Genomic DNA, 55157 nt, shown 5'->3' with positions numbered 1-55157 from the left:
CACCGGCCGGAGCCGCCGCACCGCCCCGGCGCGGCCACTCGGTGGCGGTCTCCTCCGTCACCGCCACCGCCGTACTGACCCTGGCCGGCTGCGGGGTGCTGATCCTGCACCTGGTCCAGCGGCAGACCGGCACCGTCGGACTGCTGGTCGGCGTCGGCCTGGCGATGGTGCCGCTGCCGTTCGTGCTCGGCGCCCTGGCCTGGCTCAACCTGACCGCCCGGGTGCCGCTGCGGCACACCGTGTTCTGCCTCGGCTGGGGCGCCTGCGCGGCCACCACCGTCGCCATCGTGGCCAACAACTGGACCGCCAGCTACCTGACCTCGCACCAGGGCCCGCTCGGCGAACTGCTGGGCGCCGGCATCGCCACCCCGCTGATCGAGGAGACCGCCAAGGCCACCGCCCTGCTGGTGCTGCTGCTGCCGCTCGGCCAGCGGCTGCGCTGCCACGGCCGCCGCACCGGCCGCCCCTGCGCTCCGCTGCTGCACCGGCTGCCGGCCCCCCGGCTCCCCCGGACGTACGCCCGCCGCCCGGCCGGTCCGCACGCCCGGGGCCGGCTGCGGCTGCGCCCGTACCTGCGCCCGCTGCCGTACCTGCGCCCGGCCCCGCCCTCCGGCGGCGGCCCGCACCGCCGCTCCCGGCCCCGCACCCTGGCGGCCGGGGTGGTGCTCGGCGGGATGACCGCCTGCGGCTTCGCCTTCACCGAGAACGCCCTCTACCTGGGCCGGGCGTTCACCACCGACCAGCGGCAGCGGCTGGACAGCATCGGCCTCGGCGATCCGCCCAGCCTGCGCGACTTCGACGGCACCGTGCAGACCTTCGTGCTGCGCGCCCTGCTCTCCCCCTTCGCGCACCCGCTGTTCACCGCGCTCACCGGGATCGGCCTGGCCGTCGCCCTGACCACCGGGCGGCGCTGGCTGGCCCGGCTGGCCGCGCCGACCGGGCTGCTGCTGGCGATGGCGCTGCACGGCACCTGGAACGCCGCCGCCGACCTCGGCACGGACGGCTTCCTGGTGGTGTACGGGGCGCTGATGGTGCCCTGCTTCGCCGCGCTGGTCTGCTTCGCGGCCTGGGCCAGGTCCCGGGCGGCCCGGCACGCCGCCCGGCGCGACAGGCGCTCCGCCGGGGCGGTCTGAAGAACCGATTTCCCATCTCGGCGACTTCCCCGTATTGTTGTGTTCACCGACGCGGGGTGGAGCAGCTCGGTAGCTCGCTGGGCTCATAACCCAGAGGTCGCAGGTTCAAATCCTGTCCCCGCTACTCAGTAGCAACGAAAGGCCCGGAGGATTCGTCCTCCGGGCCTTTCGCGTTCCCCGGCACGGCGAAGGAACGTTCTGCCGCGAAGCCGCAACAGGACCTGGGCCCCCGTCAGCGGAGACCTCCCGAACGACGGCGGCCCGGCCGACGGCCGCCGGGCGGGCCGCCGATAAATCCGTTGCCCTCCGGCCGGTGGGCTGCCTATCGTGGCGGCACACTGAAGGGAGGTGATCCTGAATTGAGTTCCATCAGGATGCGTGAGGTGGCTGCTCGCTAGAGCCGCCCCTGCCTGCGCGGGGTGAGGCCTGAGGCCTCCGGCAGGCGAAATCCATAGCAGTCACCCGGCCCGCAGGCCCACCGGTACATCCCCGGTGCCTCGGCGCCAGGCCAGTGCACGGGCCGGCGCGGAGGAGCAGCCTGCGGGCTGTCTGCGTTCTCCGCCGCCCTCCGGCGTCTTCCGCCGCTCTTGGTCCTCACCCGCGCCCGGTCCGGGGCGCCCCCGGGTCGTTCCCGCGGTGGGGCCGCGGCGCTAGAGTCGGCGCGGGTTCCGGAGCGGAGCGGCGCGGGCACAGGGGGTAGGCGATGGCGAAGGCGCGGCGGCGGAGCGGCACGACGGCCCTGCGGACGGCACGGTGGGCCGCGCCCGGGGCACTGGCCGGGACGGGCCTGCTCGGGCTGCTGCTCTTCTCGCTCGGCCGGGAGCAGGCCTGGCAGGCGTTCGGCGGCGGGCTGGTGGTGGCCGGAGCCTCGACGGTGCTCGGCGGCGCGCTGGGCTTCCTGTTCGGAGTGCCCCGGGTGCGCAGCGGCAGCGGCGAACCGCAGGGCTCGTACGCCCCGAACACCAACCTGGAGCAGGTGTCCGACTGGCTGACCAAGGTGCTGCTGGGCGTCGGGCTGACCCAGCTCGGCTCGCTCGGCGAGCGGCTGCACCAGCTCGGCACCGCACTGGCCCCCGCGCTGGGCGGGGAGGACGCCGCGGTGCCGTTCGCGGCGGCACTGGTGCTGTACTTCGTGGTCTTCGGCTTCCTGGCCGGCTGGCTCGTGACCAGGCTCGCGCTGCCGCAGGTACTGACCGACGCCGACCAGGCCCTGGACCTCTTCCTCGCCGGGCAGGACCGCGACCGGCGAGGCGACAAGGTGGGCGCCGACGACCTGCGGGTCCGGGCGATGCAGCAGCTCGGGCTGCTGGGGGGCAGCGCGGAGCAGTCGGCCGCGCTGGCCGCGCAGTTGCCGCCCGCCTCCTCGCCCTCGTCCGGGCCGGAGGGCGTGGTGGCCGAGGTCCGCTCGACCGCGCGCCGCTCGGCGCTGACCGCCGACCAGGTGCGGGCGCTGTACGCGGACGGCTCCGAGGGCCGCCGGATCCAGGCGCTCGCGCTGATGCAGGGCGACCCGTCGCTGGCCGACCTGCCGAGCCTGCTGGACGCGATCGAGCGCCCGCGCTCCGGCTTCGAGCAGTACCACGCGCTGCTGGCCGCCCGGGGGCTGCTCTCCCGGCTGCCCGGCGCCGAGGCTCAGCGGCTGCGGGACGCGGTGGCCGGGCAGTTGGTGCTGCCGGAGGGGATTCCGTACGGGTCGGACCGCAGCTGGCTGGCGGAGAAGATACTGTCCCGGCTGGAGGCGACGGCCTTCGTCCCGACGCAGCCGGCCCCACCCGCCGAGCCTGCCCAACCTGCCCAACCGGGACAGCCGGGACAGCCGGGACAGTCGGCCCCACCCGCTCAGCCCGTCCAACCCGTCCAGTCGGCTCCGTCGGCGGGCGACCACAGCTAGCTGCTGAACTCCTTGACGGTGAAGCGCAGTTCGGGCTGCTCCCAGGGCGTCTTGACCTGCGGCGGGCGGGTGCCCGTGCGCTCGGCGCCCATCTGGAGGTAGAAGCCCTCGGCGGGCGGGTGGGACACCACCTTGACCGAGGCGATCCCGGCGGCCCGGGCGCGCTCCAGCATGTCCGCGATCAGCTTCCGCCCGATGCCGAGCCCCTGGGCCTCGTCGGCGACGAACATGAGGTCCAGTTCGGCCGGTTCGCGGATCAGGCCGTAGAAGCCGAGCAGTCGGTCGGTGGTCGGGTCCGAGGCCAGGAACACCTCGTGCCGGGCGACGTACTCGGGGGTGACCCGGTAGCCGTCGATCATCGCCGCGTAGTCGCCGCGGTAGGCGGTGGAGGCCTGGATCAGCTCGGTGAGCCGGTCGGCGTCGGCCGCCCCGGCGCGCCTGATGGTCGTCTCGCTCATGCGGGCGAGTATAGGGGTGCTGACCAGGAGAGACCATTACTTTTCGGCGGCGGACCGGCGGCGGTGGTCGGCGGACCGCAGGACCAGGACGCGGCGGGTGCGGCCGTCCGCGGCGCGGGGGAAGCGGCGGATCTCGCTGGCGACGCGGCGCTCGCCGAGCGCGTACCGCAGCGGGTCGAGGTGGGCGCAGCGGAGGCCGTGGCCGTCGTGCAGCGGCTGGACGCGGACCTCGCCGTCCGGGGAGGTCACCCGGACGAGTTCCACCAGGGCGGCCAACTGCCGCTCGGGGCCGAACAGTTCGGGGTAGGCGAAGAGCAGGTAGCCGCTCAGGGTGAGCGCGAAGGCGCCGTCCGCGAACGGCAGCCGGGGCAGCGCGGCGGCCACGTACTGCTGCGGGTGCGCGGCCGAGTCGGCGGCGAACAGGCGGCGGGCGCGGTCCCAGCTGCGCAGGTAGCGGTCCGGTCGGCAGGAGCGCAGCGACGGGTACAGGTGCGGGCGGGCGGCCATCGCGGTGGCCATCGACGCCCGGGCCGCCAGCGCGTGGGCCGCGACCTCGGGTGCGGGGAGCGCGTACGCCGGGTCGGCGGCGATCACCCGGCAGCCGAGCCGGCGCGCCTCGGCGGCCAGGCCGGCCGCGCCGCCCGGGCAGTCCAGCACCGGGCCCGGCAGCGCGGCGAGTTGGGCCCGGGTGAGGTCGAACAGGTCGCAGTACTCGTCCAGCGGGCGGGAGGTGACCAGGATGTCCCGGCCCAGGGCGCCCGGGTCGGCGGGGGTGTGTGCGGCGGCCACCCGGCCATCCGAACACGGGCCGGCCCCGCCCGCATCCGGAGCACGTCCGGGGCGCGGGCGGGGCCGGTGAGGCGGGCGGGACCGGGGAGGGCCGCCTGGCCGGGAGGGCTGCGGGGTTCAGCGGCCGAGCAGGCCCTGGGCGGCGGCCCGGTTCACGTTGGTCAGGCCGCGGACCAGCTGGGCGGTGAGGATGATGAGCAGCACCCCGGCCAGCGAGAAGCCCGCGATCTGCCAGGCCCCCTCGACGTAGTAGACGTGCTGGACGTTGTCGCTGTCGTAGAAGTCGAAGACCCGGTACCCGCGCCAGGAGGTGAAGGCCGGGAAGATCCACTGGTAGAGCGGGTACAGCGCCATCGCCCAGCCGAGCAGCAGGAACACCAGCGACAGGGCGAAGCTGAGGACCGCCCACGGGAACATCACCACCTGGTAGAACGCGGCCTTCCACCCGGCCGGGTCCGCCAGCCGCGCGGTGATCGCCCCCCAGGTGCCCGGGCGGGTCTGGCGCACCGGCGCCGGGGCGGGCACGTCCAGGGCCAGCATGCCGCGCACCCGGGCCCGCTCCATCCGGCCCATGCCGCGGGCGACGGTGGTCAGGAGGGCGAGCACGGGCAGGCCGAGGACGGTGACGAAGGTGCCGACCCCCATGCAGAACAGCACGATCGAGACGGAGAAGCCGATGACCGACAGCGGCAGACCGGTGAGCGTGTAGCCGATCTCGCGGTAGTAGTGCTTGGAGAACGGCGCCCGCCAGACGGCCGGCGGCTCCTCGGTCCGGTGGGCCCGAGCGGGACGCGGGTCGTCGCCGTAACCACCGAGGACGTCCCACTCGCGGTCCTGCGTGCTTCGGCTGCTGCTCATGTCCCGGCCCCGGTCCCTCGTTCTCGACTGCTGATGGCATCAGTCTGGTCGAACGGCGGGCCGGGGAGGATCCGGAGGCCTGGCGGATCGGGGGTGGGGTTAACCCCCCGGCCTGCCCCCAGGTCCGCGTCGGACGTCCGCACCGGACGTCCACGCCGGACGTCCACGCCGGGCCGTCAGCCGGTCGCGCCGGTCCACTCGTCGGCGAGCAGCGAGTACAGGTACGAGTCGGACCAGGCGCCGCCCTTGTACAGGTCGTGCCGGACCCGCCCCTCCAGCTGGAACCCGAGCCGGAGCAGCACCTTGGCGGAGGCGGCGTTGTCCACGTCGACCCGGGCCGCCAGCCGGTGCACGCCGAGGGCCTCGAAGGAGAGCTCGCAGAGCAGGCCGGCGATCTCGCCCGCGTAGCCGCGGCCCCAGACGTCGCGGCCCAGCACGTAGCCGAGGTGGGCGGAGCGGTGCTTGCCGAGGGTGAGGGAGGCGTGGGCGATCGGCACGGCGTCCACCGGGTCCTCGGCGTCGTCGCGCCGGGTGACGGCCAGCCGGTAGGTGTCCCGCTCCGGCGCCATCGCCTCCTCCAGGTAGAGCTCGATCTGGTCGGCGCAGGTTTCGCGGTCGCGCGGCTCGAAGGGGAGGTAGCGGGTGACCTCCGGGTCGCCGAACAGCCCGTGCAGCGCGTCCACGTCGCCGGGGGTGTGGTGATACTCGCGGATGGCCAGCCGGGGGCCGGTGAGTCGTACGGGGACCATGGCAGCCGACCCTACTCCCGGCCAGCGGTTACCGTTCGAGCTATGAACGACGAAGACCTGCGGCTCGCCCCGCGCACCAGGGCCGCCGACCTGCTCGCCTGGGCGGCGGAAGAGGACCGCACCCCGGTGGCCGAAGCGCCGCTGCGCGCGGTGCTGGCCCTGCTGGAGCTGGGCGAGGGCAGGATGCACGACGGCTGGCCCGAACTGACCTCGAACGCGGTGGAGCACCTGCTGTACGAGCGGCTCTACCTGTACGTCCAACCCGAACCGGAGGCGGACCCGTTCGCGTACGGCGCCGCCGTCCGGCTGCTGACCGACCACCAGCGGGCCGCCAAGCGGCTCAACGCCAAGCGCCAGGAGCGGCTGCACGCCGAGGCCGAGTGGCAGGGGGAGGTCGCGGCCGGGCTGCTGCGCCGCGCCGACCTGGTGACCTGGCCCCGGCTGTACGCGCTGCTGCTGCACGCGTACGGGGCGGACGTCACGGATCCGGAGGCGGTGCGGGAGTGGCTGACCGGCTTCCGGGAGCTGGCGCAGGAGGAGCGGCTGGCCAGGTTCGCCGCACTGGCGCAGACCGGCTGGCTGGACGAGGTGGACGAGCAGGGATGGAGCCCGACCCGGGTGATCTCGGTCGGCATGGCCACCGACGGCGCGCGCCGGCTGCTGGAGCAGGGCCTGATGCGGCGCAGCTACCGCAACCTGACCGAGCTGACCGCGCTGGGGCGGCCGATGCCGGACGAACTGGCCGGGGACTTCGGGGCGTTCGAGGAGGCGGCGGTGGAGGCCGCGCTCGACCTGTACGGGGAGTGGACGGTGCCCGGGCTGCCGCGACTGCTGGTGGAGGAGTTCCCGGACCTCGCGCCGGAGCCGGGGCAGGAGGAGATCGACGCGTACCTGGCGGGGCTGGCGCAGGAGGAGTTCGACGCCCGCCTGGAGGAGCTGGCGGGATCGGCAGTCCCGGCGGACCAGGCAGACCCGACGGACCCGACGGACCCGACGGACCCGGCGGACCCGGCGGACCAGGCTCGGGAGTGACGCGGCGAAGCCCCGGCCGCCGGTGCCTTTCGGTTCCGGCGGCCGGGGCTTCGCGGGTGCGTCAGGGGTTGAGGCCGCGCTGCTGGAACCAGGTCTCCGGGTCGACGGGGGCGCCGCCACCGGGGCGGACCTCCACGTGCAGGTGCGCGCCGGTGACGTTGCCGGTGGCGCCGACCTTGCCGATCTGCTGGCCGGAGCCGACCTTGCCGGAGCCCTTGATGATCGAGGAGAGGTGGCAGTACCAGATCTCGGTGCCGTCGGGCAGGGTCTCGACGATCCGGTAGCCGTACGAGCCGGACCAGCCGGCCGAGGTGATGGTGCCCTGGCCGACCGCGTAGACGGGGGTGCCGGTGTCGGCGGCGAAGTCCAGGCCGGTGTGCAGGTGGGCCCAGTAGCGGGCGCTCTGGCCGTAGTGGGCGGTGAGGTGGTAGTCGCGCACCGGCAGGGTGAGGGCGGCGGCCTTGGCCCGCTCGGCCTCCTCGGCGGCCCGCTTGGCCTCGGCCTCCTTGGCGGCGGCCTTGGCCTCCGCCTCCTTCGCGGCCTGGACGCGGGCGTCCTCCTCGGCGGCGGTGCGCTGGCTGTCGGCCTGCAGCTGGATGCGGGCGGCGAGCGCGAGGCCGGGGTCGGCGGAGAGGGCGACCGGGGTCTCGTCCGGGGTCTCGATGGCGGGGGCGGCGGCCGGGGTGGCGGAGGCGAAGCCGGTGGCGCCCAGGGTGGCGGCGACGGCGGTGACGCCGAGCAGCGGGGAGGTCCCACGGACCTGACGCGGCATCCGGTGCCGGTTGGTCTCGGCCTCCGGGCCCGCGTACTCGGGGCCGTCCGGGCCGGGGTGGTCGAGGAGCCGGGTACCTGCTGCGAGGCCGGCCGGGTGTGCCGGGGTGTGCGTCGACGCCACGGAGGCGCGCTCCTTTCCTTCCTTCGCGCCTACCGGGTTAGCTGACGGGTTCGGAGCAGGAAGGTCTCCTACGGCCGGGCCGGAGCCCCGCCGATTCACCCCAAGGAACGTGGTTCCCCGGCTCCCTGACCTGCCCGGAGGCCGGTCGGCGGGATTAGGCGACGGCGCACGGTGCCGTCTGGGTACGGCGTTGAGGACCGCGCTGCGTTATCAAACGTTAATCCTAGGAGGCCCTGATTCCAAGCCGTTCGCCCGGGACGACCGGAGACGGACGGGGCGCTCTGGGACGCGAAGGGCGTTTTGTCCCCCTTGGGCCCCTTGGGCACGCTTGAACACCATTGACGCCACCTCACGTGATCGGACGTCAACGGACGGCCCTTCATTCAGGCACTCCCCGCCAACCTCCCCCGCTCCACAGGGCGCGAAGGCTTGACGGCTAAGGCTATTAGCCTTAGCTTTATGGCTATCGGCAGCACCGCCGAAGCCCCGCACCGGCAGCCCCCGGAGGCCCACCATGAACGCCACCAGCGCCCCCACCACCCAGTACCTCGACGTCACCGGCGGCCGCCTCGCCTACGACGACACCCGGCAGGGCGACGGCACCCCCGTCGTGCTGCTCCCCGGAATGCTCGACACCCGCGCCGCCTACCGGCACCTCCACCCGCTGCTGGCCGCCGCCGGCCACCGGGTCATCACCATGGACCTGCGCGGCTTCGGCGAATCCTCGATCGTCTGGGACGACTACTCCCCCGCCGCCATCGCCACCGACGTCCTCGCCCTGCTCGACCACCTCGGCATCGACCGCGCCGTCCTGGTCGGCAACTCCTACACCGGCGCGACGGTCGTCAAGGCCGCCGGCGACGCCCCCGAGCGGGTCGCCGGCATCGCCCTGATCGACGCCTTCGTCGAGAACCCCCCGCCCGGCGCCCTCATGCGCGGCGCCCTCCGCGTCATGGGCACCCTGACCGTCCACTCGCCCGCCTTCTGGGGCCTCTACCACCGCAAGCTGGCCTACCCGGGCGCCAAGCCCGCCGACTTCGACACGTACGTGGCCGGACTCGTCGCCGCCATGCGCACCCCCGGCCGCAAGACCGCCACCCGCGGACACGTCGGCGGGGACTCCGCGCCCGTCGGCTGGACCGCGGCCGTCCGCTGCCCCTCGCTCGTCATCATGGGCAGCAAGGACCCCGACTTCCCCAAGCCGGAAGCCGTCGCCGACCGGCAGGCCGCCGCGCTCAACGCGCGGAAGGTCATGATCGACGGATCCGGGCACTACCCGATGGCCGACAACCCGCAGGCCACCGCCGGCGCCCTGCTGCCCTTCCTCGCCGAACTCGCCTGAGCCCCGCCCACCCCGTCCGCCCACGTCAGCCCCACCCGCCCACACGCCCCGCCCCACCCCGCCACGTACGCCTTCCACCGACGGAGAGCCCACACCATGCCCCGAGTAGGACTCACCCCCGAGCAGGTCGTCGACCACGCCCTCACCCTCATCGACGAGCAGGGCACCGACGCCCTCACCCTGGCCGCCGTCGCCGCCCGGGCCGGGGTCGCCACCCCGTCGCTGTACAAGCACGTCAGCGGCGGCCTCACCGAACTGCGGCGGCTCATCGCCGTCCGGGTCACCGAGGAACTCGCCGACCGGCTCGCCGAGGCCGCCGTCGGCCGCAGCGGGGACGACGCCGTCGCCACCGTGCTGCGCGCCTACCACGCGTACGCCACCGAGCACCCGCACCGCTACAACGCCCTCCCCCAGGCCCCGCAGCCGGACGACGACCTCACCCGCGCGGCCGGCCGGCTCGTCGGGGTGATCATCGCCGTCCTGCGGGAGTACGGCCTCGACGGCGCGGAGGCGATCCACGCCGCCCGCACCGTCCGCTCCGTCGCCCACGGCTTCGCCTCCCTCTCCATCGGCGGCGGCTTCCAGCTCGCCGAGGACCTGGCCACCACCCAGAGCCGCCTCATCACCCTCCTCACCACCGGCCTCCGCACCTGGCCCACCCCCTGAGACACCGGCCACCGCACCGGCCACCGCACCGGCCGCGGCACGACCCGCCCGGCCACCGCACCGGCCGCGGCACGACCCGCCCGGCCTCCCACGACGACGGAACGGCCAGCGCCCCGGGTGACACATGCGCGAGAAGTCGGACCCGCCGACTTCCCGTGCGGCGGGCAGGCAGCGGCCTGGGGGTGGTGGGGGTGGACGGGTTAGTGTGGCCGGGCTGACTGGTGGTCATGACAGGGGACCGCCGACCCCTTGGCGGAGGTCCACGTGCCCGCACCGATAGCGAGGGCGCGGCGGTGGTACCTGCGGCTGCTGGACGGGAACGCCCGGGCCGCGCGGTACGCGCTGGGGGTGCTGCTCGGGGTGACGGCGGTGCTGAGCGTCCTGCCGATCGTGCTGCCGTACAGCTGGCCGCCGTCGGCGCTGGTGCTGCCGCTGGTGGTCGGCGGGCTGCTGTTGCGGCGCGGGCAGCTGCTGGTGCTGGTGTGCGCGGCGCTGGCCGGCGGGGTGCTGGGGGCGGTGGTGCGGGATCCGCTCGGGGTGCGGATCGGGGTGACGCTGGTACTGGCCGCGACCGCGGTGACGGTGCTGGCCGCGAACCGGTTCCGGCACCGGCTGGGTCTGCGCGGGACGCAGGGCGATTCGATGCTGCTGGAGCTGGCCGAGCACACCCGGGCACTGGCCCGGCTTCCGGAGCGGCTGCTCGACTGGCACTTCGACAGTGCGCTGGCGCCGGCCGGCGACACCTCGTTCTCGGGTGACTTCCTGCTGTGCGCGCACCGCCCCGAGGAGGATCTGCTGGAACTGCTGCTGGTGGACGTGTCGGGCAAGGGCAGCCGGGCGGCGGCCCGCTCGACGCACCTGTCGGGCGCGTTCGCGATGCTGCTGGGGCGGGTGCCGCCGGAGGCGTTCCTGCCGGCGGCCAACGACCATCTGGTGCGGATGGGCTGGGAGGACGACTTCGCGACGGCGGTGCACCTCGCGCTGCGCCCGGCGACGGGCGACTACCTGCTGTTCAACGCCGGCCATCCGGCGCCCGCGCAGTTCCGCCGGGCGGACGGCGGCGGCTGGGCGCGGTCGGGGCACGGCGGTCCGGCGCTGGGGCTGGTGTCGGGCGCGCTGTACCCGGCGGTGTCGGGGCGGCTGCGGCGGGGCGATTCGCTGCTGCTGTTCAGTGACGGCCTGGTGGAGGTGCCGGGTCGGGATCTGGACGAGGGGGTGGGCCGGCTGCTGGCGGCGGCCGAGCCGGTGGTGCGGCCGTGGCGGACGCAGCAGCAGCTCACCCGGGGTGCGGCGGAGCGGCTGGTCCGGACGGTGGCGCGGGACGCGGCGGACGACCGGACGCTGGTGCTGGTGCGCCGTCTGGGTCACCATTCACCCGCTTCAGCACCCGCTTGAGAAATAAGGTATGAAGAATTAAGTGCCCGTTCGGGCACCCAGAGGGCACCCACCCCCCGAGAGCGGAAAGGCCGGGTATCCGATGGACCTGACCTCGCCGTGGGTTCCCCCCTCCGAGGACGAGAGCCGGACGCCGCGCAGCAGTCCCACCACCCGCAGCCCCATGCGGTGCGTGCGCTTACTTCTCGGCTGCACCAGCGCCGCCGAACTGCTCGGCACCGTCCTCGCCGAGGGGCCGGGCTGGATCACCGGCGAGGGTTCCGCGCTCTACCTGCTGGATTCCGCCGGAATGCTCCGGCTGACCGCCTCGCACGGGCTGCCGGACTGGGCCCACGAGCGCTACAGCATCGTCGATCCGGCCGGTGACCTCCCCGCCGCGATGGCCCTGCGGTTACGCCGCCCCTACCTGCTCAGTCCCGAGCACACCAGCGTCGACTACCCGAACAAGAACGCCGGCATGGGCACCGGCATGGTCGCCGTGATCGCCCTGCCGATGGTCGTCGACGAGCGGCCGGTCGGCGTCCTCGCCCTCGCGCTGGCCCACCGGGGCACCGTCCCCCGCCGCGACCTGGACGTCCTGGAGACCATCGGCGAGGCCTGCGCCCACCGGCTGTCCCACCTGCTCGACCACGCGGACGCCCGGATACCCCAGGACCCGGCCGGGGCGCCGCCGGACGGGGCCGGCAGCCTCCCCGCCGGGCTGGCCCACCCGATGCTGTCGCTCGCCGTCCGGGCGGCCGGGCACGGCGCCTTCGAACGCGATCTGGTCACCGGCGAGAGCTACTGGGACGCCGCGGCGTTCCGGGTCACCGGTCAGCCCGCCACCGCCGACGGCTCCGCCCCGGAGCTGGACCGGATCGTCCACCCGGAGGACCTGCCGGACGTGCAGGCGGCGCTCGCCGAATCGCTCACCACCGGCGGGTGGTACCGGATCGGGTACCGGGTGCTGCGCGGGGGCGGCAGGGTGGCGCGGATCGAGGAGACCGGCGAGGTGATGCTGGACGTCCACGGCCGGCCGGTCCGGGTCGCCGGGCTGCTCTCCGACCGGGGCCAGGGCCGCGGCCGGGACCAGGGCCGGGAACACCCAGGGCAGCAGCCCGAGGAACAGTCCACCCCGGCCGGGGCCCGGACGGCGCTGCTGCTCGCGCTCACCCGGTCGCTGTCGCGGGCGGTGACCGTCCGGGACGTCACCACCGCCGTCACGGACGTCGCCCGCCCGGCGTTCGGCGCCGCCAGCATCGTCCTGGACCTGGTGGACGAGGGCCGGCTGCTGCCCGTCTCGCACACCGTGTACGGCGGGCCCAGGCGCACCGAGCTGACCCGGCTGGCGGACCTCTCCGAGAACGTGATGCAGCACGCGCTGACCCGCTCGGCCCCGCTGTTCAGCGAGCCCGGCCCGGAACGGGGCCGGCACGGCCCGCTCACCCCGGCCTCCTGGGCGGTGCTGCCGCTGGTCGCCTCCGGGCGGCAGGTGGGCTCCTGCCTGATCACCTTCTCCGCCGAGCGGGCGTTCGGCCGGGAGGACCGCACCCTGTACTCGGCGTTCGCCGGGATCCTGGCGCAGTCCCTGGAGCGGGCCCGGCTGTACGACACCCACCACCACCGCGCCACCGAGCTGCAGCGCGCGATGCTGCCGCGCACCCTGCCCCGGCTGCCCGGGATCGCCAGTGCCGCCCGCTACCTGCCGAGCACCGAGGGCATGCAGATCGGCGGCGACTGGTACGACCTGCTGAGGCTGCCGGACGGCCGGATCGGGCTGGTGATCGGCGACGTCCAGGGCCACAACGCGGAGGCGACGGCGGTGATGGGCCAGCTGCGCAGCGGCCTGCGGGCGTACGCGACGGACGGGCACGATCCGGCCGCCACGCTGGCCCGGACCAGTCGGCTGCTGACCGAGCTGGACACCGACCTGTTCGCGACCTGCCTCTTCCTGGCCCTGGACCCGGCCGACGGCGCGCTGACCGCGGCCCGGGCCGGGCATCCCGCGCCGGTGCGGATCGCGGACGGCAGGGCCGTCGAGCTCGACCTGCCGGGCGGGCCGCCGCTGGGCGTGGACCCGGGGCAGCCGTACCCGCTGACGGACGGCCGGCTGGCGGTCGGCGAGACGCTGCTGGTGTACACCGACGGGCTGGTCGAGGACCGCGAGGAGGACTACGACGAGTCGGTGCAGCGGATGCTCGGCGGGCTGGAGCTGTGGGCCCGGCAGACCGGCCCGACCCGGGTCGGCGCGGCGCCCGCGCTGGAGCGGCTGGCCGACCTGCTCACGCTGAACGTGACCGAGCGGCGGTCCCGGCCGGACGACGTGGCGCTGTTGCTCCTGCACCGGACGTCGCCCCTTCCGTAACACCGTGCACACGTTCCCCACACATCCCAGGACGTGACTCGGCCATCTCCCGCCCGGCCCGGCCGACGCGCCGCAGGCGCCCCACCGGGGACGAACGTCCTCGGGCCGTCCGGATCGCGGTCGAACGGCGCCGGTTTGACGCCGTATTGACTGGATATTGACGAGATCCGGTCACTTGGCGAGATCCGTTCACACCTTCGTAGGATCATCACCCTAGAATTCGCGGCGTGACGATGACTCAGTGGTGCACAACGGCAACCGGCGTACTCGCCGCCCTCGCCCTCGTGGCCACCGCCCGGTACCGCGCCGTGTCCGTCACCCAGCGCCGCCGCGCCGACCGGCTGCGACGCGACCTCGCCCGGCTCCAGGAGCAGCTGGGCGCCGAACTCTCCCGCCGCGGCGCCGACCTGGCCGCCGTCCAGCAGGAGCAGGAACTCACCGCCTCCACCCAGCGGGCCTTCCTCAGCGTCGCCCGCCGCATCCTCGTCATGGCCCACGACCAGCAGGCCCTGCTCGACGAGATGGAACGCACCCACGACGACCCGGCGCTGCTGGAGGGCCTGCTCAAGGCCGACCACGCCGCCGCCCAACAGGCCCGGCTGGCCCAGACCCTGGCCGTGCTGTGCGGCGCGCGGGCCGGCCGGCACTGGCCCGAGCCGGTCTCGCTGGAGGACGTCGTGCGCGGCGCCCAGTCCCGCATCCTGCCGTTCCAGCGGGTGGTGGTCCGCAGCCGGATCGAGACCGCCGTGGTCGGCGCCGCCGCCGAGGCGCTGATCCACGCCGTCGCCGAGCTGCTGGACAACGCCACCCGCTACTCCCCGCCCAGCACCCAGGTGTTCGTCACCCTGATGCCGGTGCACAACGGAGCCGTCATCGAGATCGACGACGGTGGCGTCGGCATGCCGGAACAGGCCGTCGCCAAGGCCGCCGCCGCCCTCGCCGGCGGCACCAGCCTGGAGGTCTCCCGGCTCGGCGAGGTGCCGCAGCTGGGCCTCGCCGCGGTCGGCCGGCTGGCCGAGCAGTACGGCTTCCGGGTCACCCTCAGCTCGGCGCCCTCGCCGTACGGCGGCGTCCGCGTCGTCGTGATGCTGCCGAACGCCCTGCTCACCGAACCGCTGCCGCCCACCGTCCCCGGCCTCGGACCGGACGACCGGGCGTTCAGCACCGATTTCCGGCCGACCGGACACCCCGCCGGACACCCCCTGGTGGAGACCCCGCCGGCCGGCCGACCCCCCGCGGCCGCCGACACCCCGCCGCCGCTGCCCCGCCGGAGCCACCGACGCGACCGCGCCGCCCGCCCCGCCCAGCACGCCTCTCCCGCGCCGCCGCCCGCCCCGCCGTACCGCTCGGCCCGGGATGCGCAGGCGTTCATGGCGATGTTCCAGGCCGGCACCGCCAGCGGCCGATCGGCCGCCCGGGTCCAGGCCCAGCACGACCCTTCCCTGCCCGCTTCCCCCCGACTTCCCCAGCGCTCCGGAGAGTTCCATGACCACCACCCCTGATCTCGGCTGGATGCTCGCCGACATCGTCAACGTCCCGCAGGTCCAGCACGCCGTCGTCGTCTCCAACGACGGCCTGGAGATCGGCCGCAGCGCGAACATCGCGCGCGAGGACGCCGAACGGCTCGCCGCCGCCTGCTCCGGACTCCAGTCGCTGGCCCGCGGCGTCGCGACCGGGTTCGGCGGACCGGGCAGCGCCACCCGCCAGATCATCATCGAGTACGGCGGCGGCTACCTGTTCATCGTCGCCGCCGGGGCCGGCGCGCACCTGGCCGTGGTGACCAGCGACGCCGTGGACGCCGGCCTGGTCGCCTACCAGATGCAGGTCCTGGTCGAACGGATCGGCAGCCACCTCACCAGCCCGCCGCGGGTCGACCACGCGGCGGGGGGGCACCGGTGAGCGGGCCGGTCCGGCCCTACGTCATCACCGGTGGCCGCAGCCGGTCCACCCGGGCCGAGCTGGCCATCGAGAGCCTGGTCAGCGCGTTACCCGAGCCGCCGGAGCTCCCCGACCACGCCCTGCTCAACCGCGAGCACCGGCGCATCCTCGCGCTCTGTCACAGCCTGCTGTCGATCGCCGAGGTGGCGGCCCACCTGGGGCTGCCGCTCGGCGTCGTCAAGGTGCTGGTCGGCGACCTCTGGGACCTCGGCGCCGTCCAGGTCCTCCCGCCCGTCCCGCAGGCCGAACGCCTGCCCGCAACCCTTCTGGAAGAGGTGCTCGTTGGCCTCCGCCAACTCCGCTGAAGCCCCCGGGGCCACCGCCGACCTGCCCGCCGAGCCGCGGTACCTGCCGTCCTCGGTCCAGGGCGCGGTGAAGATCCTGGTCACCGGCCCGTTCGGGGTCGGCAAGACCACGCTGGTCGGCTCGCTCAGCGAGATCACTCCGCTGCGCACCGAGGAGACGATGACCGCCGCCAGCAGCGGCATCGACGACCTCACCGGGCGCACCGGCAAGACCACCACCACGGTCGCGCTCGACTTCGGCCGGATCACGCTCAACCCGCGGCTCGCGCTGTACCTGTTCGGCACGCCCGGCCAGCGGCGGTTCTGGCCGCTCTGGGACGACCTGTCGCGCGGCGCGCTCGGCGCCATCGCCATGGTCGACCTGCGCCGCCCGGACGAGAGCTTCGACGTGCTCGGCCGCCTGGAGGAGCAGCGCATCCCGTTCGCCGTGGCGGTCAACACCTTCTCGGACACGCCGAGTTACCCCGAGGAGGAGCTGCGCTCCGCCCTCGACCTGCTGCCGGAGGTACCGATCCTGCACTGCGATGCCCGCGACCGGCGGCAGTCCTACGACCTGCTGATCGACTTCGTCGACCACCTGCACCGCAGCTCGATCCTGGAGCTCCAGGGATGACCGCGCCCGAACCCGGCACCGCCTCCCCCGGCTGCCCGTTCCCGCACGGCGGCAGCCTGCCCGCCGGCCTCCCGCTGACCCCGCTGTACGGCCCCGCCGTCGCCGAGGACCCGCACGGCCTGTACGCCCGGCTGCGCCAGCGCTACGGCCCGGTCGCGCCGATCGAGCTGGAGCCCGGGGTCGAGGCCTGGCTCGTCCTCGGCTACGCCGAACTGCTCGAACTCACCCGCAACGAGGCGCTGTTCTCCAAGGACTCGCGCCGCTGGCGGGTGCCCGCCGAGGGCCGGCTGGCCCCCGACTCCCGGCTGCTGCCGATGACCTCCTGGCGGCCCACCCTGCTCAACCTGGACGGCGCCGAGCACCAGCGGCTGCGCTCCGCCGTCTCGGACACCCTCGCCCAGATCGACCACCGCCAGCTGCGCGAGACCACCGAGGCCTGCGCCAACGACCTCATCGACAGCTGGGGCCCGGACGGCACCGCCGACCTGATCGCCCAGTACGCCCGCCCGCTGCCGCTGCTGGTCTTCACCCAGCTGGTCGGCCTGCCCCGCGAGGCCGGGCCCCACCTGGTCGAGCTGATCAGCCACTTCGTGGACAGCGGCCCCAAGTCGGTGCGCGCCAACGCCGAGTTCCAGGCGATCCTGGTCGACCTGGTCCGGCGCCGCCGGACCGCCCCCAGCGCCGACCTCACCTCCTGGCTGCTCGCCCACCCGGCCGGGCTCACCGACGAGGAGGCCGTGCACCACCTGGTGGTGATGCTGGTCGCGGGCAACGAGACCAGCATCAACTGGACCGGCAACACGCTGCGGCTGCTGCTCACCGACCGCCGGTTCCGGGCCACCCTCACCGGCGGGCGGCTCACCGTCTCCGACGCGCTGGAGGAGGTGCTCTGGCGCGACCCGCCGACGCAGAACTTCCCCGGCCGCTGGGCCACCGGCGACACCGTCCTCGGCGGCCAGTACATCAGCGCCGGCGACATGCTCGTCCTCGGCCTGGCCGCGGCCAACGCCGACCCGGCCGCCCAGGGCCTCGCCTCCGCCGCCCAGGGCTCGCTCGGCGGCAACCGGGCCCACCTCGCCTGGGGCGCCGGACGGCACGTCTGCCCGGCCCAGCACCCGGCCCGGATCATCGTCGAGACCGCCGTCGAGACCCTGCTGCACCGCCTGCCCGATCTCCAACTCGCCGTCCCCGCCGGCGACCTGGGATGGCGCCCGTCCCCGTGGTCACGGGCTCTGCTCGGCCTGCCGGTGCTGTACAGCGCCTTCACCCCGCCCCGCCCGCCAGCCCCCGAAAGGCCCGCATGGACACCGCCGTCGACCCCCGACCCGAGCCCGTCAGACTCGACCCCTTCGGACGCGACCAGCACCAGGAGAACGCCCGCCTCCGGGCGGCCGGCCCCGCGGTCCTGGTGGAGCTCCCTGGCGGGGTGGTGGTCTGGGCGATAACCCACCACGACACCCTCCAGGCGCTGCTCGCCGACCACCGGGTGGGCAAGAACGCCCAGCTGTGGACGACCTTCCGGGAGGGCCGGCTGCCCCAGGGCTGGCCGCTGCTCAACTTCGTCACCGTGCCCGGCATGGTCACCGCCGACGGCGACGACCACCGGCGGCTGCGCGGCCTGGTCAGCCAGGCCTTCACCCCGCGCCGAATAGCCGACCTGGCGCCCGCGATCGAGGCCCGCACCGTCTCGCTGCTCGACCGGGTCGCCGAGCTGGACGGCGCGTTCGACCTGCGCGAGCACTTCGCCTACCCGCTGCCGATGCAGGTGATCGGCGAACTGCTCGGCCTGGCGCTGGACGAGCAGGACAGGCTGCACGAGCTCTCCGACACCCTGGTCTCCAGCTCGGCCACCCCCGCGGCGGCCGCCGCCGCGCAGCAGGCCCTGTACGCGCTGCTGGGCTCCGTGGTGGCGGCCAAGCGGGCCGCGCCCGCCGACGACCTCACCACCGACCTGATCGCCGCCCGCGAGGCCGGGGACCGGCTCAGCGAGGCCGAACTGGTCGGCACCCTGCTGCTGATGCTGGTCGCCGGGCACGAGACCACGCTCAACCTGATCACCAACGCCGTCCGGGCCCTGCTCGCCCACCCCGACCAGTTGCGGCTGGTGCTCTCCGGCGAGCAGCCGTGGTCGGCGGTCATCGAGGAGACGCTGCGCTACGACTCGCCGGTCGGCCAGTTCCCACTGCGCTACGCGACCGAGGACATCGAGGTCGGTGACGTGGTGATCCGGCGCGGCGAGGCGCTGCTCGCCTCCTACGCGGCGGCCGGCCGCGACGCCGGGCACCACCCGGACGCCGACCGCTTCGACGTCACCCGGCGGCCCAACCGGCACCTGTCGCTCGGCCACGGCCCGCACTTCTGCCTCGGCTCCGGACTGGCCCGGCTGGAGGCCGAGACCGCGCTGCGGCACCTGTTCGGGCGGTTCCCCGGGCTGGCCCTCGCCGAGGGCGACGCGCCGGAGCCGATCGGCTCCTTCATCAGCAACAGCGTGCGAACCCTGCGGGTGACGGTCTGAGCCGCCCGGTTACCTGAAGGCGGCCCGGGTCGTTCGGCAGTGCATGAAGAAACTCGCCACCCTGGCCGCCCTCACCATGGCGGGCCTCGCGCTCGCCGCCCCGGCGGCGTCCGCCACCACCCAGACCGCGAGCTCCCCGGACGCCACCGGGGGCCTCACCGACGGTCTCAACCTCTCCCCGGCCGACCTCGCCATCCACGCCGCCGGCAAGTTGCCGGTGGTCGGCCACACCGCCCAGGAGGTGGAGGCCGTCGGCACCAACCAGATGACCCACCCGGGGCTCAGCGGTCAGATCGGCTGACCACGCCCACCGGGCACCGCCCCGGTTGCCGCCACCCCCGTCGGCGGCAACCGGGGCTTCGCCGTTCCCGGGCCCGCCCGGCCCGCGCCGCAGGCCCGCCCGGACCACCCGGCGCCGCCGGACCGCCCTGCCCAGCGCCGCCGGGCCCGCTCAGCGCTGGACGGACCGGGCCGGAGCCCGCTCAGAAGAGGCCGTTCAGCTCCTGGTAGGTCAGCCCGCCCTCCAGGGCGGTGTAGGTACCGCTCGCGTACACCTCCGCGGCGGCCCGGCGCACCGCCGCGTACGCCACCTCGGCCAGCCCGGGGCCGAGGCTCACCCGGGCCACGCCCAGCTTCGCCAGCTCCGGGACGGACGGCGCGCCCGGCCCCGCCAGCACGTTCAGCGGCACCGGGACGGCCGCGGCCAGCGCGGCGATCGTCTCCCGGTCCGCGACACCGGGCACGAACACGCCGTCCGCACCCGCCTCGACGTAGGCCCGCAGCCGGCGCACCGCGTCGTCCAGCCGGCCCTCCGGCGCGCCGATCCCGTGCAGGAACACGTCGGTGCGCGCGTTGACGTAGGCGGGCACGCCCGCCGCGTCCGCCGCCGCCCGGGCCGCCGCGATCCGCTCGGCGGCCTCGGCCACCGGCCGGCCCTCGTCCTCCAGGTTGACGCCGACCGCGCCGGTGGCCAGCAGCGCGGCGACGGACTCGCCGACGCCGGCGGCGGTCCGCGCGAAGCCGCTCTCCAGGTCGGCGGTGACCGGCAGGTCCACCGCGCGGACCACCTGCGCCGTCCGTACGAGGACCTGTTCGAGGTCGGCGCCGCCGCCGTCCCGGCTGCCGAGCGACCAGGAGACGCTCGCACTGGCCGTCGCCACCGCCCGCGCTCCGGCGGCGGCGACCAGGCGGGCGCTCGCCGCGTCCCACACGTTGGCGAGCACCAGCGGCTCGCCCGGCCGGTGCAGTTCCCGGAGCAGCCGGGCCTTCTCCTGCTGGACGACCGCCATGTCCGCCATGTTCGTCATGTCCCCGGGCCTCACTTGGCGGCCGGGCTGAGCCGGGAGGCCACCCCGATCCGGTTCCAGGCGTTGATGGTGACGATCAGCGCGATCAGCTGGGCCAGCTCGGTCTCGTCGAACTGGGCGGCGGCCTCGGCGTAGACCGCGTCCGGGACGTGGCCCTGGGTCAGCAGGGTGACCGACTCGGTGAGGGCCAGCGCGGCCCGCTCCCGGGCGGTGAACCAGGGGGTCTCGCGCCAGGCCGGGAGGGAGAGCAGCCGGTGGTCCTGCTCGCCGCCCTTCAGGGCGTCGGTGCTGTGCATGTCGATGCAGAAGGCGCAGCCGTTGATCATCGAGGCGTGCACCTTGACCAGCTCGGCGAGCGTGTGGTCGATGCCCTTCCGGGCGGCGCGGTCCACCGCGATCATGGCCTGGTAGAAGTCGGGGGCCAGGCTGTGCAGCGTGAGGCGCTGGGCGGGGGCCGGGACCGGGACCGGGGCCTCGGTCGGCTGGTGCTCGTTCGTCGTCATGGCCACCAGCCTAGGGACCTGGTGGACCTGTTCCCTGGTGCATTTGAACCGCGAAATCCTGGGCCACTTCGGCCTGCGCCCGGCCGTCCGGCGAGTGTGCCACGGCGGCGGCCGAAAAGGGAGGGCCCTGGGGCGCCTCAGGGCGCGGACGCGCACTCCCGGCGCGCGAACGGGAGTGCGAGGATCGACCGCGGGGGCGCCACCACGCGTGCCCCCGCCGGGCGAGGTCAGGGGGCCGCGATCGTGTGTACGGCGTTCGTCAGCATCGAACCGGGAGCGGCCGTGCCGGTGCTGCTCCTCTCCGTCCGGGACGAGTACCTCGGGCGCGGCTGGCTGCCGCCGGACCACCACTGGCCGGACCGGCCGGCCCTGGTCGGCGGACTCGACCTCGCCGCCGGCGGCACCTGGCTGGCCGTCGACCCCGGGCGGCGGACCGCCGCCTGCCTGCTGAACGGCTTCGGGCCGCTCGCCCCCGCCGACACCCGGCTCTCCCGTGGCGAACTGCCGCTCACCGCCGTCCGGGACGGCGGGATCGGCCACCTCGACCTCACCCCGTACGACCCGTTCCACCTCGTCCTGGTCCGGCCCGACGGCGCCCGGGTCGCCAGTTGGGGCGGCGGCCGGCTGGAGGAGCGCGAACTGCCGGTCGGCCTCAGCGTGGTGCTCAACGACGGGTTGGAGGGCACGGCCGCCAACCGGACCGCCTCCGAGCGGATCCGCGCGCTGATGGCCGCCCGCGCCGACCGCTTCCGGGCCCGCCTCGCCGCCGCGCCCCGGCCGGAGCCGACCGGCGACGGGCCCGCCGAACGGGCCTGGGGCGACTGGCTGCCGATCGTCGCGGGCGACGGCCTGCCGCTGGACGACGACGCGGCGCTGATCCAGCGGCGGGACTTCGGCGACGGGCGGATCTGGGGGTCCTCCTCGATCTCGCTGCTCGCGCTCGGGCCGGACGGGCCGCGCTACGACTTCGCCCCCGCGCCGGTGCCCGCCGACGGCGGGGCGTGGCGGCGGGTGCCGCTCGGCGGAGGCGGGTCGGCGGCGCGGTCCGGCGGCTGACGACGGCTGACCGGCAGCGGTGGCGGTGGCGCCCAGACGTCCGCTCGATGAACTTCTGGCGGCGGGGCTGCCGGGCGTCTACATGCCCGTAGTAGCTTCGCGGGGCTCCCCCGGATCCAGACCCCCGAGCGAAGGTGCGCGATGTCCACCCTGACCTACCCGGAAGCGATAGGCGTCGGCCTGCTGCAGGGTGTGACGGAACTCTTCCCGGTCTCCAGCCTGGGCCACAGCATCCTGCTCCCCGCCCTGATCGGCGGGAAGATCCAGCGGGACCTCGACATGACCGCCGAGGGCTCCTCCTACCTCGCCGTCCTGGTCGGCCTGCACCTGGCCACCGCGTTCGCGCTGGTGGTGTTCTTCCGCAAGGACTGGGTCCGGGTGATCGGCGGCTTCTTCAGCTCGATCCGCCGCCGCCGGGTCGAGAGCCGGGACGAGAAGCTCGCCTGGCTGCTGATCATCTCCACCATCCCGGTCGGGGTGGCGGGCCTCGCCCTGGAGAAGGCGCTGCGCAACGCGCTCGGCAAGCCCGTCCCGGCCGCCGTCTTCCTCGCCCTCAACGGGCTGGTGCTGCTCGGTGCCGAACGGCTCAAGCGCGGCGGCACCGGCCGTCGGCGGGCCGGGCACGCCGCCCCGCCGACCGAGGAACCGGGCCTCGACCCGGCGATCGCCTCCGACCACCGCCTCGCCCGGCTCAGCTTCGTCCAGGGCGCCTGGATCGGCGCCGCCCAGATCCTCGCGCTCTTCCCCGGCATCAGCCGCTCCGGTGTCACCATGAGCGCCGGCATCCTGCGCGGCCTGCACCACGAGGACGCCGCCCGCTTCTCCTTCCTGCTCGCGACCCCGGTCATCCTGGCCGCCTCCGTGCTGAAGGTGCCGGAGCTGTTCAAGCCGGAGAACTCCGCCGTCCTCGGCCCGGTCGTCGCCGGCAGCATCGCCGCCTTCGTCGCCGGCTACGTCTCGGTGCGCTTCCTCACCAAGTACTTCGAGACCCGCAGCCTGACGCCGTTCGCGCTCTACTGCTTCCTCGCCGGCGTCGGCAGCGCGGTCTACCTGTCGGTCTGATCCGCCCCCACCCCGGGGTCGAGGATGCCGGGCCGCGCGATAATCGGGCCCGTGAGCAGCTCCTGGACTTCCTTCGGCGGCGACTTGCACCTGGACCTCACCGAGCGGCGCGCCGCCGGGGCCGGGCTGCGGGCCGCCCTGGAGGACGCGCTGCGCGAGGCCGTCCAGGACGGGCGGCTCGTGCCCGGCACCCGGCTGCCGTCCTCGCGGGCCCTCGGCGAGGACCTCGGGATCGCCCGGAACACCGTGGTCGAGGCGTACGGGCAGCTCACCGCGGAGGGCTGGCTCACCTCCCGGCAGGGCTCCGGCACCACCGTCGCCCGGCGGGCCGCGCCCGGCCGGAGCCGGCGGGCCGCCCGGCCCGCGGCGGGGCGGCGGACCGTCCGGCACGACCTGATGGCCGGGCGGCCCGACCTCTCGCTCTTCCCCCGTACCGCCTGGCTCGCCGCCGCCCGCCGGGCCCTCGCCACCGCGCCGCACGAGGCCTTCGGCTACGGCAGCCCGTTCGGCCGGATCGAGCTGCGGCGGGCGCTCACCGACTACCTGGCGCGGGTCCGCGGCGTCCGCACCGACCCCGACCACCTGCTGATCTGCACCGGTGTCTCCCAGGGCCTGGGCCTGCTCTGCGCCGCCCTGCGGGAGCGCGGGGACCGCGCCCTCGCGGTCGAGGAGTACGGGCTGCCGCCGCAGCACGCCGTCGCCCGGGCGGCGGGGCTGGCCACCGTTCCGGTGCCGCTGGACGAGGCGGGCGCCCGGGTCGAGCGGCTCGACGGCCGGTGCGGGGCCGTCCTGCTCACCCCCGCGCACCAGTTCCCCACCGGTGCGCCGCTGGCCGCCGACCGGCGGGCCGCCGCCGTGCGCTGGGCGCGCGAGCGGGACGGGTACGTCGTCGAGGACGACTACGACGGCGAGTTCCGCTACGACCGGCAGCCGGTCGGCGCGATGCAGGCGCTCGACCCGGAGCGGGTGGTGTACGCCGGGACGGCCGCCAAGAGCCTCGCGCCGGGCCTGCGGCTGGCCTGGCTGGCCCTGCCGGACGCGCTGGTCGAGCCGGTGGCCCGGTTGAAGAGACTGGCCGACACGATGTCCCCGGTGCTCGACCAGCTGACCCTCGCCGAGCTGATCACCTCCGGGACGTACGACCGGCACGTCCGCCGCTGCCGGCTGCACTACCGGCGCCGACGGGACCAGTTGGTCGCCGCGCTCGCCGAGCACGCCCCGCGCGTGCGGGTCACCGGGATCGCCGCCGGGCTGCACGCCGTTCTCCAACTGCCGCCCGGTTCCGCGTCCGAGGCTGAGCTGCTGGCCCGGGCCGAGGCCGCCGGCCTGGCCCTCGAAGGGCTGTCCTGGCACCTCGCCGACCGGTCGGCCGCCGACCCGGACGCCGCCCCCGCTCTGGTGATCGGCTACGCGTCCCCGCCCGAGCACGCCTTCCCGGCGGCGCTGGACGCCCTCTGCGAGCTGCTGCGCGAGCGGTGAGGGCCGCGACCGCCCCGGTGGACTACTTGTTGCGGTTGCCCAGTTCGAACAGCAGCATGATGAAGCCGGCGACGGCGTGGATGCCGGCGGTGTAGATCACCAGGCGGACCCCGACCCGGCGGTTGGCCGAGATGCCGGCGTCGACGGTCAGCGGGGCGGGGGTCGGAGCGGCCGGGGCGGTGGCCGCGGCGGCCTGGTCGGGGCTGGTGGGATCGGCCATGAGGGATCTCCTCCAAGGGTTCTGACGTCGGGTCAGTGGGTTGCTGCGGGGCCGCCGAGGCAGAGTTCGCCGCCGGGGCTCTGCAGCAGGGTGTGGACGAAGAGCAGTTCGACGCCGTCCGGCGCGTCGGCGGCGATGCAGTGCGGGGTGAGCGAGTCGAAGTGGGCGGAGTCGCCGACGTCGAGGCGGTGGACGCGGTCGCCGAGGGTCAGCTTGAGCCGGCCCTGCAGGACGTACAGCCACTCCTCGCCGGGGTGGACCCGGACCACCGTGTCCTGCACGCCCGGGGGCACGTGGACGCGCAGCGCCTGCATGGCCCGGCCGGGGGCGCCGGCCCGGCGGTAGCCCCAGCCGCCGGCGCGGCCGGGTTCGATGGCGCCGCCGCGCACGACCGGGTCGGGTTCGGCCATGGTCTCGCCGAGCAGGCCGGAGACGGAGGTGCCGTAGGCGCGGGCGAGGCCGAGCAGGACGGGGAGGGAGGGCTGGCGGCGGCCGGTCTCCAGCCGGGACAGATAGGCTGGGGAGAGCCCGACCCTGGCGGAGGCCACTTCGAGGGTCAGGCGGCTGCTGAGCCGGTGTTCCCGGAGGCGGGCGGCGAGGCCGACCACTTCCTGGTCGTCGAGCCGGTCTTCCGGGGCGGCGTCCCCGGTCGGGCTGGTGGTCATGTGGCCAGTGGACACCCGCCGTGCCGCTCGGGCAAGATTTTTGCCTCAGAGGCAAGAGGGCCCGGAGTCCCCCTTCTCGGCTACGGCCGCGGGATGTTGCGCAGGTTGCTGCGGGCCAGGTCGATCATGCGCCCGACCCCGCCGGAGAGCACCGTCCGCCCGGCCGCCAGCGCGAAGCCCTTCAGCTGGGCCGCCGTGATGTACGGCGGGATGGACAGCGCGTTGGGGTCGGTGACCACGTCCACCAGGGCGGGGCCGGGCCGCTCCAGCGCCTCCGCCAGCACCTCCCGGACCCTCCCCGGCTCGGTGACCCGCTTGGCCGGGATGCCCATCGCCCGCGCGATCCCCGCGTAGTCGACGTCCCCGTTGTCGATCTCGTACTCCGGGTAGCCCGAGACCAGCATCTCCAGCTTGATCATGCCGAGCGCCCCGTTGTTGAAGACGACGGTCTTCACCGGCAGCCGGTGCTTGGCCACCGTCAGCAGTTCGCCGAGCAGCATGCCGATCCCGCCGTCGCCGGCCATCGCGATCACCTGCCGCCCGGGGCAGGCCAGTTGGGCGCCGATGGCGTGCGGCAGGGCGTTGGCCATCGAGCCGTGCAGGAAGGAGCCGATCACCCGGCGGCGGCCGTTCGGCTGGAGGTAGCGGGCGGCCCAGACGTTGTTCATGCCGGTGTCCACGGCGAACACCGCGTCGTCGGCGGCCACCTCGTCGAGCACCGAGGCGACGTACTCGGGGTGGATCGGCAGGTGCTTCTCGATGTCCCGGGTGTAGGCGCCGACCACGTCCTCCAGCGAGCGGCAGTGCTTGCGCAGCATCCCGTCGAGGAAGGCGCGGTCGCGCTTGGCGTCCAGCAGCGGCAGGACGGCCCGCAGGGTGGCGGCGACGTCGCCGTGGACGGCCAGTTCGAGCGCGGTGCGGCGGCCCAGCCGGGTGGCGTCGTGGTCGACCTGGACGGTGTGCGCCTGCGGCAGGAAGGAGTCGTACGGGAAGTCGGTGCCGAGCAGCAGCACCAGGTCGGCGGAGTGCAGCGCCTCGTGGCAGGCGCCGTAGCCGAGCAGGCCGCTCATGCCGACGTCGTACGGGTTGTCGTACTGGATCCACTCCTTGCCGCGCAGGGAGTGCCCGACCGGCGCGTTCAGGGCCCGGGCCGCCTCCATCACCTCGCCGTGCGCCCCGCGCACCCCCGCGCCGCAGAACAGGGCGACCTTGCGGGCCGCGTTGAGCAGCCGGGCCAGCTCCTGCACCTGGGACCACGGCGGCGCGGCGACGGCCTGCTCGGTGAGGAAGTGGCTGGTCCCGGTGGGCCCGGCGGCGGGGAGCGCGGCGACGTCCCCGGGGAAGGCCAGCACCGAGACGCCGTGCGAGCCGAGCGCGTGCTGGATGGCGATCCGCATCAACCGGGGCAGCTGGGCGGGGGTGGAGAGCATCTCGCACCAGGAGCTGCAGTCGTTGAACACCCGCTCGGGGTGGGTCTCCTGGAAGAAACCGGTGCCGATCTGCCCGGACGGGATGTGCGAGGCGAGCGCCAGCACCGGCAGGCCGCTGCGCTGGGCGTCGTACAGGCCCTGGACGAGGTGGGTGTTGCCGGGGCCGCAGGAGCCGGCGCAGACCGCGAGCCGGCCGCTGAGTTCGGCCTCGGCGGCCGCCGCGAAGGCGCCCGCCTCCTCGTTGCGCACGTGCACCCAGCTGATGCCGTCGGTCCGCCGGATCGCGTCCACGACCGGGTTGAGGCTGTCTCCGACCACGCCGTAGACCCGCTCGACCCCGGCCTGCCGGAGCACCTCCACCATCTGTTCGGCCACGCTCGCCACGGGTGCTCTCCAATCACCGGCCGCCCGCTGCCGCAGGACACCTGCACCCTCCGACGGCCGGGCCCGCCCCGCACCCGGAGCGGGCCCGAACAGGTGAACGACAGGCCGGCGCGGCTACTCCGCCGCCAGGTGGTCCTGCTGCCCGAGCTTGCCGCTGACCAGGCCCGCCTGCGCCTGCCGCCGGGCGGGCTCGCGGCCGGGCGGCTGGCCGCACCGCTCCTGGGCCGGCGGCGCGGTGGTCGGCAGGGTGACCGGCTGCCCGGCCTTCACCTGCACCGGCTCGCCGTCGTGCCACAGGTGCAGCACCTCGCCGCGGCGCAGCGCGTACGTCGTCCCCTCGTGGGTGATCTGGACGCCCAGTAACTGCCCGCGGACCATCAGCGAGAACCCGAGCCTCATCAGCCCGCCCGGCAGCCGGGGCCGGAAGGACAGCGAGTCGCTGTGGTCGCGCAGCCCCCCGAAGCCCGCCACCAGGGCGATGCAGGCGCCCGCGAGCGAGGCCATGTGCAGGCCGTCGCGGGTGTTGCCGCCGAGGTCGTGCAGGTCCATCAGCGCCGCCTCGGCCGTGTAGTCGTACGCGAGGTCGAGCTGGCCGACCTCGGCGGCGATCACCGCCTGGGTGCACGCGGAGAGCGAGGAGTCGCGGACGGTGAGCCGCTCGTAGTAGGCGAAGTTGCGGGCCTTCTGCTCGTCGGTGAACGCGTCGCCGCGGACCTGCATGGCGAGCACCAGGTCGGCCTGCTTGACCACCTGCTTGCGGTACAGGTCGAAGTACGGGTAGTGCAGCAGCAGCGGGTACTTCTCGGGCGGGGTGTGCTCGAAGTCCCAGACCTGGTGGTGGGTGAAGCCGTCGGCCTGCGGGTGCACGCCGAGGTCCTCGTCGTACGGGATGTACATCGCGGCCGCGGCGTCCCGCCAGGCGGCGGTCTCCTCGGTGTCGACGCCGAGTTCGGCGGCCTCGTGCGAGTGTCGGGCGGCGGCCTCGGCGGCGGCGCGCAGGTTCGTCTGCGCCATCAGGTTGGTGAACACGTTGTTGTCGGCGACGGCGCTGTACTCGTCCGGGCCGGTGACGCCCTCGATGCGGAACTTCCCCGAGACGTCGTGGTGGCCGAGCGAGCGCCACATCCGGGCGGTCTCCACGAGCAGTTCGAGCCCGTACGCGCGCTCGAACTCGGCGTCCCCGGTGGCCCGGACGTAGCGGGCGACGGCGGCGGCGATGTCGGCGCCGATGTGGAAGGCTGCGGTACCGGCCGGCCAGTACCCGGAGCACTCCTCGCCGCGGATGGTCCGCCAGGGGAACACCGCTCCGGCCAGGCCGAGTTGGGCGGCCCGCTCGCGGGCCAGCGGCAGCGTGGTGTGCCGCCAGCGCAGCGCCTGGTTGACGGCCCCGGGCAGGCAGTAGGTAAGCACCGGCAGGACGAAGGTCTCGGTGTCCCAGAAGCTGTGCCCGTCGTAGCCGGGGCCGGTCAACCCCTTGGCGGGGATGGCCCGTTCCTCGCTGCGGGCGCCGGCCTGGAGGACGTGGAAGACGGCGAACCGGACGGCCTGCTGGAGTTCGACGTCGCCTTCGATCTCGACATCGCTGGTCTCCCAGAACTCCTTGAGGTAGTCGGCCTGTTCGGCGGCCAGACCGTCCCATCCGGTGTACCTGGCGGCGGTCAGCGCGGCCTCCACCTGGTCCCGGACGGCGGGCAGCGAGCGCGTCCCCGACCAGCCGTAGGCCATGAACTTGACCAGCCGCAGCCGCTGTCCGGGCCGGAGCACGGTGGTGACGCTGATCCGGCAGTGGTCGGCCTCGGCCTCGGCGACGGTTTCGAGCTCCTCCGGGCCCTCGATCACGTGGTCCATCCCGGCGGCGACCCGGATCGCGCTGTAGCGGGTGCGGTGCACCAGGACGGCCTTGGTGCCGCTCGCGTGGTGCACCTCGGGCTGCAACGGCGCCTCCAGCACGGCGGAGGCCCGCGGATCGCCCTCGGGGCCGCCGGGCAGCTGCTCGTTGGCGACCAGCTCGGACTGGAGCACGATCCGCACCGGCCCGTCCACCGCCTCAACGCTGTACTCGACCGCGGCGACCGCGCGCTGGGTGAGCGAGACCAGCCGGGAGGAGCGCACCCGGATGGTCCGGCCGGCCGGGGAGGTCCACTCGGCCTCGCGGTGCAGCATCCCCTCCCGGAAGTCCAACCAGCGCTTGTGGCGGATGAGTTCGCCGTAGCGCAGGTCGAAGGGCTCGTCGTCGACCAACAGCCGGATGATCTTGCCGTTGGTCACGTTGATGACGCTCTGGCTGGACTCCGGGTAGCCGTAGCCGCCCTCGCCGTACGGCAGCGGGCGGAGCTCGAAGACGCCGTTCAGGTAGGTGCCGGGGAGGCCGTGCGGCTCGCCCTCGTCCAGGTTCGCGCGCAGGCCGATGTGGCCGTTGGAGAGCGCGAACAGCGACTCGGCGCGGGCCATCGCGGTCAGGTCCAGGCCCTGCTCTGCGATCTGCCAGGGGTCGACGGAGAAGTTGTCCAAGCCACTCATGCGACTACCCCGCTCCACTCACTCATGCCTGCTCCTCCAGCAGTTCGGCGAGGTCGTCGACGACCACGGTCGCGCCGTCCCGGCGCAGTTCGGCGGCCTGCCCGGTGCGGTTGACCCCGACCACGGCCCCGAAGCCGCCCGCCCGGCCGGAGGCCACCCCGGCGAGCGCGTCCTCGAAGACGGCGGCGTGCGCGGGCTCGACGCCGAGCGTGCGGGCGGCGTACAGGTAGGTGTCGGGGGCGGGCTTGCCGGGCAGGCCCTCGCGCTGGGCGACGACGCCGTCCACGATCACGTCGAACAGCCCCTCGATGCCCGCCGCCCGCAGCACGTCCCGGCAGTTGGCGCTGGAGGACACCACGGCGCTGGGCAGCCCGAGCGCGCGCAGCCGGTGCACGTACGCGACCGAACCGTCGTACGGCTGGACGCCCTGCTCGCGGATCAGCCGCAGGACGGTGTCGTTCTTGGCCCGGCTGATCCCGTGCACGGTAGGGGTGTTGGGCGGATCGGCGTCGGTGCCCTCGGGCAGGTCGACGCCCCGGCTGTGCAGGAACGCCCGGGTGCCGTCCAGTCTCGGGCGGCCGTCCACGTAGGTGTCGTAGTCGGTGACGGCGTCGAAGGGGACGAACTGCCCGCCGGTGCGGGCGGCTTCGGCGCGCAGGAAGGAGTCGAAGGTGTCCTTCCAGGCCGCGGCGTGCACTTTGGCGGTCTGGGTGAGGACCCCGTCGAGGTCGAAGAGGAAAGCGCGGATGTCGTCCGGTAGCCCCAGCATGGGTGCAGTCTTACCCGGGAACGCGGGGAAGCCGCCCATTTCCCGGCGGCGCGTCGCGGGAAGGGCGGCTTCCGGTTGCCCGGGTGCTCGTGGGTGGCCGGGTGGGCTCGTGGGTGCCCGGCGCTGGTACGGCGAGGGTGCCCGGCTGCTGTTACGGCGAGTCGGGCATCTGCGCCTCGGCGGCCTCCGCCACCGCGAACACCGCGCCCTGCGGGTCCTGGACGACCGCCATCCGGCCGGACTGCATGTCGAACGGCGGCTGGATCACCGAGCCGCCCGCCTTGACCAGGGCGTCCACGGTGGAGTCGGTGTCGTCCACCGAGAAGTAGGCCATCCAGTGCGAGGGCGTGCCCGCCCCCAGGTACTTGGGGATCGGCTGCATGCCGCCCACCGTACGGTCGCCGGCGTTGAGCGAGAAGTACCCCTCCATGCCCTGGATGGTCGCCGGGCGCAGCCCGAGCGCCGGGAGGTAGAAGCGGCCGGCCGCGTCGGTGTCGGCGGTGTTGAGCTCGTTCCAGACCAGTGCGCCGGGCTCGTTGACCACGCCCGCGCCGATGAAGTCCATCGCCTGCCAGACGCCGAACACCGCGCCGGTCGGGTCGGCGGCGACCAGCATCCGGCCGATCACGCCGACGTCCATCGCCGGGTAGAGGATCGTGCCGCCGTGCTCGGCGATGGCGGCCCCGCTCACGTCGGCGTCGTCCGAGGCCAGGTAGGTGGTCCAGGCGACGGGCGGCAGCGGCTGGCCCTCGGGCGCGGACCGCGCCATGATCCCGGCGACCGGTCGGTCGTTGAGCATGCACACGGCGTAGCCGCCGAACTCGGCCGGGCCGACCTCGCCCTGCCAGCCGAACAGGTCGCGGTAGAAGTCGAGCGCGGCCTGCTGGTCGCTCGCCATCAGGTCGATCCAGCACGGGGTGCCGGGCTTGTACGGAGCGGTGACTACGGGCATTGCTGGGCCTCCCGAAGGCAGTGGTCGCCGGCGTGGTCGTCGGGGCGGGCGGGTCCCGGCCGCCCGGTGCCGGGCTGCCGGTGCCGGCCGTCAGCGCGAACGGCGGGTACACCGCCCACCATCGGCCCGGCGCCGCGATCCCGCCACCGGACGGCGCCCTGGCGGGCGATCGGACGGGCCCGGGGCCCGTTCGGCCGCCGGCGGGCCGTTCGCGCGGCGTCGTGCCGCTCACGCCGCCGCGTGGGCCGTTCACGCGGCGTCGTGCCGCTGGGCCGTGACGAAGTACGGCTGCACCTTGCCGCTCTGCGCGTAGTCCTTGAGCCGGACCAGCAGTTCGGCCCAGGTGCCGGCGACCAGCGGGACACCGTCCTCGCTGCCCGGCTGCCAGCCGCCGTGCCGGAACAGCAGCCGGGTGCGGCCGGGCTCGCCGGGCTGGTCGGCGAGGTCCCAGCTGATCCAGGTGCCGGCCCAGTGCGGCGGGAAGGCCCCGGCGTTGGCCCACACCACCCGGTCCAGGTCGGCCCGCTCGCGGCGCAGCCGGAACGGCTCGGGGACGCCGGGGAAGTCGAACAGCAGGACGTCGCCCTCCCGGTCCACGCCGGTGGTCCACCAGCTGGTCAGCCCGCCGTGCGTGTTGAGCGCGGCGAGGACGACGGCCCGGGGTGCGGCGATGTCGAACTGGAGGGCGATCTCGGGCATGGGGGTCCGCCTTTCGGTGCGCGCCCCCCTTGTCCGTGGGCCGGGTCCGGTGTACCGGGGTCCCGCGCGTCGGGCCCCCGTCCCTCAGGTCGCCCGTCCCTCAGGTCGCCCGGGCCGGGCGCCTCCCCGGTTTCTCCGGCCACCATGGCACGACCCCCGGGCCCGCGCGCCCTGGACGGCGCCGGCCCGGGGGCCGTCCCCACGGCTCGGGTGCGGTCAGCCCCCACGGCTCGGGTGCGGTCAGCCGCCGCTGCCGTAGGTGGTGTTCGCGCAGATGTCGTCGTCCGCCGAGCGGGCGTCGTTGGTGACGGTGGTGGGCAGCGGCGCCGGGGGCGCCGGGGTGCCGTTCGCGGCCGCGCCGCCCGTCCCGGCGGCCGGGCCGGTGGCGCCGCCGCCGTTGGCCGCCGAGAAGTCCTTGCCGACGATCAGGGTCACGCCCGCCGAGTTGCCGGCCTCGACGCTGGCGCCCGGGAACAGCGCGGCGACCTTGTCGGCGTTCGCCTTCTGCCCGGAGCCGTACTCGATCATGGTGGTCTTGTACTTGGTGCTCGCCGCCTGGCCCGCCGTGGTGGCGACGAACTTGGCGGCCTTCAGCTGCGCGGTCGCCTTGCCGGCCAGGCCGTTCTCGGTCGTCCCGTTGTAGACCGCCACCTTGATCGACGAGTTACCGGCGTCCGCGACCGGCGCGGCGGGCGCGCTGGACGCGGCCGACTGCGACGCGGCCGGTGCGCTCGGGCTGGCGGCGGCGTCCGGCTGCTGGCCGGTGGCGTTCTGCCCGTCGATGGTCTGGTCGGCCTTGAGGGTCTCCCAGAGCTTGTTGGCGTCCGGCTGGACCAGGTCGAGGTCCTTGTCCTGGGTGCGGTAACGCCAGGGCGCCGTCACGAACTTGAGGTCGTGCATGTCGATGTTCTTGAGCGACAGCCCGAAGGAGAGCAGCTTGTCCGCGGAGGCCAGCCCCGGGTCGACCACCAGCGACTTGGTCGCGGCGTCGGCCAGCGGCAGCAGGTTGGTGGGGCTCAGCCCGTCCTTCTTGACCTTGCTCGCGAGCGAGCTGAGGAAGGCCTGCTGGCGCTTCATCCGGCCGATGTCGGAGCCGTCGCCGATGCCGTGCCGCAGGCGCACGTAGTCCAGCGCCTGCTGGCCCTGCACGGTCTGCTTGCCCTGCGGCAGGACGAGGTCGCCCTTCTTGTGCAGGTTGGGGTTGACGTCGCCCTCGTAGATGGCCTTCGGCAGGCAGACGTCGACGCCGTTCACGGCCTTGGTCATCGCGGAGAAGCCGTTGAAGTCGACCACGATGGTGTGGTCGACCCGGATCCCGGTGAGCTTCTCCACCGTGTTCTGGGCGCAGGCCGGGTTGCCGCCGTCGCTGCCGCCGACCGAGAAGGCCGCGTTGAACAGGTCGCTGGACGCCCCCTTGGTCCACTTGCCGTTGGGCAGCTTGCAGGGCGGGATCGGGACCTTCGCGTTGCGCGGGATCGAGATGCCCACGGCGTGCTTGTGGTCGGCGTAGACGTGCAGCAGGATCGTGGTGTCCGAGCGGGCGCCGCCGTCCTCGCCGCCGCCGAGGTCCGAGTTGTTGCCGCCGCGGCTGTCCGAACCGATCAGCAGGACGTTGACCGGCTTGTTGCCGTCCGCGTCGGCCTGCGCCTCCGGCGGGCGGTCGGTGGCTATCGCGTCGCCGTCGAAGGACTTGATGTTGGCGTTCAGCTTGAAGTAGATCGCCCCGCCGGCGCCCGCGATCAGCACCAGCACACCGGCCGCCGACCAGGCGACGATCTTCTTCACGTTCTTCTTGGGCTTGCGGCTGTTGCGCGCCGCCGCCCGGCCGCCGCCGGCCGCCGCCTCCGGCCTGCCGCCGTCCTTGCCAGCGCCCCGACCACCGTCCTTGCCAGCGCCCCGACCGCCGTCCTTGCCAGCGTCCTTGCCGCCGTCCTTGCCAGCGCGGCCAGCGCCCTTGCCCTGGGCGGCGCGTCGGGCCTCCGCCCGGCCGCCGGTACGCGGCGGCGGCACGGACCCATCGCTCCCCGTCGTGAGCGCGCCGGGTGCGTTCTCCCCCCGAGCCGGGCCCTCGCCCCACTGACCTGACATGCGCGTACCTTTCACCGACGGAAGCGACGCCCCGGACGATCTGGCGCACCGCACACAGGGAGACGGTCGGGACCGTTCCCAGGTTGCACATACGAACATCGGTACAAACCGATGAACGTGGCTTCCGATCATATTTAGGCCCGACGCGGTCACCGACCTCCGGTCCACCACCAACCCCGGCCACCACGGCGCAAGCTCGCCACAGAACGCCCGAAACCAGCCGATTACGACGTGACCTACGCCACCTCTCCCCGCCCCAGCGGCACCATCCGGCACCACGCGCCGCACGTCCGCCGCCGCCCGGGACGGTCCGGGGGTTATCCTCACCCCGCCCCAGGGGGATGCCCCCGTTTCTCAAGGCCCGTTCGCTAGACCAGACTCAGCACCATGACCACCGATACCGCGGGGACGCCGACCGCGAAAACCCGGCCGCAGCCGCCCGCCGGACCACCGGACACCGCCCCGCCCGGAACCGGCGGGAGCGACTTCGCCCAACTGCTCGGCCGGATCAGCGCCGAGGCCCTGCTCGACCGACGCCCGGTCTACTACACCGTCCGCGCGGGCCTCGTCCTCGCCGCGTTCCTCGGCGGCTGGTGGGCCATGTTCGCCCTCGGCGACACCTGGCTCCAACTCGGCCTGGCCGCCGCGATGTCCATCGTCTTCGCCCAACTCGGACTGATGGCCCATGACCTGGCGCACCGCCAGGTGTTCACCGGGCGCCGCGCCGGCGAGATCGGCGGCCGCATCGTCGCCAACCTCCTGATGGGCATGAGCTACGGCTGGTGGATGAACAAGCACACCCGCCACCACGCCAACCCCAACCACGAGGAGCGGGACCCGGACGTCTCCCCCGACCTCGTCGTCTGGTCCCAGGACCAGGCCAGGAGGGCCAGCGGAATCGCCCGCTTCATCGGCCGCCGCCAGGCGTTCCTCTTCTTCCCGCTGCTCCTGCTCGAAGGCCTCAACCTCAGCTACAACAGCTTCCGCGCGCTGCGCAGCCCGATCATGAAGCGCCCGTACCTGGAGGGCTTCCTGCTGGTCGCCCACTTCGCCGCCTACCTCGGGCTGGTCTTCGCCGCCCTCCCGGTCGGCAAGGCCTTCGCCTTCCTCGCCGTCCACCAGGCCCTGCTCGGCGTCTACTTGGGCTGCGTCTTCGCCCCCAACCACAAGGGCATGCTGATGGTGACGCCCGGCATGCGGCTCGACTTCCTCCGCCGCCAGGTCCTCACCTCCCGCAACGTCCGCGGCGGCTACTTCATCGACGCCCTGATGGGCGGCCTCAACTACCAGGTCGAGCACCACCTCTTCCCCAGCATGCCCACCCCGGCCCTGCGCCGCGCCGCCGTCCTCACCCGCGACTTCTGCGCCGAGAAGGAGATCGCCTACTACGAGACCGGCCTCTTCCGCTCGTACCGCGAGATCCTCACCCACCTCCACCAGACCGGCGCCCCGATCCGCGCCGCGGCCTGACCCGCCCCACGACCCGCACCACACCGCGGCACCCCGGCTACTCGACCAGCCGGGGTGCCGCAGTGCGTTCACCGGTCGCGGACATGCAAAAGGCCAGGTCAGAGGGTTTCTGACCTGGCCTCGGTTCGGTGGGCCACCAGGGGCTCGAACCCTGAACCTACGGATTAAAAGTCCGCAGCTCTGCCAATTGAGCTAGTGGCCCGTGGCCCTCGTCCCGGTTGGGGAGGGCCACCGTGATCCTACCCGGTGGGGCGCAGGGCTCCGCCAGCGGATTGCGCGGGCGCGCCGGGGGCGGGGGGCGGAGCGTAGTGGGCGGCGCGGACGCGGCGGAGCCAGGATTCGGCGGGGCGCGGGTCCGGGGCGGCGGGGAGGACGCCGGGGCGGGCCAGGCGATCGGCGGCGTCGGCGAGCAGGGACTCGGCGACGGCGGGGCGGTCGGCGATGCGTTCGCCGAGGTCGCGGACGTGTCCGGGGTCGGCGAGGCGGACCAGGTTGTGGCCGGTCTCGTGCAGCCGGACGGCCTGCGCGACCAGCCGGACCAGGTGCCGGGCGTGCTTGGCGGCCCGGCTGCGGGTGACCGGGTCGGTGGTGTCGCGGGTCAGCAGTTTGCGGAACTGCTGCTCTGCGTAACCGAGATAGGCCTTCCGGACGGCCGATTCACTGAGGAAACTCGAGCGGATCTCGACCAGCTCGGCACCGAGCGGGGTGCGGATCTCGTACAGGTCGTCCGGCAGCCAGACGAGCTCGGAGGCGGTCGGGTTGCAGGACAGCGCCAGACGGCACCACTTGGCGGCCTCGTGCAGGGTGACGTCGGGCCCGGTGGTGACGTGCGACTCGGCCGGGCGGTGCAGACCGTGCAGCTCCTCGGTGGGGGCGGCGTACAGGCCGAGCCGGTCGACGTCGGAGCCGGCGTGGGCGAAGCCGTACGCGGTGGAGCCGACCACGCCGGAGAGCAGGACGGTGCCGGGGACGGCGGGTGCGGGTGCGTCGGGCATCGTCGGTCTCCTCTCGACCGGCCGGCTGGCAGGACGGTGCCGGCGGTGAGGGTGGTGGCGGTGAGGGTGGTGGTGGCGCCGCTACCGCATCCTCGCCGGTCCGGGCCGCTCCGGGCGAACGATTTCCGCGCCGGGGCCCGCCCCGGCCGGTCCGCCGGGTAGCGTACCGGCCATGTCGACCACCATCCCCGACGACGGCGTCCTGATCGTCACCGGCGCCGGCCGCGGCATCGGCGCCGCCACCGCCCTGCTCGCCGCCCGGCGCGGCTACCGGGTCTGCGTCAACTACCGCACGGACGAGGCCTCGGCCACCGCCGTGGTGGACGCCGTCCGGGCCGAGGGCGGCACCGCGCTCGCCGTCCGGGCCGACGTCACCCGCACCGCCGAGGTGGAGCGGCTGTTCACCACCGTGGACGCCGAACTCGGGCTGCTCACCGGCCTGGTGAACAACGCCGGCACGCTGGAGAGGCAGTGCCGGCTGGAGGACATCGACGAGGACCGGCTGAACCGGATCTGGGCCGCCAACATCACCGGCCCGTTCCTGTGCGCGGCCCAGGCCGTCCGCCGGATGTCCACCCGGCACGGCGGCCGCGGCGGTGCCATCGTCAACGTGTCCTCGGCCGCCTCGCGGCTCGGCTCGCCCAACGAGTACGTCGACTACGCGGCCGCCAAGGGCGCCGTCGACTCGATGACCCGCGGCCTCGCCCTGGAGGTCGCCGCCGAGGGGATCCGGGTCAACGCCGTCCGCCCCGGCCTGATCCACACCGACATCCACGCCCTCGGCGGCGAGCCCGGCCGGGTCGACCGGGTCGCCCCCGGACTGCCGATGCGGCGCGGCGGACGGGCGGAGGAGGTCGCCGAGGCGATCCTCTTCCTGCTCTCCCCCGCCGCCTCGTACACCACCAACGCGTTCCTGGACGTCTCCGGCGGGCGCTGAAAGGTTCCCTCCGGTTTCCTTCCGCCGGCCCGCCCGCCGCCCGTACCGTGGGGCCATGACCGACGCCTTCATCGACATCCCCGGTGTGCGCAACTTCCGTGACGCGGGCGGGATCGGCGCCCTGCGGCGGGGCGTGCTCTACCGCTCCGGCTCCTTCCACACCCTCACCGACGAGGGCGCCCGGCGCCTCAAGGCCCTCGGCCTGCGCACCGTCCTCGACCTGCGCAGTCCGGTCGAGCTGGAGGTCTGGCCCGACCTGCGGCACGGCCTCGACCACGAGGCCCTCAACCTGCCGACCCTGCCCGCCAACCGCGAGGACGTCGACCAGCCCTGGCCCGAGGACCAGGCGGCGCTCTACCCCTTCATGGCCCGGACCGCCGGCCCGTCCCTCGCCGCCGTCGTCCGCCGCCTCGCCGCCCCCGGCGCGCTGCCCGCCCTCGTGCACTGCGCCGTCGGCAAGGACCGCACCGGCCTGACCATCGCCGTCCTGCAGTCCCTGCTCGGCGCCTCGGAGGCCGACGTCACCGCCGACTTCCTGCTCTCCAACGTCGGCCTCGGCCTCGACCGGGGCCCCACCCCCTACGTCGACGAGACCGGCACCGAACGCGTCTCCCGCCCCGTCACCGCCGAACTCCTCGCCTCCGCCCTCGGCTGGATCCACACCCGGCACTCCTCCCTCCCCGCCTACCTCCGCGCCCACGGCGTCACCGACGAGGAGCTGACCGCCCTGCGCACCAACCTGTCGGCCTGACCGGGTAGCCGCAGATAGGACCCGCCAGGCTCACTGGTGACCACCAGCCTGGGCTACCAACCAACCGTTCTGAGGTCAGCCTGCGGTAGCAACCCTCAGAACGAGGTCGGCCTCCTGGTAGTACTGCGCGGAGTTGAACAGACGGACGATGTGCAGGACCTCCTCCGGCGGTCGCCTGGCCGCACTGTGCAGAAGTGCGTCGGCAGCAACGACGAGCCCCTTTCCTTGGCAGGCCATCACGACATCCGGAATCCGGTGCACCGGGAGCTTGGCGCCGGCTTCGGCAAGAACCAGATGGGCATCCCGGTCACGTCCTGCCCGGAGGTGCCGGATCGCCTCATCAAGGCCGGCTTCAAACGGGGTGGAAGCCGCGACGTTCTGCCGGTCCCCCACGGGGAGGGGGACCGGCAGAACAGGCCCGCCGCCCCCCTTCGTCTCGGCGAGCCGGCTCTGCACGGCCTGATCGGCTGGCGCTTCTTCAGGAACGCGCTGCCTTTCGAGAGCTGTGGCCACAGGGATCTGACCGTCGGCACAGCTTTGGCCGTGGTGGCCACAGTGGGCGCACGTCCGGTGCTGTTCCTCCCTGCAACGCTCGCACGGCCGACGGGATGCCCGTTCGTGCAGTTGCTTCAGCTGAGGCCACGACCACGCCAGATCCCCGCCCGCATCCCCGCGCGCCGCTGTGTGAAGCCGCAAAAGCACGCCCAGAACCGGAACGTTCCGGGCATGCAGGTAGCCGCTGAGAGCACTCTCCGAAACTGTCAGACGTTTCGCATTGGCTGCCATGGTGCCTGGGTTGGGGGTGCCTGGAGGCACGTCCTTCGAATGCGGGTGCGGCTTGAGCCGACCGTAGAGCGCGCACATGGCCTTCGCGAGCTCCTGCTGCTCCGGCGTGCTCCCTTCAACAAAGCTCCCGCCGACTTGGCCAAGCGGTGGCACAGCCCCTCCTCAGTGTCCACACAGTACTGGCCACCCGAGTGTGTCCGATCAATCCGGCTGGGAGAAGGCGATCCTCTTCAGACTATCCGCGAAAGATCGCTGGCGGCTGGCGCCAGCACTGATCCCCGTTCTTAACTGGACCTGTCCACGTGGGTGGTCCGATGCACTGGGCCGCTTCCACGGCCATGCGCACTGCAGCCCGCGTGGACTCCCCTCGCACTCGACTGAAAGGAACGGCCATGGCGCTCCCCTCCTGGGAGGACACCAACCTCGGCTCGATGAAGCGAGTGGCTCTCTGGCTGGCTACCGCGGCCGGCGAAGGTGGGATCTTCACGTACGCGCAGCTCCGCGACGTGTTCCCGGGCGTGGCGCAGATCGACCGCAGGGTGCGTGATCTCCGGAGCCGGGGCTGGCGGATCGACACTGCGCGCGAAGACACCCGTCTCGGCGCCAACGAACTGCGCCTCGTGGCCATCGGCGAAGCTGTCTGGGAGGACCGCAAGGGCCCTGGGAAGGACACGTCCGGGCTTACCGGCACCCGGCGCCGCGACGTCCTGGCCAAGGACGGCCACATCTGCCGCAGCTGTGGCATCTCGCCGGGTGAGGAATACGCCGAGTCCTACGAAAGGTCCCAACTCGACATCGCCCGCCGCGAAGTACGGCTCGTGGACGGCACCACGGCTGTCGAGCTCATCACCGAGTGCCGGCGCTGCCGGGTAGGAGCCCCGCGGTTGGAGACCGACGTGGCCCAGACGATTGCGGAGATTTCCCATCTCGGCACGATGGAGCTCCGGATGCTCTCCTCCTGGGTTGCGGGGGACAAGCGGGATTTCGGCAAGGTCGAGCTGCTGTGGGCGGCCTACCGCACCATGCCGGCGGACTCCCGGGCCCGTTTCAGGGCCGCACTCGAATCCAGCCTGGGTTAAGTCCTGCCCTGAGCCGTCCCGTACAAGCCGTCGCCATCATATGAAACAGCGCGTTTCCCACGCAGAGGAGAACTAGGTTCATGAGTCCGGACCTTGGCCGGCCGCCGATGGCCGCCTACAACCAGGATCTGGTGGAGAAGCGGCTCCGCGAGGCTTCCCTGGCCGGCGGGGTGCGTGAGTCGGTGAAGATCGAGTGGCGCAGCCAGCCGCTCAACGTCGAAGTCATCGACATGCCGACCGACAGCCTCTACTACAACCCAGGGACCCATCGCATCCGGGCCCAGCGAAGCCACGACCCCCGGCTCAACGAAGCGCTCGATATCAGCCCCTGGAGTACGGAGAGCCAGGAGTACCTGCACCACCTGCTCCAGGCCAAACCGTCGAATCCCAACGAGACCGACCCCGACTTCTCAGAGCTGAAGAAGAGCGTCAAGGACTTCGGGCAGAACGACCCCGGTCTGATCACCCGGGACGGGATCCTCGTCAACGGCAATTCGCGACGTGCCGCGCTGAAGGAGCTCGGCCAGCAAACCATCCGAGTGGGAGTTCTCCCGGGCGACTGCACCTGGGCCGATATCAGCGCGGTGGAGCTGTCGCTCCAGCTGCGCAAGGACCACCGGCGGGACTACTCCTACATCAACCGGCTACTGGCAATTGAGGAGCAGGTCGCCCTCGGCAGGCCAATCGGAAGCGTCGCCCACGACTTCCGGTCCAACTCGACCGCGTGCGAGCAGGACCTGTGGATCCTGTCCTGCATCCGCGAGATGATCGACCGCAGTTCCAGCGGGGGTATCGCCCTTCGGCTCGTCGATTTCGAAGAGCACCAGGAGAAGCTGAAGGAGCTTCGTCGGCGATACGCGAAGGAAGTCGCCGCGAACCAGCGGGAGAACGCGGAGCTGATCAAGGAGGCACGTCTCGCCGCCATGATTCTCGGCTTCTCCAAGACTGATGTCCGGGTCATCGAAGAGGATTTCCATGACCGGTACCTCAGTAAGCAGCTGCCCGAAGAGCTCCGGCAGCCCACCGCCAAGAGCCCGTCAACGGTGGCCATTCCGGGACTGAACCGGTCAGTGCGGCCCGCTGAGACGTCCAAAGTCGTGGCGGCAAAGGCCTTCACGGACTCGGTGCTCCGCTTCAAAGCAGCTGCGGCCGCAGCCGACAAGCTCCCCCCGGAGGAGATCAGGGCTGCTTCGCTGAGCGTCAAAGCCGCTCACGAAGCGGTCGAGGGAGCTCTTGACCCGGCTGGCCGCGATGCCCGGCTGCGGAAGCGGAAGCGAGCCGCACCGGACCGACTGAACGACGCGGCCCAGGACATCGACCAGTGCATTACCGACCTGGTACTGTCCCGCGGTTCCCGCAGTCTCGACGAGGAAGCGTTCGACGAGGCCGTTCTCCAGCTCCGTGACGCCCTTGCCAAGCTGGCCAAGGAGGCACAGCGCAGCGTCACCGAAGCCGGGGATGGAGTCACCTGGTTGTTGAATGCCGTACGGCAGGAGAACTAGTGAGCCTGACAGCAGAACCGTCTCTGCAGATCGGCTTCGACGTCACGCGAACCGCCGCTGTCCTCCGGGCAGCGGCGGGGTTCCACAATGACCTCGCGCGATTGTCCATGCGGTTTGGCAACGGCGGCATGCGCGGCCCTGCATCGGCCGAGATTCCGTTGGACGACTTCCTGGCCAGCCTTGAGGAGCTCGGCAGCTGGCCCGCCCCGGAGAGCGTGCAGTGGGAGGAAGCTCTCGCCGAACTGGCCGGCAGTGTCCTTGACGATGCCGAGACCGCCAGCAGGCGGCTCTCCGGTGACGTCACGGATGAATCCACCATTCAGCCGGACATGGTGCCTACGCTCCTCGGCGACACCTGGAAGGCCGGGCTGACCTCCTTCCAACGGCGTGATGTCGCCCGGCTGCTCTCGTTGCGGCACGGCGCCAACTTCAGTGTTCCCGGAGCGGGCAAGACTCGCGCCACCCTGGCGGTCTTCGCAGCCCTTCGCGAGCAACGGGAGGTCAGCAGACTCCTCGTGGTCAGCCCGAAGTCCGCCTACGAGGCATGGCAGACGGAGGCTGCACTGTGCTTCGAGCAGCCCCCTCAGACAACCGTCCTGTCGGGCCAGCCAGATCCTGCCACCGAGATCCTGATCGTCAACTACGAGCGGCTCGACCGCCAACTGGCCGCCCTTGCCGGATGGCTGAAGGCTGCGCCCAGCATGCTTGTGCTCGACGAGGCACATCGGATGAAGTTGGGCTCGCAGGGAATCTATGGCGCTGCCTGCATGGCGCTTGGACCGCTCAGCAAGCGTCGGCTCATCCTCACAGGAACGCCGGCACCCAACGGCGCCAAGGACCTTGAGAACTTGCTCTCCTTCGTCTGGCCCGGTCACGGACGCCGCGTCGTCAGCCAGGCCGTCGGGGGGGGCGATCTCGCGCATGCCAGCGCGGTGCTCCGCCCTCTGTATACCCGCACTACGAAGCGCGAACTCGATCTTCCCCCAGCCGTGACTACCATCCGGTACGTCAACATGCCCGCCCTTCACCGGGAGATCTACGACGCGCTGGCGGGACAGTATTCGTCACGGGCCGAAGCTGTCCGGTCTGATTTCGAAGCACTCGGGAAATCGATGCTCCGAATGCTGATGGCCGCGACCAGTCCCGCTCTTCTCATCGAAGGCAGCAGCGCCTACGAGCCGCTTGAGTACCGGCTTGATCCGCTGGATGCGCCAGCCAGCGCCTCATTGCAGAGCCTCATGGCGGAACTTCCGGCGTACGAAATTTCACCGAAGTACCACGAGGCCCTTCAGCTAGTGGCCATCAACGCGGCCCGGGGCCGGAAGACCCTGGTCTGGGCCAGTTTCGTGAGAAGTCTGACGACCCTCGAACTCATGCTCAAGGACTTCCGCCCTGCTCTCGTCCACGGCGGCACGGCCGACCGGGAAGAGCAGATCCGGCGGTTCCGGGAGGATCCCGACTGCATGGTGCTGATCTCCAATCCCGCCACCCTGGGCGAAGGCATCAGCCTGCACCAGGTGTGCCACGACGCCGTCTACGTAGACCGGGACTTCCAGGCCGGGCGGTTCCTGCAGAGCCTCGACCGGATCCACCGTCTGGGGCTTGCGCCCGGTACCGAGACCCGGATCACTGTCCTGGCCTGCCGTGGCTCGGTCGACGAAACGGTCGCTAAACGGCTGGAACAGAAGCTCCAGTTCATGGGCCAGATCCTTGACGACCCGGCGGTGCGACAGTTGGCCGATCTCCGGGAAGAGCCTTCTGTCACAACCGGGATGGATATGGCGGACATCCAGGCGTTCCTGGAACACCTCGATGCCACAGCTACCCGCTGAGGGAACCATGAGGGCCGCACTGCGCTGGCTCCGTGCACTGCGCACGGACGACATCTTCCGGGTGCGGGCCCTCTTCACCAGCCACGACTCGTTTTCCGACCTGACCCCCGGCCAGTACGACGACGGCCTGGCCTGGCTGCGGCGGATAGGTTTGGTGCCAGTACCTCGCCAGCCGGTCACGCAGTCCCCAACGGAGGAACGGTTGCTCCGTCTTCAGTTGCTGGACAGATCCCTTGAGGCGGCGCGTCCAGACTGGCTGGACGACAGCTCCGGCACTGCCTCCACCAAACCCGAGCTGCCGCTGGCGGGGCAGAGGCTGGCTGCCACTCTCGGTCTCAGCAGCAGTGACGCGGCGACGGCAGTCTCCAAGGCCTGGCTCGTCGAGCGCGCACGGCTCGGAGCCGCGGGGGAGAACGCCCTGGTGGCACTGCTCCAGCGCACGGTGCATGCGGAAGTCCTCCACGTGTCTGCGGTCTCGGACCGATTCGGCTACGACATCGCGGTGGAGTCAGACCGCTGCAGCGTCCACCTCGAAGTGAAAAGCACCTCAAACGCCGACGCAAGGGTGCTGTTCCTGTCACGCCATGAGTACGAGACGATGCGGGCCGACTCCGCGTGGTACCTGGTTTTCCTGGTCCTCGACCGACAGGACCGGTTGGCGTCCGTCACCACCGTCGCCCGGGAATGGATCGCCGACGTCGTCCCAGTCGACCGGCAAACCCGCAGTTCACAGTGGGCCTCGGCCCGGCTGCTGGTCCCCTCGACGGCCCTGACACCGGGGATTCCTGCGGTCAGGCAGTGGATCCGGACAGACACCGCGTCCGGCCCACCGGGCCAGAACCCGTCTGCTCTTCTTCTCGCCGGAACCGGCACAGCCCCCCAGTAGGTGAGCAGGCAGTCACACTGTCCTAGCTTCCTGGCACAATCAGCCGGAGCCACCAACAGGTGCCGACGAGTCCAGCGGGCACAGCACGCCTCCGCCTCTGCGACACTTGGCTTTTGCGTGTCACAGCAAGGGAGGACGACCCATGACGACCAGTGCCAACCGGCTGACCTCAGTCGAGATCTGTGCGGGCGCTGGCGGCCAAGCGGTCGGCCTCCACCAGGCCGGCTTCAGGCACCTCGCGCTCGTCGAGCTGGACAAGCATGCGGCTGCTGCTCTGAGAAAGAACGTGGAGCAGCGCGATGGGTGGGAATGGGAGCGGAAAAACAAAGCCGTCCACCAGCTAGATGTAAAAGAATTCGAGCCAGCCGATCGCTTGCCAAAGTTCGAACCGTTCGAAATCGACCTGCTAGCAGGCGGAGTCCCCTGCCCGCCGTTCTCGCTGGCCGGCCACCAACTCGGGCAGGACGACGAGCGGGACCTTTTTCCGACCATGCTCAAACTGGTTGGGAAGATTCTCCCCAAGGCCGTCATGATCGAAAATGTCCGCGGCCTCCTCCAGCCCGAGCACAAGTTCTCCGGATACCGGAAGCAGATCATCTCGGAGCTGGAAGAGCTCGGTTATCACGTCTACAAGTGGGACGTCATCGAGTCGGCCGACTACGGCGTCCCCCAGCTCCGGCCGCGGGCAATTCTTGTTGCCATCCACACGAAGTATTACGTGGAGAAGTTCCAGTGGCCCACCGGGAAAGCCGGGCGCACGACGGTCTTTGAGGCGCTGAAGAAGAGCATGAGCGAACGCTACCGGCAGGCGAAGAAGCTCTACCCGGAACTCGCTGACCAGCTTGAGGCGAGGCATCAACACTGGAAGAGCCAGGCTCGCACAAAGGACGTCGCGCCCACTCTTGTCGGAGGCTCAAAGAAGCACGGCGGCGCCGATCTTGGCCCCAGCCGCGCCAAGGCCGCCTGGAAGGCCCTCGGCATCGACGCGATGGGCGTGGCCAACGATGCTGGCGAGGAGACCAACGTGCTCCGCGACCTCCTCGACAACAACGGCCCGAAGCTCACCGTCCAGCAGGCAGCCATCATCCAGGGTTTCCCTGAGGACTGGCATTTCGAAGGTGGGAAGACGGCCCGCTACCGTCAGGTCGGAAACGCATTCCCGCCACCGGTGGCCAAGGCGTTTGGGGAGAGCATTGCCGAGGTGCTTCGGCTCGGCCCTCGGCCGGAGGATGACCCGCAGCTGTCACCATCCTCCACGCCGGGCTCTAACGGCGCCGTCGATGACCAGGGCACATTCCTCTGGTGACTCGTGCTCCCAGAACCTGAGGACGATCCATCCAGCTTCCTCTAGCCGGGAGTCCGTATCGCGATCACGCAAGACATTCCGGGTTACTTTTTCCGACCAATAACCTGGATTTGTTCTGGGAGAGACGTAGTGCTCGGGACACCCGTGCCAGTAGCAACCGTCCACAAAAACGGCGACCTTCGCCGGACCGAACACCAAGTCAGCCGTCCGGCGCAGGCCTGGCAGTGGACGAGCAGCCACCCGATATCGCAAGCCGCCCGCGTGGACAAGCTGCCTGATCCGCAACTCTGGCTTGGTGTCACGGCTACGGATCGCCTGCATATTCCGTCGGCGCGCTGCGGAGGACGCCCACGAGCCCTTCGGCGGGACCCAGCTGTCAGTCATGACTTCCCTACCTTGATCAAACCTCTGTCTCCAGGCTAGAACGCAGTCGACGTCAGTCCTGGCGTTCGAAGCGCCACCACTGGGCGGGCGAGTCGGTGTCCTCCCACTGGTGGACGGTGGGGTCGGGGGGTGCGGCGGCGGTGAGGGGCTTGCCGCTGATGAAGCTGGTGATGGTGTAGGTGCCGGGAGCATCCACGTGGGCTTCGAGGAGCCACTCCTGGGCGCCGAAGGCGTTGGCGGACCACTGCTGGATGGGGACGCCGTCGTCGGTGGAGGCGCCGGTGACGTCGAGGCGCTTGCCACTGGCGGCGTTCTCCAGGTGGAAAAGGGCGCCGCCCAGGTGGACGGCGGTGAGCTGCCAGAGCTGGGCGTCGGAGCCGTCGTCCGCGCCCTGGCGGACGCGGGCGCCGCTGCGTCGGCTGCCGTCGGCGACTTCGAGCAGCAGGCCGCTGTCGACGTTGCGGATCTGGTAGCGGCCGTCGGTGATCTCGGTGTCAGTCACGCTCGCAGTCTGCCAGCGGGGGCTGACAGGCCTCGTAGCCGAGGACGCCGGAGAGGACGGCGGCCTGCTGGAGACTGGAGGCCCGGACGGGCGCGCGGAGCGGGCGGGCTATGGTCGGAAGCCGGAACAGGAAGTCGGGACAACCTCTACGAGTGGAGTCGACGATGGCGAAGGTCCCCAACGTGCTCTCGGCCGCCGCGCCCGCCGCGCTGACCGCGGCGAGCGGCCTGGTGGGCGGTTACGGCGTCGCCCGCTGGAGCGGCCGGCGCGAACTGGGCGGCGCGGTGCTGGCGGTGGCCGGTGCCGGGGCGGCCGCGCAGTGGCATCGCAGCTCGGGCGCGGCCACCGCGGCGGCGCTGACCGGCCTGTACGTGGCGGCGTTCGGCGGCTCGCATCCGCTGGCGAAGAAGATCGGCGCCTGGCCGTCGGTCTTCGCCGTCACCGGTGTGGTCGCGGCGGCCTCGACGGCCGCGACGGCGCTGGCCGCCCGCAAGCGGTAGCGGCACCCGGCGCGAGCCGTGCATCGGCCCGCTCACCGGCCTCGGCGGCCTCACCGGCGGCACCCGGCGGCGGCCTCAGCGCACCGCCGCGCCGGGCTGCGCCGCCCCGCCGAACCGCGCCTCGAACGCGGCCCGGTTCGCCGAGACCGGTGAGCGGTCCCAGACCGCGAACACCACCCGTTCGAAGGCCGCCCCGTACCGGGAGAGCGCGCCCTCGAAGGCCTCGGCGACCTGGGCCGGGTCGTTGCGGAACACCCCGCAGCCCCAGGCCCCGAGCACCAGCGTGCGGACCTCGTGCCGGGCCGCCGCCGCGAGCACCCGGACGGCCCGCTCGGCGAGCACGCCCCGGACGTCCACGTCGGCCGAGCGCCGTTCCAGCTGGCCCGCGTTGGGTGCGGGCGAGGTCAGGAAGGTGACCGGGTACGGCCGCGCCAGCAGGTCGCCGCCCCGGCCGCGGATCACCGGTACGTCGGGCGAGACGATCACCCGGTGGCTGTACCGGAGGTCGGTGGAGGCGCGGTGCGCCTCGTAGTAGTCCGGCGCCTCCAGCAGGCAGGTGTAGAGCAGCGCGCTGCGGCACAGGTCCTCCTCCTGGGCGCGGGCGCCGCGCAGGTAGCCGCCGCCGGGGTTGCGCGCGGAGGCGAAGTTGAGCACCCCGACCGGGCCCGCCCCGCCCTCGACCAGGCGCCGGGCGGCCTCGATGCTGCCTTCGGCCGTCACCTCCACCGCCCCGACGGGCCCACCGGGCCGATCCGGCCCTGGCCCCGGGCCCCCGCCCCGCAGCAGCGCGTCCAGCGCCGGCGGCGCGTACGACACCGTGCCGGCCCTGGCGGCCGCCAACTGCTCCCCCACCGTGACGAGTTCGCCACCGGCTGCCCGGTAGCTCCCCCGCTCGGCGATCTCCTCGTTCACCCGGGCCACGTCATGCAGTCTGCTGCTCATGTCCGGGACGCTACGGGACTTCCGCCGGGCCGCGCCACAGGTTATTCTCAGCTGCAGAACAACACCTCGGGGGTGCAAGGGGTACCGGGGGAGGTACCCGGGGGTATCGGGGGAACACGACGGGCCCGCTCCAGTGCATGGAGCGGGCCCGTCGTGTGTGTTCAGCTGTTCAGCTGTTCAGCTGCCGGTGGTCAACCACCGGCCGTACGGCGTCAGTTCTTCCAGCGCGGCTTGCGGTCGTCACGGTTGAAGCCACCGGAACGGTCGCGGTCGAAGCCGCCCGAGCGGGCGCCGCCACGGTCGTCACGGTCACGGCCGAAGCCACCACCGGAGGCCTGCGGACGGCCGCCGGAGCGGTGGTCGTCACGACGCGCGAACGGACGGTTGTTGCTGCCGCCGCGCTCGTCACGGTCCCGGCCGAAGGACGGGCGGTCACCGAAGGTGCGGGCCGGGCGGTCACCGAAGGAACGGCCACCACGGTCGTCGCGGTCACGGTTGAAGCCACCGGAACGGTCGCGGTCGAAGCCACCACCGGTGCGGGCCGGGCGGTCACCGAAGGAACGGCCACCACGGTCGTCACGGTCACGGTTGAAACCGCCCGAGCGGGCGCCGCCACGGTCGTCACGGTCGCCGAAGGAACGGCCGCCACGGTCGTCACGGTCACGGTTGAAGCCACCCGAGCGGGCGCCGCCACGGTCGTCACGGTCGCGGTTGAAGCCACCCGAGCGGCCACCACGGTCGTCGCGGTCACCGAAGGAACGGCCACCACGGTCGTCACGGTCACGGTTGAAGCCACCGGAACGGCCACCACGGTCGTCACGGTCGCGGTTGAAGGCCGGACGCTCGGTGCGCGCCTCGCGGTACGAAGTCGTGCGCTCCTCGGCCTGCGGCGCGGCGGCCGGAGCCGGCGCCTCGGTGGCCGGGGTCTCCGCAGCGGCCTCGTCGCCCGCCTCGGCGGCCGGGGCCTCGTCCTCGATGCCCAGCTCGGCCCGCTCGCGGGCGGCCCGCGCGGCCAGGCGGTCGGCCTCCTCGCGCAGCTCGGTGGTGCGGCGCTGCGCGCGCTCCAGCTGGCGGGTCATGTCGGCGAGCTCGCGCTCGGCGGCACCGGCGATGCCGGCCGCGCTCTCGGCCTGGACCTCGATCAGCGAACGGGCGCCGGTGATCTTGGCGACCTCGGCGTCGAAGGCGTGGTCGAGGATGTGGCGCGAGGCGTCGACGCCCGCGTCCTCCATCAGGCGGAAGACGCCGCGGCGCTGGTGCGGCAGCACCAGGGTGACGACGGCGCCGGAGCGCCCGGCCCGGGCGGTGCGGCCGGAGCGGTGCAGGTAGTCCTTGTGGTCGCCGGCCGGGTCCACGTTGAGGACCAGGTCGATGCCGTCGACGTGGATGCCGCGGGCGGCGACGTCGGTGGCGACGACGACGTTGACGTAGCCGTCCTTGAAGTCGCCGAGGACGCGGGTACGGGCGCCCTGGGTCATCCCGCCGTGCAGCGCGTCGGCCTTCACGCCGGCCTCGATGAGCTGCTCGGCGACGCGGTCGGCGCCCATCTGGGTGCGGACGAAGATGATCGTGCGGCCCTTGCGGGCGGCGATCGCGTTGGTGATCGGCGCCTTGTCCTTGGGCTTCACCACGAGGATGTGGTGGGTCATGGTGGTGACCGCGCCGGCCGACGGGTCGACCTCGTGGGTGACCGGGTTCTTCAGGTAGCGCTTGACCAGGGTGTCGATCTCGTTCTCCAGGGTGGCGGAGAACAGCAGGCGCTGGCCACCGGCCGGCACCTGGTCGAGGATCTCGGTGACCTCGGGCAGGAAGCCCATGTCGGCCATCTGGTCGGCCTCGTCGAGCACGACGGTCCGGACGTCGGCCAGCTTGGCGCTGCCGCGGTTCAGCAGGTCGCGCAGACGGCCGGGGGTGGCGACCAGGACGTCGACGCCGCGCTCCAGCGCGTAGATCTGGTTCGACATCGAGGTGCCGCCGCAGACGACCTTGAGCTTGAGGCCGAGCACCGAGCCGAACGGCTCCAGGGCGTCGGCCACCTGCATGGCCAGCTCGCGGGTCGGGACGAGGATCAGGCCGCGCGGGTGCTTGGGCTTGGTGCGCTCGCCGTCGGCGAGGCGGGTCAGCAGCGGCAGGCCGAAGCTGAGGGTCTTGCCGGAGCCGGTACGGCCACGGCCCAGCACGTCCTTGCCGGCCAGGGCGTCCGGGATGGTCGCAGCCTGGATCGGGAACGGGGTGGTGACACCGCGCTTGGCGAGGGCGCGCACGACGTCGTCGTGCAGGCCCAGGTCGCCGAAGGTGATGGTGGGCTCGGCGGGCTCCTCGGCCTCGACGGCGTCGGCGTTCAGCTCGACGTCGGCGTCGGTGGGCTCGACGGCCTCAACGGCCTCGACGGTGTCGGTGAGGGTGTCGGCGGTGTCGGTGACATCGGCGGCGGCCTCGCTCGCGGGCATGGCGAAGCGGGCGTCGTCAACGAGAGACATGTAAAACCTTCCGGAAGTGGCACGCGCCAAAGTCCGGGGGTTCTGTTTCACAACCGCCTCTATGCGGTCAGCCACGGATCGCCGGAACGCGCCAAGGGCGCCAGATGGGAATAGGGCGCCAGTCAAATGAATCAAACGAACGATCTACCACCATAGACGAACCTCGGGATCAGAGGCAAATGCCCTGGCCAGACCGCTAATGCCCACCCGCATGCGGGCTCGGGGCCGAGGAACCGGAGTTACCGGCCGAGGGCTCCGGGGTCGGTGGGACGGTCGCGGCCGGTGAGGTGTGCTCGGGCTCGGGGGACGTCGAGGGGCGGCTGCTCGGCGTGGCCGACGGTGTGCCCGCCGTACCGCCGGAGCGGCCCTCACCGGTGCCGCCGGCCCCGCCCGCGCCCCCGGTACCCGCCGCACCGCCGGTACCGGCCGACGCGCCGCCGCCCGGCCGGGGCGCGGGGCTGGCACTCGCGCCCCCCGCCGAACCGTTCGCGCCGGTGCCGGCCGGCGCGGGGTCCACGGCGGGCGCCCCCGGCACCGGGACCACGCCGGCGGCCGCGCCGTTCACGCCGGGCGCGACCTCGCCCGCCGCCGTGGCCGTCGCCCCGGCCGGCGCGTTCTCGCCCTGCAAGCCCCCCGGACGCTCCGGGCGCCCGGACGCACTCCCCGGATGCGCGCCGCTCGGCGAGGCCGACGGCCCACTCGTCACCCCCGGCTTGCCCGCCGGACCGACCTGCCCGACCGGCGCCACCCCGCGCTTCACCTCCGCCTCCGGACCGACCGACATGCACCCCGTCAGCCCCAGCCCGGCCACCGCCAGCACCGCCGCCGCACGCACCGAAGCCGTACGCGCCGAAACCGCACGCGCCGAAGCCGTACGCACCACCGCCCGAACCGCCCGCACCGAAGCCACCGAGCTCCCTCTCCACCGCCCCACCCGGGCCGCCCACTGCTCGCGCGGCCGCTTTTCGGTGCCCAACGCGCGCCCGCCCCGACGGGACACGGGCAGCGCGCCAGGAAGCGCCCGGGCCGCCTCCGCCACAGCCCGCCGAACCGGCACGGCCCGCCGAGGCAGACCGGCAGACCGGCCCGGCCTGCTCAGCCCCAGAACGCCGAGGCCAGCCCCGCCCCCGCGTACACCGCGGCCAGCCCCACCACCACGCTGCCCACCACGTTCGCCAGCGCGTACCGCCCCGCCCCGGTCTCGACCAGCCGCAGCGTCTCGTACGAGAAGGTCGAGTACGTGGTCAGCGCCCCGCACAGCCCCGTCCCCAGCAGCACCTGGACCTGCGGGGACGCGGCCCCCGCCGCCACCGCCCCGGTCACCAGGCCGAGCACCGTGCAGCCGACCGCGTTCACCGCGAACGTCCCCCAGGGGAACACCGAGTCGTGCCGGGCCTGCACCGCCCGGTCGGTCAGGTACCGCAGCGGCGCGCCGACCACCGCGCCCGCCACCACCAGCAGCCAGTTCACCCCGAAGCCCCTTCCCGCCCCACGTACCTGACCACTTCGCAGCGGTCCAGCAGCACCAAGCCCTCCGCCACCAGCCCGTCCAACTGCGGCAGGAACGCCCGCACCCGCTCCTCCTCGTCCACGATCACCACCGCCACCGGCAGGTCCTCGCTCAGCGACAGCAGCCGCGCCGTGTGCACCAGCGACGACGCCCCGAACCCCTCGATCCCCCGGAACACGCTCGCCCCGGCCAGCCCCGCCGCCCGCGCCCGGTGCACGATCTCGCTGTACAGCGGCCGGTGGTGCCAGCGGTCGTTCTCCCCCACCAGCACGGTCAGCCGCAGCGCCGGCCCGCTCAACCTGCTCACCGCACGCCCCCGCCTGCACGGGCGACCAGACGGCGCGTCAGCCCGGCCGCCACCCACACCGCGCCGAGCGCGCCCAGCAGCGTCAGCCCCAGGTACGCCAGCCCGAGCCCGAGCCGCCCCTCCTCCACCAGCCGCCGGATGTCCACCGCGTACGTCGAGAAGGTGGTGAAGCCGCCCAGCACCCCGGTGCCGAAGAACGGCCGCAGCAGCGGGTGCGCCGGACGCCCCTCGGTGATCACCACCAGGAACACCCCGATCACCGCGCACCCGACCACGTTGATCAGCAGCGTCGTCCACGGGAACGCCGCCGGGCCGTTCGCCCAGGCCAGCCCGGCGCCGTACCGCGCCACCGACCCGATCGCCCCGCCCACCGCGATCACCGCCACGGCCGGCCCCTGCCCGCGCCACACCGGCGGCCGTCTCCGGGCGACCGCCCCTTCGCCCACCGGCCGGGTCCGCGCCGGGCCGTCCACCGTGCCGTCCGAGGTCGCCATAACCCCATCAAACACCGGCTCCCGCCGTCTGGCACAGCGTCACTCCAGACCCGACAATGAACCGGTGGAGATGACCCGGGACGAGTTCGAGACGCTGGTCAGCGACGCCCTCGACCAGATTCCCCCGCAGCTCGCGGCCATGATGGACAACGTCGCCGTCTTCGTCGAGGACGAGCCCGACCCCGCCGACCCGGAACTCCTCGGCCTCTACGAGGGCACCCCGCTCACCGAACGCGGCGAGTGGTACGCGGGCGTCCTGCCCGACCGGATCCTCATCTACCGCGGCCCCACCCTCCGGCACTGCGAGACCCACGACCAGGTCGTCGCCGAAGTCCGCACCACGGTCATCCACGAGGTCGCCCACCACTTCGGCTTCGACGACCACGAACTCGACGAACTCGGCTGGTCCTGACCCCCGCCGTGAGCGGCCCTCGGGCGGCCCGGCCCCCACCCACCCGGCCGAAACCCGTTTTGGCGATCCGCCCTGCATCCCATATGCTTCTCGACGTCCCCGAACGCTGGGAACAGCGGGACAGGCCGCAAGCCCTCATCGTCTAGTGGCCCAGGACGCCGCCCTTTCAAGGCGGTAGCACGGGTTCGAATCCCGTTGGGGGCACGCAGTACCGTAGTAAAAAGCAGTGCCGCAAGACCTTAGTGGGAAACCACTACAAGGTCCCGTGGAGCAGTTGGTTAGCTCGCCACCCTGTCAAGGTGGAGGTCGCGGGTTCAAGTCCCGTCGGGATCGCTCGTCTCGCAAGAGGCGGTGCAGTACGGCCAGGTAGCTCAGTTGGTACGAGCGTCCGCCTGAAAAGCGGAAGGTCGCCGGTTCGACCCCGGCCCTGGCCACAACGCATGACCAGGCATTATGCCCCCGAAGCAGCTCGCTTCGGGGGCATTTTCGCGTTGTTCGACGCCAACGGCACAGCCGACGGTCACCGCCCTCCCGCATGACGTCAAGTACGTGACGTACTTGACGTACTTCGCCGGCCGCGCGACCCTGGTTCTCGGACGAGGAGGCTTCCCATGACAGCAGTCCACTACGAGAGCTACACCGAAGCCCGAGCGCACCTGAAGGATCTGCTGGACGCAGCGGGGCAAGGCCGGATCGCGACCGTTCGCCGGGACACCGGATACGCGGCCGTAGTCGACGCAGGGCGGCTACGCCGCGCCCTCACGCTGTTGTGCCCCTCCAAGGCCGAGGTGGTCGCCGAGGGCGGTGGCTGGTCGGTGTTCTTCCCCGGCCTGCCGGTCGCAGCGGACGGCGGCACGTTCGACGAGGCCATCGACGAGATGATCGACGCGCTCCGCGAGTATGCGGAGGACTGGCAGGACCGACTGCTGAGCGCTCCGAACCATCGCGACAACTGGGGCCTGGTTCAGCTGATCGGTCTCAGCGACGACGCACAACTCCGTGATTGGCTGCTCGGAGTCGCGAAGTGACCTGGCCCCAGCCGACACGCGAACGGCACGAGCAGTTCTGCAAGGTTGAAGGCTGGGAACGCGTACGTGACGCGCGCGGCCGCACCGGCACCCACCACGTCACCTACGAATTCGGGCTCCCCGACGGGCGGATCCTGCGTACTCGGGTGTCGCATCCGGTCGACCGCAGCGTGTACGGCGCGGGCATGTGGGCGCACATCCTCCGCGACCAGCTGGATGTGACAGAGGATGTCTTCTGGCCGTGCGTCCTGGACGGCGCGCTTCCCGATCGAGGCGCGCCCGAGCCACCACGCGAGGCGCTTCCCGCAGATCTGGTCCACATGCTGATCAACCGTGTCGGACTCACCGAGAACCAGGTCGCCGAGCTGAACAAGGCCCAGGCGATCGCGCGACTCCAGCAGTTCTGGACCGAGGGCCACTGACACCAGTTGCCGGGTCGCCGCCTGGGCCGCTGCGGCTTCCGGCCCCCGCAGATCTCGAAGTCCATCGCACACCTTGAACTGGGGTGTTGCGACGACCGTTGGAACCCAAGATTTCGCTGCGGGGCTTCCGCCGTTCCGGGGGCCCGGGGCCTGGGGCCGGGCGCCGACTACGCTGGGTGCCGGACACCGGTGGATTCGGTTCGGGAGGCGTCGCACTCATGACCCCGGAACACTTCGAGCTCCTGGAAGCGGCCCGCAGGAGCCTGCCCGACGGCTTCAAGGTGGAGCTCTCCGGCGACACCATCACCATGACGGTGAGCCCCTCGGGGATCCACCAGCGCAACCTGCTGGTGGTGCGCCGGCAGTTCGACGCCCACACCCCGGCCGGGCTGCTGCCGAGCGAGAACACCGATCTGATCTCGCCCAACGTCGGGAAGAGCCGCAATCCCGACCTGACGTACCTTCCGGACGACGCGCTGGCCACCACCGACACTGATAGTTCTAACCGGGTCCCTGGTGGTCGTGGCTCTGCCACTGACTGACGCCCTGCTGGGCTGTCCTCCGGTTGTTCTGTC

53 protein-coding genes, 5 tRNA genes, 1 pseudogene and 1 riboswitch (1 of these 60 running past the window's edge) are annotated in these 55157 nt (G+C 72.8%); of the genes and pseudogenes, 34 read left to right on the top strand and 25 right to left on the bottom strand.

Features of this window, described 5'->3' with window-relative positions; all coding sequences use genetic code 11:
- The 3 genes from ACFVX9_RS26515 to ACFVX9_RS26505 all read left to right on the top strand — a co-directional run.
- A protein-coding gene (locus ACFVX9_RS26515) for a PrsW family intramembrane metalloprotease (protein ID WP_387983760.1) crosses the window boundary here: on the top strand, positions 1–1133 show its 3' portion. It extends 163 nt beyond the left edge of the window; 1133 of the gene's 1296 nt are visible here — the last part of the coding sequence; its start codon lies beyond the left edge, outside the window; the stop codon is at positions 1131–1133.
- Positions 1134–1183: 50 nt separating this feature from the next.
- Positions 1184–1257 (top strand) — tRNA-Met (locus tag ACFVX9_RS26510).
- 579 nt (positions 1258–1836) lie between these two features.
- On the top strand, positions 1837–3024 hold the full coding sequence (locus ACFVX9_RS26505) for a hypothetical protein (protein ID WP_387983757.1): 1188 nt from the start codon (positions 1837–1839) through the stop codon (positions 3022–3024).
- Here ACFVX9_RS26505 and ACFVX9_RS26500 read toward each other — a convergent pair.
- From ACFVX9_RS26500 to ACFVX9_RS26485, 4 genes are all read right to left on the bottom strand, one after another.
- Positions 3021–3482: a GNAT family N-acetyltransferase gene (locus ACFVX9_RS26500; RefSeq protein ID WP_363376805.1), complete on the bottom strand. Its 462-nt coding sequence runs from the start codon at positions 3480–3482 to the stop codon at positions 3021–3023. The genes ACFVX9_RS26505 and ACFVX9_RS26500 overlap by 4 nt on opposite strands.
- 36 nt (positions 3483–3518) lie before the next feature.
- Positions 3519–4271 (bottom strand): hypothetical protein, encoded by a 753-nt coding sequence (locus ACFVX9_RS26495; RefSeq protein WP_387983755.1) that lies wholly within the window; start codon positions 4269–4271, stop codon positions 3519–3521.
- Positions 4272–4388: 117 nt separating this feature from the next.
- Positions 4389–5129 (bottom strand): sensor domain-containing protein, encoded by a 741-nt coding sequence (locus ACFVX9_RS26490; protein WP_387983752.1) that lies wholly within the window; start codon positions 5127–5129, stop codon positions 4389–4391.
- A gap of 176 nt (positions 5130–5305) precedes the next feature.
- Positions 5306–5878 carry a GNAT family N-acetyltransferase gene (locus ACFVX9_RS26485; RefSeq protein ID WP_380562552.1) on the bottom strand — a complete coding sequence of 191 codons (573 nt, stop codon included), beginning with the start codon at positions 5876–5878 and terminating at the stop codon, positions 5306–5308.
- Between the two features lie 42 nt (positions 5879–5920).
- On the opposite strand from ACFVX9_RS26485, the gene ACFVX9_RS26480 reads away from it, so the two are divergent.
- A complete protein-coding gene (locus ACFVX9_RS26480) occupies positions 5921–6910 on the top strand; it encodes a hypothetical protein (protein WP_387983748.1) in 990 nt (329 codons plus the stop codon).
- A 61-nt stretch (positions 6911–6971) separates the two neighbouring features.
- Here ACFVX9_RS26480 and ACFVX9_RS26475 read toward each other — a convergent pair whose 3' ends face one another.
- The gene (locus tag ACFVX9_RS26475) at positions 6972–7805 is read right to left on the bottom strand and encodes a M23 family metallopeptidase (protein ID WP_380492494.1); all 834 of its coding nucleotides are present in this window, start codon (positions 7803–7805) and stop codon (positions 6972–6974) included.
- 12 nt (positions 7806–7817) lie between these two features.
- Positions 7818–7976, bottom strand: a riboswitch (cyclic di-AMP (ydaO/yuaA leader).
- 343 nt (positions 7977–8319) lie between these two features.
- Between ACFVX9_RS26475 and ACFVX9_RS26470 the strand changes: the two genes are divergently transcribed.
- From ACFVX9_RS26470 to ACFVX9_RS26420, 11 genes are all read left to right on the top strand, one after another.
- Complete coding sequence (locus ACFVX9_RS26470; RefSeq protein WP_387983745.1) at positions 8320–9147, top strand: alpha/beta fold hydrolase; 828 nt, start codon at positions 8320–8322, stop codon at positions 9145–9147.
- 96 nt (positions 9148–9243) lie between these two features.
- The gene (locus tag ACFVX9_RS26465) at positions 9244–9813 is read left to right on the top strand and encodes a TetR/AcrR family transcriptional regulator (RefSeq protein WP_387983743.1); all 570 of its coding nucleotides are present in this window, start codon (positions 9244–9246) and stop codon (positions 9811–9813) included.
- Positions 9814–10077: 264 nt separating this feature from the next.
- Positions 10078–11208 carry a PP2C family protein-serine/threonine phosphatase gene (locus ACFVX9_RS26460; protein ID WP_371517601.1) on the top strand — a complete coding sequence of 377 codons (1131 nt, stop codon included), beginning with the start codon at positions 10078–10080 and terminating at the stop codon, positions 11206–11208.
- 172 nt (positions 11209–11380) lie between these two features.
- Complete coding sequence (locus ACFVX9_RS26455) at positions 11381–13552, top strand: SpoIIE family protein phosphatase (protein WP_387983739.1); 2172 nt, start codon at positions 11381–11383, stop codon at positions 13550–13552.
- 233 nt (positions 13553–13785) lie between these two features.
- Positions 13786–15054, top strand: a complete 1269-nt coding sequence (locus ACFVX9_RS26450; RefSeq protein WP_380374917.1) for a sensor histidine kinase — start codon at positions 13786–13788, stop codon at positions 15052–15054.
- Entirely contained in the window at positions 15038–15451 is a 414-nt protein-coding gene (locus ACFVX9_RS26445; protein WP_063348307.1) for a roadblock/LC7 domain-containing protein, read from the top strand. The genes ACFVX9_RS26450 and ACFVX9_RS26445 overlap by 17 nt, the downstream gene beginning before the upstream one ends.
- On the top strand, positions 15448–15795 hold the full coding sequence (locus ACFVX9_RS26440; RefSeq protein WP_350880532.1) for a DUF742 domain-containing protein: 348 nt from the start codon (positions 15448–15450) through the stop codon (positions 15793–15795). The genes ACFVX9_RS26445 and ACFVX9_RS26440 overlap by 4 nt, the downstream gene beginning before the upstream one ends.
- Before the next feature lie 22 nt (positions 15796–15817).
- Positions 15818–16408, top strand: a complete 591-nt coding sequence (locus tag ACFVX9_RS26435) for an ATP/GTP-binding protein (protein ID WP_380482402.1) — start codon at positions 15818–15820, stop codon at positions 16406–16408.
- Complete coding sequence (locus tag ACFVX9_RS26430; RefSeq protein WP_380374872.1) at positions 16405–17853, top strand: cytochrome P450; 1449 nt, start codon at positions 16405–16407, stop codon at positions 17851–17853. Before ACFVX9_RS26435 ends, ACFVX9_RS26430 begins: the two co-directional genes overlap by 4 nt.
- Positions 17817–18923: a cytochrome P450 gene (locus ACFVX9_RS26425; RefSeq protein WP_387983735.1), complete on the top strand. Its 1107-nt coding sequence runs from the start codon at positions 17817–17819 to the stop codon at positions 18921–18923. Before ACFVX9_RS26430 ends, ACFVX9_RS26425 begins: the two co-directional genes overlap by 37 nt.
- Positions 18924–18966: 43 nt before the next feature.
- Positions 18967–19224 carry a hypothetical protein gene (locus tag ACFVX9_RS26420; protein WP_063348310.1) on the top strand — a complete coding sequence of 86 codons (258 nt, stop codon included), beginning with the start codon at positions 18967–18969 and terminating at the stop codon, positions 19222–19224.
- Between the two features lie 181 nt (positions 19225–19405).
- Here ACFVX9_RS26420 and ACFVX9_RS26415 read toward each other — a convergent pair whose 3' ends face one another.
- Together ACFVX9_RS26415 and ACFVX9_RS26410 are read right to left on the bottom strand one after the other, a co-directional pair.
- Positions 19406–20230, bottom strand: coding sequence for an isocitrate lyase/phosphoenolpyruvate mutase family protein (locus tag ACFVX9_RS26415; RefSeq protein ID WP_387983733.1), 825 nt, complete (start codon positions 20228–20230; stop codon positions 19406–19408).
- 11 nt (positions 20231–20241) lie between these two features.
- Positions 20242–20733, bottom strand: a complete 492-nt coding sequence (locus ACFVX9_RS26410; protein ID WP_387983730.1) for a carboxymuconolactone decarboxylase family protein — start codon at positions 20731–20733, stop codon at positions 20242–20244.
- Between the two features lie 243 nt (positions 20734–20976).
- Here ACFVX9_RS26410 and ACFVX9_RS26405 point away from each other — a divergent pair, with 243 nt between their 5' ends.
- The 3 genes from ACFVX9_RS26405 (at position 20977) to ACFVX9_RS26395 (ending at position 24330) form a co-directional block, all read left to right on the top strand.
- The gene (locus ACFVX9_RS26405) at positions 20977–21789 is read left to right on the top strand and encodes an NRDE family protein (RefSeq protein ID WP_380374876.1); all 813 of its coding nucleotides are present in this window, start codon (positions 20977–20979) and stop codon (positions 21787–21789) included.
- 141 nt (positions 21790–21930) lie between these two features.
- A complete protein-coding gene (locus tag ACFVX9_RS26400) occupies positions 21931–22851 on the top strand; it encodes an undecaprenyl-diphosphate phosphatase (protein WP_380374877.1) in 921 nt (306 codons plus the stop codon).
- Between the two features lie 51 nt (positions 22852–22902).
- The gene (locus tag ACFVX9_RS26395; protein ID WP_380374879.1) at positions 22903–24330 is read left to right on the top strand and encodes a PLP-dependent aminotransferase family protein; all 1428 of its coding nucleotides are present in this window, start codon (positions 22903–22905) and stop codon (positions 24328–24330) included.
- 22 nt (positions 24331–24352) lie between these two features.
- On the opposite strand, the gene ACFVX9_RS26390 is transcribed toward ACFVX9_RS26395, so the two are convergent.
- From ACFVX9_RS26390 to ACFVX9_RS26355, 8 genes are all read right to left on the bottom strand, one after another.
- On the bottom strand, positions 24353–24550 hold the full coding sequence (locus tag ACFVX9_RS26390) for a DUF6126 family protein (RefSeq protein WP_063348315.1): 198 nt from the start codon (positions 24548–24550) through the stop codon (positions 24353–24355).
- 32 nt (positions 24551–24582) lie between these two features.
- Positions 24583–25215, bottom strand: coding sequence for a helix-turn-helix domain-containing protein (locus ACFVX9_RS26385; protein WP_063348316.1), 633 nt, complete (start codon positions 25213–25215; stop codon positions 24583–24585).
- Between the two features lie 80 nt (positions 25216–25295).
- A complete protein-coding gene (locus tag ACFVX9_RS26380) occupies positions 25296–27029 on the bottom strand; it encodes a pyruvate dehydrogenase (protein ID WP_387983725.1) in 1734 nt (577 codons plus the stop codon).
- Positions 27030–27143: 114 nt separating this feature from the next.
- On the bottom strand, positions 27144–29549 hold the full coding sequence (locus tag ACFVX9_RS26375; protein ID WP_380560558.1) for a glycoside hydrolase family 65 protein: 2406 nt from the start codon (positions 29547–29549) through the stop codon (positions 27144–27146).
- Positions 29550–29571: 22 nt separating this feature from the next.
- Entirely contained in the window at positions 29572–30318 is a 747-nt protein-coding gene (locus ACFVX9_RS26370; RefSeq protein ID WP_063348318.1) for an HAD family phosphatase, read from the bottom strand.
- A 151-nt stretch (positions 30319–30469) separates the two neighbouring features.
- Positions 30470–31270 carry a VOC family protein gene (locus ACFVX9_RS26365; RefSeq protein ID WP_350880560.1) on the bottom strand — a complete coding sequence of 267 codons (801 nt, stop codon included), beginning with the start codon at positions 31268–31270 and terminating at the stop codon, positions 30470–30472.
- Positions 31271–31519: 249 nt separating this feature from the next.
- A complete protein-coding gene (locus tag ACFVX9_RS26360) occupies positions 31520–31969 on the bottom strand; it encodes an SRPBCC domain-containing protein (RefSeq protein WP_380374888.1) in 450 nt (149 codons plus the stop codon).
- A 240-nt stretch (positions 31970–32209) separates the two neighbouring features.
- Positions 32210–33979: an LCP family protein gene (locus ACFVX9_RS26355; protein ID WP_387983722.1), complete on the bottom strand. Its 1770-nt coding sequence runs from the start codon at positions 33977–33979 to the stop codon at positions 32210–32212.
- Between the two features lie 465 nt (positions 33980–34444).
- Here ACFVX9_RS26355 and ACFVX9_RS26350 point away from each other — a divergent pair, with 465 nt between their 5' ends.
- Complete coding sequence (locus ACFVX9_RS26350) at positions 34445–35527, top strand: fatty acid desaturase family protein (protein WP_380374892.1); 1083 nt, start codon at positions 34445–34447, stop codon at positions 35525–35527.
- Positions 35528–35656: 129 nt separating this feature from the next.
- On the opposite strand, the gene ACFVX9_RS26345 is transcribed toward ACFVX9_RS26350, so the two are convergent.
- Positions 35657–35729 (bottom strand) — tRNA-Lys (locus ACFVX9_RS26345).
- A gap of 37 nt (positions 35730–35766) precedes the next feature.
- A complete protein-coding gene (locus tag ACFVX9_RS26340) occupies positions 35767–36522 on the bottom strand; it encodes a DNA polymerase beta superfamily protein (protein WP_387983720.1) in 756 nt (251 codons plus the stop codon).
- A gap of 172 nt (positions 36523–36694) precedes the next feature.
- On the opposite strand from ACFVX9_RS26340, the gene ACFVX9_RS26335 reads away from it, so the two are divergent.
- Together ACFVX9_RS26335 and ACFVX9_RS26330 are read left to right on the top strand one after the other, a co-directional pair.
- Complete coding sequence (locus ACFVX9_RS26335) at positions 36695–37459, top strand: SDR family oxidoreductase (protein ID WP_387983718.1); 765 nt, start codon at positions 36695–36697, stop codon at positions 37457–37459.
- A 55-nt stretch (positions 37460–37514) separates the two neighbouring features.
- Entirely contained in the window at positions 37515–38210 is a 696-nt protein-coding gene (locus ACFVX9_RS26330) for a tyrosine-protein phosphatase (protein ID WP_380374895.1), read from the top strand.
- Between the two features lie 75 nt (positions 38211–38285).
- On the opposite strand, the gene ACFVX9_RS26325 is transcribed toward ACFVX9_RS26330, so the two are convergent.
- A complete protein-coding gene (locus ACFVX9_RS26325) occupies positions 38286–39149 on the bottom strand; it encodes a hypothetical protein (protein ID WP_380482356.1) in 864 nt (287 codons plus the stop codon).
- A gap of 239 nt (positions 39150–39388) precedes the next feature.
- On the opposite strand from ACFVX9_RS26325, the gene ACFVX9_RS26320 reads away from it, so the two are divergent.
- The 5 genes from ACFVX9_RS26320 (at position 39389) to ACFVX9_RS26300 (ending at position 45601) form a co-directional block, all read left to right on the top strand.
- A complete protein-coding gene (locus ACFVX9_RS26320) occupies positions 39389–40075 on the top strand; it encodes a hypothetical protein (protein ID WP_380482357.1) in 687 nt (228 codons plus the stop codon).
- An 80-nt stretch (positions 40076–40155) separates the two neighbouring features.
- Positions 40156–41577: a ParB N-terminal domain-containing protein gene (locus tag ACFVX9_RS26315; protein WP_380482359.1), complete on the top strand. Its 1422-nt coding sequence runs from the start codon at positions 40156–40158 to the stop codon at positions 41575–41577.
- Positions 41577–43409, top strand: coding sequence for a DEAD/DEAH box helicase (locus ACFVX9_RS26310; protein WP_387983715.1), 1833 nt, complete (start codon positions 41577–41579; stop codon positions 43407–43409). Before ACFVX9_RS26315 ends, ACFVX9_RS26310 begins: the two co-directional genes overlap by 1 nt.
- Positions 43410–43416: 7 nt before the next feature.
- Positions 43417–44295: a protein NO VEIN domain-containing protein gene (locus tag ACFVX9_RS26305; protein ID WP_380427455.1), complete on the top strand. Its 879-nt coding sequence runs from the start codon at positions 43417–43419 to the stop codon at positions 44293–44295.
- A 142-nt stretch (positions 44296–44437) separates the two neighbouring features.
- Entirely contained in the window at positions 44438–45601 is a 1164-nt protein-coding gene (locus tag ACFVX9_RS26300; protein ID WP_380482363.1) for a DNA cytosine methyltransferase, read from the top strand.
- Here the strand turns inward: ACFVX9_RS26300 and ACFVX9_RS26295 are convergent.
- Both ACFVX9_RS26295 and ACFVX9_RS26290 read right to left on the bottom strand, forming a co-directional pair.
- Positions 45539–45985, bottom strand: a complete 447-nt coding sequence (locus ACFVX9_RS26295) for a very short patch repair endonuclease (protein ID WP_380482365.1) — start codon at positions 45983–45985, stop codon at positions 45539–45541. The two genes, ACFVX9_RS26300 and ACFVX9_RS26295, sit on opposite strands and share 63 nt — an antisense overlap.
- Before the next feature lie 52 nt (positions 45986–46037).
- Positions 46038–46493: pseudogene (locus ACFVX9_RS26290) on the bottom strand (RICIN domain-containing protein); the annotation flags it as partial.
- A 158-nt stretch (positions 46494–46651) separates the two neighbouring features.
- Here ACFVX9_RS26290 and ACFVX9_RS26285 point away from each other — a divergent pair.
- Positions 46652–46987, top strand: coding sequence for a hypothetical protein (locus tag ACFVX9_RS26285; protein ID WP_063348325.1), 336 nt, complete (start codon positions 46652–46654; stop codon positions 46985–46987).
- Between the two features lie 75 nt (positions 46988–47062).
- Here the strand turns inward: ACFVX9_RS26285 and ACFVX9_RS26280 are convergent, their stop codons facing one another.
- From ACFVX9_RS26280 to crcB (ACFVX9_RS26260), 5 genes are all read right to left on the bottom strand, one after another.
- The gene (locus tag ACFVX9_RS26280; protein ID WP_387983711.1) at positions 47063–47929 is read right to left on the bottom strand and encodes a TIGR02452 family protein; all 867 of its coding nucleotides are present in this window, start codon (positions 47927–47929) and stop codon (positions 47063–47065) included.
- Between the two features lie 212 nt (positions 47930–48141).
- On the bottom strand, positions 48142–50409 hold the full coding sequence (locus ACFVX9_RS26275; protein ID WP_387983709.1) for a DEAD/DEAH box helicase: 2268 nt from the start codon (positions 50407–50409) through the stop codon (positions 48142–48144).
- Between the two features lie 1095 nt (positions 50410–51504).
- Entirely contained in the window at positions 51505–51879 is a 375-nt protein-coding gene (gene crcB, locus ACFVX9_RS26270; protein ID WP_387983707.1) for a fluoride efflux transporter CrcB, read from the bottom strand.
- Complete coding sequence (locus tag ACFVX9_RS26265; protein ID WP_063348329.1) at positions 51876–52226, bottom strand: DUF190 domain-containing protein; 351 nt, start codon at positions 52224–52226, stop codon at positions 51876–51878. Before ACFVX9_RS26265 ends, crcB (ACFVX9_RS26270) begins: the two co-directional genes overlap by 4 nt.
- The gene (gene crcB, locus ACFVX9_RS26260) at positions 52223–52720 is read right to left on the bottom strand and encodes a fluoride efflux transporter CrcB (RefSeq protein ID WP_380374905.1); all 498 of its coding nucleotides are present in this window, start codon (positions 52718–52720) and stop codon (positions 52223–52225) included. The genes ACFVX9_RS26265 and crcB (ACFVX9_RS26260) overlap by 4 nt, the downstream gene beginning before the upstream one ends.
- 70 nt (positions 52721–52790) lie before the next feature.
- On the opposite strand from crcB (ACFVX9_RS26260), the gene ACFVX9_RS26255 reads away from it, so the two are divergent.
- The 7 genes from ACFVX9_RS26255 to ACFVX9_RS26225 all read left to right on the top strand — a co-directional run bounded on the left by ACFVX9_RS26255 (position 52791) and on the right by ACFVX9_RS26225 (position 55124).
- Complete coding sequence (locus ACFVX9_RS26255) at positions 52791–53132, top strand: metallopeptidase family protein (RefSeq protein ID WP_063348331.1); 342 nt, start codon at positions 52791–52793, stop codon at positions 53130–53132.
- 131 nt (positions 53133–53263) lie between these two features.
- Positions 53264–53336, top strand: a tRNA-Glu gene (locus ACFVX9_RS26250).
- A gap of 55 nt (positions 53337–53391) precedes the next feature.
- A tRNA-Asp gene (locus ACFVX9_RS26245) sits at positions 53392–53465 on the top strand.
- A 27-nt stretch (positions 53466–53492) separates the two neighbouring features.
- Positions 53493–53566: transfer RNA gene (locus ACFVX9_RS26240), tRNA-Phe, on the top strand.
- Between the two features lie 177 nt (positions 53567–53743).
- A complete protein-coding gene (locus tag ACFVX9_RS26235; protein ID WP_363376862.1) occupies positions 53744–54160 on the top strand; it encodes a prevent-host-death protein in 417 nt (138 codons plus the stop codon).
- The gene (locus ACFVX9_RS26230; RefSeq protein WP_387983706.1) at positions 54157–54582 is read left to right on the top strand and encodes a cytotoxic translational repressor of toxin-antitoxin stability system; all 426 of its coding nucleotides are present in this window, start codon (positions 54157–54159) and stop codon (positions 54580–54582) included. Before ACFVX9_RS26235 ends, ACFVX9_RS26230 begins: the two co-directional genes overlap by 4 nt.
- 218 nt (positions 54583–54800) lie before the next feature.
- Positions 54801–55124 (top strand): hypothetical protein, encoded by a 324-nt coding sequence (locus ACFVX9_RS26225; protein ID WP_387983705.1) that lies wholly within the window; start codon positions 54801–54803, stop codon positions 55122–55124.
- The last annotated feature ends 33 nt before the right edge of the window (positions 55125–55157 follow it).

Source organism: Kitasatospora sp. NPDC058243, from assembly GCF_042882025.1.
Classification (GTDB): Bacteria; Actinomycetota; Actinomycetes; order Streptomycetales; family Streptomycetaceae; genus Kitasatospora.
This window is presented reverse-complemented; position numbering and strand designations above follow the sequence as displayed.

Bases quoted from the DNA above. Each gene is read 5' to 3' on its own strand.
- ACFVX9_RS26485 (WP_380562552.1), bottom strand. From the start codon at position 5,878: ATGGTCCCCGTACGACTCACCGGCCCCCGGCTGGCCATCCGCGAGTAT.
- ACFVX9_RS26400 (WP_380374877.1), top strand. From the start codon at position 21,931: ATGTCCACCCTGACCTACCCGGAAGCGATAGGCGTCGGCCTGCTGCAG.
- ACFVX9_RS26285 (WP_063348325.1), top strand. From the start codon at position 46,652: ATGGCGAAGGTCCCCAACGTGCTCTCGGCCGCCGCGCCCGCCGCGCTG.
- ACFVX9_RS26490 (WP_387983752.1), bottom strand. From the start codon at position 5,129: ATGAGCAGCAGCCGAAGCACGCAGGACCGCGAGTGGGACGTCCTCGGT.
- ACFVX9_RS26390 (WP_063348315.1), bottom strand. From the start codon at position 24,550: ATGGCCGATCCCACCAGCCCCGACCAGGCCGCCGCGGCCACCGCCCCG.
- ACFVX9_RS26470 (WP_387983745.1), top strand. From the start codon at position 8,320: ATGAACGCCACCAGCGCCCCCACCACCCAGTACCTCGACGTCACCGGC.
- ACFVX9_RS26335 (WP_387983718.1), top strand. From the start codon at position 36,695: ATGTCGACCACCATCCCCGACGACGGCGTCCTGATCGTCACCGGCGCC.
- ACFVX9_RS26320 (WP_380482357.1), top strand. From the start codon at position 39,389: ATGGCGCTCCCCTCCTGGGAGGACACCAACCTCGGCTCGATGAAGCGA.
- ACFVX9_RS26445 (WP_063348307.1), top strand. From the start codon at position 15,038: ATGACCACCACCCCTGATCTCGGCTGGATGCTCGCCGACATCGTCAAC.
- ACFVX9_RS26305 (WP_380427455.1), top strand. From the start codon at position 43,417: ATGAGGGCCGCACTGCGCTGGCTCCGTGCACTGCGCACGGACGACATC.
- ACFVX9_RS26450 (WP_380374917.1), top strand. From the start codon at position 13,786: ATGACTCAGTGGTGCACAACGGCAACCGGCGTACTCGCCGCCCTCGCC.
- ACFVX9_RS26480 (WP_387983748.1), top strand. From the start codon at position 5,921: ATGAACGACGAAGACCTGCGGCTCGCCCCGCGCACCAGGGCCGCCGAC.
- ACFVX9_RS26225 (WP_387983705.1), top strand. From the start codon at position 54,801: ATGACCCCGGAACACTTCGAGCTCCTGGAAGCGGCCCGCAGGAGCCTG.
- ACFVX9_RS26315 (WP_380482359.1), top strand. From the start codon at position 40,156: ATGAGTCCGGACCTTGGCCGGCCGCCGATGGCCGCCTACAACCAGGAT.
- ACFVX9_RS26410 (WP_387983730.1), bottom strand. From the start codon at position 20,733: ATGACGACGAACGAGCACCAGCCGACCGAGGCCCCGGTCCCGGTCCCG.
- ACFVX9_RS26275 (WP_387983709.1), bottom strand. From the start codon at position 50,409: ATGTCTCTCGTTGACGACGCCCGCTTCGCCATGCCCGCGAGCGAGGCC.
- ACFVX9_RS26420 (WP_063348310.1), top strand. From the start codon at position 18,967: ATGAAGAAACTCGCCACCCTGGCCGCCCTCACCATGGCGGGCCTCGCG.
- ACFVX9_RS26350 (WP_380374892.1), top strand. From the start codon at position 34,445: ATGACCACCGATACCGCGGGGACGCCGACCGCGAAAACCCGGCCGCAG.
- ACFVX9_RS26500 (WP_363376805.1), bottom strand. From the start codon at position 3,482: ATGAGCGAGACGACCATCAGGCGCGCCGGGGCGGCCGACGCCGACCGG.
- ACFVX9_RS26280 (WP_387983711.1), bottom strand. From the start codon at position 47,929: ATGAGCAGCAGACTGCATGACGTGGCCCGGGTGAACGAGGAGATCGCC.
- crcB (WP_380374905.1), bottom strand. From the start codon at position 52,720: ATGGCGACCTCGGACGGCACGGTGGACGGCCCGGCGCGGACCCGGCCG.
- ACFVX9_RS26505 (WP_387983757.1), top strand. From the start codon at position 1,837: ATGGCGAAGGCGCGGCGGCGGAGCGGCACGACGGCCCTGCGGACGGCA.
- ACFVX9_RS26340 (WP_387983720.1), bottom strand. From the start codon at position 36,522: ATGCCCGACGCACCCGCACCCGCCGTCCCCGGCACCGTCCTGCTCTCC.
- ACFVX9_RS26360 (WP_380374888.1), bottom strand. From the start codon at position 31,969: ATGCCCGAGATCGCCCTCCAGTTCGACATCGCCGCACCCCGGGCCGTC.
- ACFVX9_RS26235 (WP_363376862.1), top strand. From the start codon at position 53,744: ATGACAGCAGTCCACTACGAGAGCTACACCGAAGCCCGAGCGCACCTG.
- ACFVX9_RS26365 (WP_350880560.1), bottom strand. From the start codon at position 31,270: ATGCCCGTAGTCACCGCTCCGTACAAGCCCGGCACCCCGTGCTGGATC.
- ACFVX9_RS26375 (WP_380560558.1), bottom strand. From the start codon at position 29,549: ATGAGTGGCTTGGACAACTTCTCCGTCGACCCCTGGCAGATCGCAGAG.
- ACFVX9_RS26465 (WP_387983743.1), top strand. From the start codon at position 9,244: ATGCCCCGAGTAGGACTCACCCCCGAGCAGGTCGTCGACCACGCCCTC.
- ACFVX9_RS26255 (WP_063348331.1), top strand. From the start codon at position 52,791: ATGACCCGGGACGAGTTCGAGACGCTGGTCAGCGACGCCCTCGACCAG.
- ACFVX9_RS26415 (WP_387983733.1), bottom strand. From the start codon at position 20,230: ATGACGAACATGGCGGACATGGCGGTCGTCCAGCAGGAGAAGGCCCGG.
- ACFVX9_RS26330 (WP_380374895.1), top strand. From the start codon at position 37,515: ATGACCGACGCCTTCATCGACATCCCCGGTGTGCGCAACTTCCGTGAC.
- ACFVX9_RS26370 (WP_063348318.1), bottom strand. From the start codon at position 30,318: ATGCTGGGGCTACCGGACGACATCCGCGCTTTCCTCTTCGACCTCGAC.
- ACFVX9_RS26430 (WP_380374872.1), top strand. From the start codon at position 16,405: ATGACCGCGCCCGAACCCGGCACCGCCTCCCCCGGCTGCCCGTTCCCG.
- ACFVX9_RS26385 (WP_063348316.1), bottom strand. From the start codon at position 25,215: ATGACCACCAGCCCGACCGGGGACGCCGCCCCGGAAGACCGGCTCGAC.
- ACFVX9_RS26300 (WP_380482363.1), top strand. From the start codon at position 44,438: ATGACGACCAGTGCCAACCGGCTGACCTCAGTCGAGATCTGTGCGGGC.
- ACFVX9_RS26295 (WP_380482365.1), bottom strand. From the start codon at position 45,985: ATGACTGACAGCTGGGTCCCGCCGAAGGGCTCGTGGGCGTCCTCCGCA.